Annotated in this window: 51 protein-coding genes, 2 tRNA genes and 1 pseudogene (2 of these 54 running past the window's edge); 26 read left to right on the top strand and 28 right to left on the bottom strand. The window is 63.1% G+C overall.

What is annotated here, in order from left to right; translation table 11 throughout:
• A protein-coding gene (locus GTH22_RS18095; RefSeq protein ID WP_252946987.1) for a TRAP transporter substrate-binding protein crosses the window boundary here: on the bottom strand, positions 1-729 show its 5' portion. The gene continues 243 nt to the left of window position 1, outside the view; the window shows 729 of its 972 coding nt (coding positions 1-729); its start codon is at positions 727-729; the stop codon falls past the left edge of the window.
• Positions 726-1,472, bottom strand: coding sequence for a GntR family transcriptional regulator (locus tag GTH22_RS18090; protein WP_252946986.1), 747 nt, complete (start codon positions 1,470-1,472; stop codon positions 726-728). The genes GTH22_RS18095 and GTH22_RS18090 overlap by 4 nt, the downstream gene beginning before the upstream one ends.
• Positions 1,473-1,583: 111 nt before the next feature.
• Here GTH22_RS18090 and uxuA point away from each other — a divergent pair, with 111 nt between their 5' ends.
• The 12 genes from uxuA (at position 1,584) to GTH22_RS18030 (ending at position 17,530) form a co-directional block, all read left to right on the top strand.
• On the top strand, positions 1,584-2,792 hold the full coding sequence (uxuA, locus tag GTH22_RS18085) for a mannonate dehydratase (RefSeq protein ID WP_252946985.1): 1,209 nt from the start codon (positions 1,584-1,586) through the stop codon (positions 2,790-2,792).
• The gene (locus tag GTH22_RS18080) at positions 2,789-4,297 is read left to right on the top strand and encodes a mannitol dehydrogenase family protein (protein ID WP_252946984.1); all 1,509 of its coding nucleotides are present in this window, start codon (positions 2,789-2,791) and stop codon (positions 4,295-4,297) included. The genes uxuA and GTH22_RS18080 overlap by 4 nt, the downstream gene beginning before the upstream one ends.
• A 497-nt stretch (positions 4,298-4,794) precedes the next feature.
• Positions 4,795-4,869 (top strand) — tRNA-Phe (locus GTH22_RS18075).
• 143 nt (positions 4,870-5,012) lie between these two features.
• Positions 5,013-6,224 carry an integrase arm-type DNA-binding domain-containing protein gene (locus tag GTH22_RS18070; protein ID WP_252946983.1) on the top strand — a complete coding sequence of 404 codons (1,212 nt, stop codon included), beginning with the start codon at positions 5,013-5,015 and terminating at the stop codon, positions 6,222-6,224.
• Positions 6,221-6,946: a hypothetical protein gene (locus tag GTH22_RS18065; RefSeq protein WP_252946982.1), complete on the top strand. Its 726-nt coding sequence runs from the start codon at positions 6,221-6,223 to the stop codon at positions 6,944-6,946. The genes GTH22_RS18070 and GTH22_RS18065 overlap by 4 nt, the downstream gene beginning before the upstream one ends.
• 113 nt (positions 6,947-7,059) lie before the next feature.
• Positions 7,060-7,311 (top strand): helix-turn-helix transcriptional regulator, encoded by a 252-nt coding sequence (locus GTH22_RS18060; protein WP_371928366.1) that lies wholly within the window; start codon positions 7,060-7,062, stop codon positions 7,309-7,311.
• A gap of 80 nt (positions 7,312-7,391) precedes the next feature.
• Positions 7,392-10,226: a virulence-associated E family protein gene (locus GTH22_RS18055; protein ID WP_252946980.1), complete on the top strand. Its 2,835-nt coding sequence runs from the start codon at positions 7,392-7,394 to the stop codon at positions 10,224-10,226.
• Between the two features lie 1,255 nt (positions 10,227-11,481).
• The gene (locus GTH22_RS18050) at positions 11,482-12,459 is read left to right on the top strand and encodes an NAD-dependent epimerase/dehydratase family protein (RefSeq protein ID WP_252946979.1); all 978 of its coding nucleotides are present in this window, start codon (positions 11,482-11,484) and stop codon (positions 12,457-12,459) included.
• Positions 12,460-12,607: 148 nt separating this feature from the next.
• Positions 12,608-13,912 carry a WcaI family glycosyltransferase gene (locus GTH22_RS18045; RefSeq protein WP_252946978.1) on the top strand — a complete coding sequence of 435 codons (1,305 nt, stop codon included), beginning with the start codon at positions 12,608-12,610 and terminating at the stop codon, positions 13,910-13,912.
• Between the two features lie 14 nt (positions 13,913-13,926).
• A complete protein-coding gene (gene gmd / locus GTH22_RS18040) occupies positions 13,927-15,045 on the top strand; it encodes a GDP-mannose 4,6-dehydratase (protein WP_252946977.1) in 1,119 nt (372 codons plus the stop codon).
• 9 nt (positions 15,046-15,054) lie between these two features.
• Entirely contained in the window at positions 15,055-15,792 is a 738-nt protein-coding gene (locus tag GTH22_RS18035) for an FkbM family methyltransferase (RefSeq protein ID WP_371928390.1), read from the top strand.
• Positions 15,793-16,300: 508 nt separating this feature from the next.
• Positions 16,301-17,530, top strand: coding sequence for a glycosyltransferase (locus GTH22_RS18030; protein WP_252946976.1), 1,230 nt, complete (start codon positions 16,301-16,303; stop codon positions 17,528-17,530).
• Positions 17,531-17,591: 61 nt separating this feature from the next.
• Here GTH22_RS18030 and GTH22_RS18025 read toward each other — a convergent pair whose 3' ends face one another.
• Positions 17,592-18,665, bottom strand: coding sequence for a hypothetical protein (locus GTH22_RS18025; protein WP_252946975.1), 1,074 nt, complete (start codon positions 18,663-18,665; stop codon positions 17,592-17,594).
• 222 nt (positions 18,666-18,887) lie between these two features.
• Between GTH22_RS18025 and GTH22_RS18020 the strand changes: the two are divergent.
• The 5 genes and pseudogenes from GTH22_RS18020 to GTH22_RS18000 all read left to right on the top strand — a co-directional run bounded on the left by GTH22_RS18020 (position 18,888) and on the right by GTH22_RS18000 (position 24,788).
• Positions 18,888-19,976 (top strand): annotated as a pseudogene (locus tag GTH22_RS18020) (IS3 family transposase).
• Between the two features lie 751 nt (positions 19,977-20,727).
• Positions 20,728-21,282, top strand: coding sequence for a hypothetical protein (locus tag GTH22_RS18015; RefSeq protein WP_252946974.1), 555 nt, complete (start codon positions 20,728-20,730; stop codon positions 21,280-21,282).
• Positions 21,279-22,505, top strand: a complete 1,227-nt coding sequence (locus GTH22_RS18010; RefSeq protein ID WP_252946973.1) for a hypothetical protein — start codon at positions 21,279-21,281, stop codon at positions 22,503-22,505. Before GTH22_RS18015 ends, GTH22_RS18010 begins: the two co-directional genes overlap by 4 nt.
• 18 nt (positions 22,506-22,523) lie before the next feature.
• On the top strand, positions 22,524-23,684 hold the full coding sequence (locus tag GTH22_RS18005) for a hypothetical protein (protein WP_252946972.1): 1,161 nt from the start codon (positions 22,524-22,526) through the stop codon (positions 23,682-23,684).
• Positions 23,685-23,849: 165 nt separating this feature from the next.
• The gene (locus tag GTH22_RS18000; protein WP_305884666.1) at positions 23,850-24,788 is read left to right on the top strand and encodes a GDP-L-fucose synthase; all 939 of its coding nucleotides are present in this window, start codon (positions 23,850-23,852) and stop codon (positions 24,786-24,788) included.
• 1,584 nt (positions 24,789-26,372) lie between these two features.
• On the opposite strand, the gene GTH22_RS17995 is transcribed toward GTH22_RS18000, so the two are convergent.
• Positions 26,373-26,449 (bottom strand) — tRNA-Met (locus tag GTH22_RS17995).
• Between the two features lie 197 nt (positions 26,450-26,646).
• Between GTH22_RS17995 and selD the strand changes: the two genes are divergently transcribed.
• A complete protein-coding gene (selD, locus tag GTH22_RS17990; protein ID WP_252946970.1) occupies positions 26,647-28,800 on the top strand; it encodes a selenide, water dikinase SelD in 2,154 nt (717 codons plus the stop codon).
• 163 nt (positions 28,801-28,963) lie between these two features.
• Here the strand turns inward: selD and GTH22_RS17985 are convergent, their stop codons facing one another.
• The 7 genes from GTH22_RS17985 to dapE all read right to left on the bottom strand — a co-directional run bounded on the left by GTH22_RS17985 (position 28,964) and on the right by dapE (position 35,218).
• Positions 28,964-30,217: a lytic murein transglycosylase gene (locus tag GTH22_RS17985; protein WP_252946969.1), complete on the bottom strand. Its 1,254-nt coding sequence runs from the start codon at positions 30,215-30,217 to the stop codon at positions 28,964-28,966.
• A 91-nt stretch (positions 30,218-30,308) separates the two neighbouring features.
• The gene (gene rnr, locus GTH22_RS17980) at positions 30,309-32,564 is read right to left on the bottom strand and encodes a ribonuclease R (protein ID WP_252946968.1); all 2,256 of its coding nucleotides are present in this window, start codon (positions 32,562-32,564) and stop codon (positions 30,309-30,311) included.
• A 42-nt stretch (positions 32,565-32,606) separates the two neighbouring features.
• Positions 32,607-33,032, bottom strand: coding sequence for a GNAT family N-acetyltransferase (locus tag GTH22_RS17975; RefSeq protein ID WP_252946967.1), 426 nt, complete (start codon positions 33,030-33,032; stop codon positions 32,607-32,609).
• Positions 33,032-33,445 (bottom strand): GNAT family N-acetyltransferase, encoded by a 414-nt coding sequence (locus tag GTH22_RS17970; RefSeq protein ID WP_252946966.1) that lies wholly within the window; start codon positions 33,443-33,445, stop codon positions 33,032-33,034. Before GTH22_RS17970 ends, GTH22_RS17975 begins: the two co-directional genes overlap by 1 nt.
• The gene (locus GTH22_RS17965) at positions 33,442-33,753 is read right to left on the bottom strand and encodes a type II toxin-antitoxin system RelE/ParE family toxin (protein WP_252946965.1); all 312 of its coding nucleotides are present in this window, start codon (positions 33,751-33,753) and stop codon (positions 33,442-33,444) included. The genes GTH22_RS17970 and GTH22_RS17965 overlap by 4 nt, the downstream gene beginning before the upstream one ends.
• The gene (locus tag GTH22_RS17960; protein WP_252946964.1) at positions 33,753-34,016 is read right to left on the bottom strand and encodes a hypothetical protein; all 264 of its coding nucleotides are present in this window, start codon (positions 34,014-34,016) and stop codon (positions 33,753-33,755) included. Before GTH22_RS17960 ends, GTH22_RS17965 begins: the two co-directional genes overlap by 1 nt.
• A gap of 53 nt (positions 34,017-34,069) precedes the next feature.
• Positions 34,070-35,218, bottom strand: a complete 1,149-nt coding sequence (gene dapE / locus GTH22_RS17955; RefSeq protein ID WP_252946963.1) for a succinyl-diaminopimelate desuccinylase — start codon at positions 35,216-35,218, stop codon at positions 34,070-34,072.
• A gap of 312 nt (positions 35,219-35,530) precedes the next feature.
• Between dapE and GTH22_RS17950 the strand changes: the two genes are divergently transcribed.
• Positions 35,531-37,123: a Hint domain-containing protein gene (locus GTH22_RS17950; protein ID WP_252946962.1), complete on the top strand. Its 1,593-nt coding sequence runs from the start codon at positions 35,531-35,533 to the stop codon at positions 37,121-37,123.
• A 20-nt stretch (positions 37,124-37,143) separates the two neighbouring features.
• Here GTH22_RS17950 and GTH22_RS17945 read toward each other — a convergent pair whose 3' ends face one another.
• Positions 37,144-38,457, bottom strand: a complete 1,314-nt coding sequence (locus GTH22_RS17945) for a hypothetical protein (RefSeq protein WP_252946961.1) — start codon at positions 38,455-38,457, stop codon at positions 37,144-37,146.
• Between the two features lie 253 nt (positions 38,458-38,710).
• On the opposite strand from GTH22_RS17945, the gene GTH22_RS17940 reads away from it, so the two are divergent.
• Complete coding sequence (locus tag GTH22_RS17940) at positions 38,711-40,000, top strand: MFS transporter (protein WP_252946960.1); 1,290 nt, start codon at positions 38,711-38,713, stop codon at positions 39,998-40,000.
• A gap of 103 nt (positions 40,001-40,103) precedes the next feature.
• Here the strand turns inward: GTH22_RS17940 and GTH22_RS17935 are convergent, their stop codons facing one another.
• The 4 genes from GTH22_RS17935 to GTH22_RS17920 all read right to left on the bottom strand — a co-directional run bounded on the left by GTH22_RS17935 (position 40,104) and on the right by GTH22_RS17920 (position 42,639).
• The gene (locus GTH22_RS17935) at positions 40,104-40,592 is read right to left on the bottom strand and encodes a hypothetical protein (protein ID WP_252946959.1); all 489 of its coding nucleotides are present in this window, start codon (positions 40,590-40,592) and stop codon (positions 40,104-40,106) included.
• Positions 40,593-40,711: 119 nt separating this feature from the next.
• On the bottom strand, positions 40,712-41,140 hold the full coding sequence (locus GTH22_RS17930) for a hypothetical protein (protein ID WP_252946958.1): 429 nt from the start codon (positions 41,138-41,140) through the stop codon (positions 40,712-40,714).
• A 132-nt stretch (positions 41,141-41,272) separates the two neighbouring features.
• Positions 41,273-42,283, bottom strand: a complete 1,011-nt coding sequence (locus GTH22_RS17925) for a TIGR00341 family protein (RefSeq protein ID WP_252946957.1) — start codon at positions 42,281-42,283, stop codon at positions 41,273-41,275.
• Entirely contained in the window at positions 42,283-42,639 is a 357-nt protein-coding gene (locus GTH22_RS17920) for a hypothetical protein (protein WP_252946956.1), read from the bottom strand. The genes GTH22_RS17925 and GTH22_RS17920 overlap by 1 nt, the downstream gene beginning before the upstream one ends.
• Positions 42,640-42,714: 75 nt before the next feature.
• Between GTH22_RS17920 and GTH22_RS17915 the strand changes: the two genes are divergently transcribed.
• Positions 42,715-43,110, top strand: coding sequence for a rhodanese-like domain-containing protein (locus GTH22_RS17915; protein WP_252946955.1), 396 nt, complete (start codon positions 42,715-42,717; stop codon positions 43,108-43,110).
• Positions 43,111-43,179: 69 nt separating this feature from the next.
• On the opposite strand, the gene GTH22_RS17910 is transcribed toward GTH22_RS17915, so the two are convergent.
• From GTH22_RS17910 to dapD, 3 genes are all read right to left on the bottom strand, one after another.
• On the bottom strand, positions 43,180-43,431 hold the full coding sequence (locus GTH22_RS17910; RefSeq protein ID WP_252946954.1) for a GlsB/YeaQ/YmgE family stress response membrane protein: 252 nt from the start codon (positions 43,429-43,431) through the stop codon (positions 43,180-43,182).
• A 93-nt stretch (positions 43,432-43,524) separates the two neighbouring features.
• Positions 43,525-44,394 carry a hypothetical protein gene (locus GTH22_RS17905; RefSeq protein ID WP_252946953.1) on the bottom strand — a complete coding sequence of 290 codons (870 nt, stop codon included), beginning with the start codon at positions 44,392-44,394 and terminating at the stop codon, positions 43,525-43,527.
• Between the two features lie 27 nt (positions 44,395-44,421).
• Positions 44,422-45,249, bottom strand: a complete 828-nt coding sequence (gene dapD, locus GTH22_RS17900; RefSeq protein ID WP_252946952.1) for a 2,3,4,5-tetrahydropyridine-2,6-dicarboxylate N-succinyltransferase — start codon at positions 45,247-45,249, stop codon at positions 44,422-44,424.
• A 131-nt stretch (positions 45,250-45,380) separates the two neighbouring features.
• Here dapD and GTH22_RS17895 point away from each other — a divergent pair, with 131 nt between their 5' ends.
• Complete coding sequence (locus GTH22_RS17895; RefSeq protein ID WP_252946951.1) at positions 45,381-46,220, top strand: TIGR00730 family Rossman fold protein; 840 nt, start codon at positions 45,381-45,383, stop codon at positions 46,218-46,220.
• An 894-nt stretch (positions 46,221-47,114) separates the two neighbouring features.
• On the opposite strand, the gene GTH22_RS17890 is transcribed toward GTH22_RS17895, so the two are convergent.
• The 3 genes from GTH22_RS17890 to GTH22_RS17880 all read right to left on the bottom strand — a co-directional run bounded on the left by GTH22_RS17890 (position 47,115) and on the right by GTH22_RS17880 (position 48,888).
• The gene (locus GTH22_RS17890; protein ID WP_252946950.1) at positions 47,115-47,798 is read right to left on the bottom strand and encodes a dimethylsulfonioproprionate lyase family protein; all 684 of its coding nucleotides are present in this window, start codon (positions 47,796-47,798) and stop codon (positions 47,115-47,117) included.
• Positions 47,799-48,020: 222 nt separating this feature from the next.
• Positions 48,021-48,182: a hypothetical protein gene (locus GTH22_RS17885; protein WP_252946949.1), complete on the bottom strand. Its 162-nt coding sequence runs from the start codon at positions 48,180-48,182 to the stop codon at positions 48,021-48,023.
• Between the two features lie 124 nt (positions 48,183-48,306).
• Positions 48,307-48,888: a hypothetical protein gene (locus tag GTH22_RS17880; RefSeq protein WP_252946948.1), complete on the bottom strand. Its 582-nt coding sequence runs from the start codon at positions 48,886-48,888 to the stop codon at positions 48,307-48,309.
• A 144-nt stretch (positions 48,889-49,032) separates the two neighbouring features.
• On the opposite strand from GTH22_RS17880, the gene GTH22_RS17875 reads away from it, so the two are divergent.
• Both GTH22_RS17875 and GTH22_RS17870 read left to right on the top strand, forming a co-directional pair.
• A complete protein-coding gene (locus GTH22_RS17875) occupies positions 49,033-49,971 on the top strand; it encodes a diacylglycerol kinase family protein (RefSeq protein WP_252946947.1) in 939 nt (312 codons plus the stop codon).
• Complete coding sequence (locus GTH22_RS17870) at positions 49,968-50,795, top strand: metallophosphoesterase (RefSeq protein WP_252946946.1); 828 nt, start codon at positions 49,968-49,970, stop codon at positions 50,793-50,795. Before GTH22_RS17875 ends, GTH22_RS17870 begins: the two co-directional genes overlap by 4 nt.
• Here GTH22_RS17870 and GTH22_RS17865 read toward each other — a convergent pair.
• The gene (locus GTH22_RS17865; protein ID WP_252946945.1) at positions 50,792-51,841 is read right to left on the bottom strand and encodes an OmpA family protein; all 1,050 of its coding nucleotides are present in this window, start codon (positions 51,839-51,841) and stop codon (positions 50,792-50,794) included. The two genes, GTH22_RS17870 and GTH22_RS17865, sit on opposite strands and share 4 nt — an antisense overlap.
• 137 nt (positions 51,842-51,978) lie before the next feature.
• Between GTH22_RS17865 and GTH22_RS17860 the strand changes: the two genes are divergently transcribed.
• Complete coding sequence (locus GTH22_RS17860) at positions 51,979-52,425, top strand: hypothetical protein (RefSeq protein ID WP_252946944.1); 447 nt, start codon at positions 51,979-51,981, stop codon at positions 52,423-52,425.
• Here the strand turns inward: GTH22_RS17860 and GTH22_RS17855 are convergent.
• The 4 genes from GTH22_RS17855 to GTH22_RS17840 form a co-directional block, all read right to left on the bottom strand.
• Positions 52,394-52,900: a hypothetical protein gene (locus GTH22_RS17855; RefSeq protein ID WP_252946943.1), complete on the bottom strand. Its 507-nt coding sequence runs from the start codon at positions 52,898-52,900 to the stop codon at positions 52,394-52,396. The genes GTH22_RS17860 and GTH22_RS17855 overlap by 32 nt on opposite strands.
• Before the next feature lie 35 nt (positions 52,901-52,935).
• Entirely contained in the window at positions 52,936-54,123 is a 1,188-nt protein-coding gene (rlmN, locus tag GTH22_RS17850; protein ID WP_252946942.1) for a 23S rRNA (adenine(2503)-C(2))-methyltransferase RlmN, read from the bottom strand.
• Between the two features lie 69 nt (positions 54,124-54,192).
• A complete protein-coding gene (locus GTH22_RS17845) occupies positions 54,193-54,720 on the bottom strand; it encodes a hypothetical protein (protein ID WP_252946941.1) in 528 nt (175 codons plus the stop codon).
• 57 nt (positions 54,721-54,777) lie between these two features.
• Positions 54,778-55,302: an invasion associated locus B family protein gene (locus GTH22_RS17840; protein WP_252946940.1), complete on the bottom strand. Its 525-nt coding sequence runs from the start codon at positions 55,300-55,302 to the stop codon at positions 54,778-54,780.
• 158 nt (positions 55,303-55,460) lie between these two features.
• Here GTH22_RS17840 and GTH22_RS17835 point away from each other — a divergent pair, with 158 nt between their 5' ends.
• Positions 55,461-56,429 (top strand): asparaginase, encoded by a 969-nt coding sequence (locus GTH22_RS17835; protein WP_252946939.1) that lies wholly within the window; start codon positions 55,461-55,463, stop codon positions 56,427-56,429.
• A 34-nt stretch (positions 56,430-56,463) separates the two neighbouring features.
• Here GTH22_RS17835 and serB read toward each other — a convergent pair whose 3' ends face one another.
• Positions 56,464-56,541: the 3' portion of a phosphoserine phosphatase SerB gene (serB, locus tag GTH22_RS17830; protein WP_252946938.1), read on the bottom strand. The gene runs 795 nt beyond the window's last position; only the last 78 of its 873 coding nucleotides appear in the window; its start codon lies off the right edge, out of view; it ends in the stop codon at positions 56,464-56,466.

Here is a 56,541-nt window from a genome sequence, read left to right as displayed (position 1 = left end):
GCTTTCGGCGATGGTCAGGTAGATCCACGAGCGCACGTGCTCGGTGAGGTTCACGTGGCTCTGAACCTCGTTGAAGCTCGCCGACCGGATCAGCGCCAGCGGGTTCTCCTGCGCCTCGATGGTGCCGTTCTGCAGCGAGGTGAAAACCTCGGAGAAGGCCATCGGGCCGGGGGCCGCGCCGAGGGCGGACCACACGTCGATGAAGAGCGGCACGTTCGGCACGCGCATCTTCAGGCCGTTCAGATCGTCGGGAGAGGCGATCGGACGGTTGGACGTCAGGTTGCGCGGGCCACGGGCGAAATAGGCGATCGGGCGGATCTGGGCGGCAGAGATGATCTGCGCCTCGATCTGGTTGCCGATGTCACCGGAGGCGACCTCATCCATGTGCTCGATGGATTTGTAGGCGTAGGGCACGGCCAGAAGCGCGGCCATCGGCGCCCAGTTCTGAAGGCTCTCGCCGGTGATCGTCATGTCGACGGTGCCGAGCTGCATGCCGTTGATCAGGTCGATCTCCTTGCCGAGGCTCTCGTTGGGGAAGACCTCCACGGCGATCCGGCCCTCGGTGCGGGCCGCGACCTCTTCGGCAAACTTCACCGAGGCGAGGTGCCAGGGGTTGTCCTCATTCGCGAGGTGGCCGAGCTTCAGGGTCATTTCCTGAGCGAAGGCGGGCACGGCGGCAAACGCGGCCACGGCGGCGGCGAGAACCGGCTTTTTCCAATTGAACGTCATTCGTCTTTTCCTCCTTGGATAGGTGCATTGACCGGCTCGGGAATCCCCCCCTCCGGCACGTCGAAAAACTCGGGCTTGGCCGCATGGATCTGCGGCAGGTCGATCAGAACCTCGCGCAGGTGCGTGCGCACGGCGGCGTTGGCGGCGATGGTGTCGCCCTGCTCGATGGCATCCACGATGGCGCGGTGCTGGCCGACCAGCTTGGCCACCGGGAAATGGCCGAGCGACAGAAAGCGCACCCGGTCCATCTGCGACTTCAGCCCCTCGATCAGCCGCCACGCGCCGCGCTTGTCGGCGGCATCGGCCAGCGTGCGGTGAAACTGCTCGTCGAGCCCGATGAAGTCGGTCGGGGTGGAGGCCGCGACGGCTTCCTGCGCCCTGAGCTGCTCGCGCAGCTCGCGGATCAGGGCCGGGTCGGGACGGCGGGCGAGGATCTTGGCGATATCGGCCTCGATGGCTTCGCGCAGGAATCGCGCATTCAGAACGTCGGAATAGTTGATGCGGGTCACGATGGTGCCACGCTGGGGCAGCACGGCCAGAAGCCCCTCGCCCGCGAGCCGGATAAAGGCCTCACGCACAGGCTGGCGGCTGACGCTCCAGCTCTTGGCGATTTCGGTTTCAGAAATGCGGTCGCCGGGAGCGAGGCGGTTGCGGATGATGGCGTCACGCAGGTGCGCATAGATCTGCGGCGTGATCGGCGCAGCCGGATCCAGCGCAGCGGATGTAATGCGGTTTTCCGACATGATTCGCTCTCCTCCCGGCTCGTCTCTACCATACTTCCATACTTCCATACTAGTCAGGATCGGGCGAACCTGATAGCTTGTCCCGGACAGACGACTCGGGAGGCTCCTCACATGAAACAGACCTGGCGGTGGTTCGGCCCCCGTGACCTCGTATCCATCGACGACACGCTTCAGGCGGGGGTGCAGGGCATCGTCTCGGCGCTGCATCACGTGCCGACCGGCGCGGTCTGGACGCCTGAGGAAATTGCCAAGCGGCAACGCGAGATCGGCACCATGAAGGATGGCGCGCCCTCCGGCCTCGGCTGGGACGTGGTCGAGAGCCTGCCGGTCTCGGAAGACATCAAGAAGCAGCAGGGCGACTGGCGCAGCCACATCGCCAATTACATCACCAGCCTCGAGCACCTCGCCGGTGCCGGCATCGAGGTGATCTGCTACAACTTCATGCCGGTGCTGGACTGGACCCGCACCGACCTTGCCTGGCGGCTGCCAAACGGCGCCACCTGCATGCGCTTCGACCTCACCGATTTTGCCGCCTTCGACCTGCACATCCTCGCCCGCCCGGGCGCGGCGGAGGATTATGACGAGGCTCTCCGTGATGCCGCCGCGAAAGCCTTCGCCGAAATGTCCGAGGACCGGAAAGCGCAACTCGCCAAGAACGTCGTCTTCGGCCTGCCCGGCGCGGCGGAGAACTTCTCGCTCGAGGATGTACGCGCCCACCTCGCCGAATACGCCGCGATGACCGAGGACACCCTGCGCAAGCACCTGCTCGACTTCCTCGCCGAGGTCGTCCCCACCGCCGAGCGCCTCGGCCTGCGCATGTGCTGCCACCCCGACGATCCGCCCGTGCCGCTCCTCGGCCTTCCCCGGATCATGTCGACGGAAGTGCACTACCGAAAGCTGGTCGAGGGCGTCGACAGCCCCGCCAACGGCATCACCCTCTGCTCCGGCTCGCTCGGCGCCCGGCCCGACAACGACCTGCCCGGCATGATGGAGCGACTGGGCGACCGCGTGCATTTCCTGCACCTGCGCAACGTGAAGCGCGAGACGGCGGATATTCGCGGCGACTTCCACGAGGCCGAGCATCTCGGCGGCGACACCGACATGGTGGCCCTCGTCGAGGCCGCTCTGAAAGAGGAGGCCAAGCGAAAGGCCGCCGGCCGCGCCGACTGGTCCATCCCCTTCCGCCCCGACCACGGGCAGGACATCCTCGACGACCTCGGGCGCAGCGCCCAGCCGGGCTACCCCTCCATCGGGCGACTCAAGGGGTTGGCCGAGCTGCGCGGCATCATCGCCGCCCTCGGGCCCCGGGTGGCAGCATGAGGCTGGCGGGCCTGGACGGTCTGCCCGACGCCGTCTCCCGGCCCGGCTACACGCCCGCCGATCACGGCATAGGCATCGTCCACCTCGGCCTCGGCGCTTTCCACAAGGCGCATCAGGCCGCCGCGACGGATGCCGCGCTGGCGGCGGAGGACGGCAATTGGCGCATCTGCGGCGTCAGCCTGCGCAGTCCCGAGGCCGCCGCCCAGCTCGGCCCCCAGAACGGGTTCTACACGCTGATTGAGCGCAGTGCGGAGGGCAGCCGCGCCCAGGTGATCGGCTCCATCGCACAGGCGCTCTGCCTCGGCCCGGACCGTGCCGAGGTGCTGGCCGCGCTGACGGCCCCCACGACCCGCATCGTCAGCCTTACCGTGACCGAAAAGGGCTATGGTCTCAGCCGCGCCACCGGCGGTGTGGACGAGGCCCACCCGGCCATCGCCCATGACCTCGCCGCCCCCGAAGCGCCCATCGGCGTGGCCGGTCTGCTGGTCTGGGCGCTGAAGGCCCGCCGCGCCGAAGGCACCCCGCCATTCACCGTGCTCTGCAGCGACAACCTCCCGGAGAACGGCCACCTCGTCCGCGGGCTGCTAGTGGATTTCGCCCGACGCACCGCGCCCGAGATGGCCGAGTTCATCGCCAGCGAGGTCGCCTTCCCCTCCACCATGGTCGATCGCATCACCCCCGCCGCCACACCCGAAACGCTTGCCGCGGCCGAAGCGATGCTTGGCGTCCGCGATGAGGCCGCTGTTGAAACCGAGGCCTTCACCCAATGGGTGATCGAAGACCACTTCCCCACCGGCCGCCCGGCCTGGGAAGCGGCAGGCGCGATGTTCGTCGCCGATGTGAAGCCCTACGAGGAAATGAAGCTGCGAATGCTCAACGGCGCGCATTCGATGCTAGCCTACGCGGGCTTTCTCGCCGGCCACCGCCATGTTTCGGACGTGATGCAGGATGCCCCTCTGGCCGCACTCGTGCGCCGTCACATCGTCGCTGCCGCCGCGACCCTGCCGCCGCTGGCGGGCGTGGACCTCGCCGCCTATACCGAGGCACTCACCGTGCGTTTTGCAAACCCGCATCTGCGGCACCAAACCTACCAGATCGCCATGGACGGCACCGAGAAGCTGCCTCAACGCATACTCTCCCCCACCGAGGCGGCAATATCCAAGGGCCACTCAATCGAGCCATTCGCCTTCGCCATCGCCGCCTGGATGCGTTACGCAATGGGCAAGACCGAGGCGGGAGAGACCTACGCATTGCGGGACCCGCGAGAGGACGAACTGCGGCAGCTGATCGCAGTCACAGATGACACGGCGACAATCGTCTCCAACCTGATGGGCCTCCCGGGCCTCTTCCCGACGTCGCTCGCCGCATGTCCCGACCTGCACCGATCCGTAACATCGAAGCTGGAGACGATGTGTCAGAACGGAATGGCCAATGCGATCAGCATCGAGGCTCGTGAAAGTTCTCGTGACCCCGGACGGCGCGGTCAGCGCCGGGAGAGCGCCTGACAGAGCTGAACGAAGACCTCGGCCTGAGACGAAACGGCGAGAGATTCCCCTATCCGGAGCAACTTCCCGTGCGATGGATCGGTCGCTTTGCGGGTCGGCCCGGAAGCCAGCGCGGGTAGCGGCAAGCACGGGCATCCTCAAATTCATGCACTGCACCAAACCGGTCCAATAGATCCCCGGGATTGATGATCCTTTAGCGGCCTCTGAACCAGCGGCCGATCGCGGGCCACCGTAAAAACACAATCCGCCAGCCCCTCCACAAACTGCAGAGTAAGCCCCTTGCGAACGAAGGCCTAAGCCGCGAAGGGAGGAGCATTGTTGACGCCCGCCTGCCATGATCGGCCGCGCAGCCACAATTGCATTGAACCTTTACCCGCCGAGCCGCCCGACAAGCAGCCGCCCCACGTCTCCCAAGAATCTGTCACAACACCTCTTGCCATCCCTCAGGACTGACCGTAGAACCGCGCCACCCTGAGGGGCGGCAAGCCGCTCCCCGTGCCCGGGTAGCTCAGGGGTAGAGCAGTGGATTGAAAATCCTCGTGTCGGTGGTTCGATTCCGCCCCCGGGCACCATCACTCCTTCCAGAGACGTCCAGAGTGGTTCAAACCCTTGTAATCTATGGGCTGCGAGTCCACGTTGGTCCAGAGAAGACCTGGGGTATCAACGAGGAAGTGGGGTACTCCGAAGGGTAGCCAGAGTGTGATTCCGATTTTTGATGATGCCCCTGACTGACGCCGCCATAAGGAACCTCGGACCGCGGGATAAGCCCTACAAGGTCTTTGATGGCCACGGTCTATTCATCCTCGTGAACCCGAGCGGCTCACTGCTCTGGCGGTTTCGCTATCGCTTCAACGGTCGTGAGAAACTGCTATCGCTCGGTTCGTACCCGCTCATTGGCCTCAAGCTCGCCCGTGAGAAGCGGGATGATGCCCGTCGTCTACTTGTTGACGGCTACGACCCATCGGCAGAACGCCAGAAGCGCCGTCGAGAGGAAGAGCCTGAGCGTGAGTTGACCTTCGGGGACCTCTCCATCGAGTACATGGAGAAGCTCCGGTTGGAGGGTCGTGCGGAGCAGACCTTGCGCAAACAGCAATGGCTGATCGACCTGACCCTGCCGCGGCTCGGCTCCATGGAGGTCACGGAGATCCGCGCGCCCGACGTGCTCTCTTGCCTGAAAGAGCAGGAGGCGGAAGGCAAGTTCGAGACTGCAGCCCGGATGAGGACCACCGTCGGGTCTGTCATTCGATACGCGATTGCGAGCGGCCGTGCAGTCAATGACCCGACTGCGGCCCTGAAAGGCGCACTTGTGCGGCCGACGAAAAGCCACCGCTCAGCGATCCTAGACAGAACCCAACTGGGGCGTCTGCTGCTCGACATCAAGAAATACCACGGTGAGCCAAAGACAGCCATTGCGCTGCAGCTCCTGGCGATGCTTGCGACCAGACCGGGTGAACTCAGGTTGGCCAACTGGAGTGAGTTCGACCTAGCGGCCGCGATATGGCGAGTGCCGGCCGATCGTACGAAGACGCGGAGGCCCCACCGTGTGCCCTTGCCGGTGCAAGCGTTAGAACTGCTTCAAGAACTGGAAATGTTCCGAATGAAGAGTGGCTTGCTGTTCTCGTCGACACAGAACTGGAAACGGCCGATCTCCTCTAACACTCTCAATGTCGCGCTGCGCCGCATGGGATACAGTAAGGAAACCATGACTGCCCATGGGTTCCGCGCCACCTTTTCTACTTTGGCGAATGAGTCTGGCAGGTGGAACTCGGATGCAATCGAGCGTGCGCTGGGTCATGTGGAGGGCAATGAAGTGAGGCGAGCCTATGCCCGCGGCGAATACTGGGAGGAACGAGTTGAGTTAGCCCAATGGTGGGCCGATCAGCTGGATTCCTATGCTTTGGAAGCCGCGAAGGAGAGGCTCGTATGACTGCTTCTGGTGAGGAACAGGCCGCAACAGCATTTACCCTAGAGGACACCAGAAACATTCATAGGACAGTTGGTATCGAACTTGCGGCAGGCGTCACGCTGGAGGGGCTTCAAGCGGCCTTCAATTACCTGTCGACAGTTGCGACCCTGTACTCTTTTGAGGAACCTCTGAACGGTCCACGTGCAAAGGCCGTTCGGGGCCTCATCGAAAACTACGATAGGCTTGAGGCCAGTTTGCGCGCGGTGGCTTCGACCGACTTCTTTGCTCCGATACCGCCGACCAAGTGGCGTGCAGACTTTATCAAGTGGAGAAACGAGATTGAGGCTGCGTTGAAGAGCGACCTGCCGGACCATTCCCGCCGCAGCCCTCTTCGTTTTTTCTTTGGGGAAATTCTCAAGCTGTTTCGTAAAGCTTATCAAATCGAACCCAGAATATGGGTCGACCAAGGTAAGGGATCGCCGGTAGTAGAGTTCGCTTACGCTTTCATACAAGTGGCGAAAGATAGGGTCGATGCCGCGAGATTGGCATCCGCCAGATCAACTGAGTCCGGCCGGGCGAAGAACTACTGGCTGGCGCAGTCCAAGGACTCGGTGAGGCAGCATCTGTCTGATGCCCTAAAGGTCGAAGAGGCGCAGGACGGCCCAAGCGGGAAGAGTGGCACGGCACACCATGGCGAGCATCTGTTCCTCAGCCTGCTTCGCCCGGGCCCAGAGGCGCACTAACCTGTCAAGGAAGAGTTGACCGCAGTTTCGAGTGTCAACTCTTCCTAAATGAACTCAGGGAGTTCCGTCATCGTCCAGCAAGGGTCAGCAAGCACCCACTTAAGCTGGAGCCAATGATGCAGATCGAACTATCCAATGCCAAACCCTGGACCGACTGTAGTCCGTCTGGGCGCCTTCTCCGTCCCGTGGAAGTTTTCGAGCGGACTGGGCTGAGCCGTTCCCAGGTTTATGCGATGATCGCGGAGGGTACGTTTCCGCCGTTTCTCAAGCTGTCCAAGCGGGCGTCCGCGATGCCCGAAGCCTGGGTAGATTGTTTTGTCGAGGCGCGCGCCCGTAGCGCTATTGCTGAAGCTAAGTCCGCCTAGCCTCTCCTACGCCACACTACTTTGACCAACCCTGAACCGAGGTGCTTCGCATGTTTGCGGGCCCTCGGAAGAGGTAAGCTATGCAGCGCAACACCAGAAAACTGCCCAACAAGGACATACGGTTCGCGTTGGGGTCGGCTGAAAACCTCGGAAAAGCCACGAATCTCACAGAGCCCCTGACCAAGTTCTCTCGTCGATTCCAGAAGCCTCTGGTCACACCCGAGAAGCGCCACGAATTTCTGAAGAAGAACGACAGGCAGCAGAACTACCTCAAAGGCATCGCGGGCTGGTTCATGCGGGCCGAAGTCGAGAAGGGGAAGCGGAACCGGCGGTCCATCGAGCCGGGCGACCTCCTGACCTTCGACATCGACTACGCCACGCCCGAGTTCATGGAGAAGCTGCAAGCAGGCAAGGTCCTGCCAGGTATCGCCCTCTTCGTCCACACCACCCGCAGCCACACTCCAGAGAAGCCCCGGCTCCGACTGATTCTCCCCCTCAAAATCCAGATCGCCTCCGAGCGCTACGCGGCCGTCAACCGGATCGTGTCGCAGCTGATCGACCCCGAGATGGAGCTGATCGACAAGGTGAGCGCCCGGGTCGCCCAGATGATGTATCTGCCGACCTGCTCATCGGACATGGAGAAGCACTTCGTCTACTACGAGCAGCACGGAGCGCTCGCGGACTGGGAGAAGGCCGTGGCCAGTTGGGAGGCCAAGAACGGCTCCAGCGAGGACCTGTCCAAGCTGCCGCGCTACGCGGGCGAGGGCGAGCTGCGCGAGATCGCGGAGAAGGCCGAGGACCCGCTGGAGAAAGACGGAATCGTCGGCACCTTCTGCCGGGCCTACAGCATCACCGAGCTGGTGTTGGGTAAGGATGGCGAAGAGCCCCTGCTGGGCGACTGCTACGAGATCACCGAATGGAAGGATGGGGTCGCCACCCGAATGACCTACCTCCACGGCTCCACGTCCAACGGCGCGGTGGTCTACGACGACAAATTCGTCTTCTCGCACCATGGCTCCGACCCGGGGCAGGAGCAGCTGCTCAACGCCTACGATCTGATGCGGGTCCACAAGTTCAACTCGCTCGAAGACGACCAAGACGCGCCGATGAAGGACCGGGACTCGGTCAAGGCCATCAACAAGCATGTCATCGACCTCCCGGGCTACCAGCTGCAAGCCGTAGAGGAGCGCTACGACCTCGAAGAGATGTTCTCCGACGACGACGACCAGAGCTGGGTCGAGGACGCCACGGAGGACGACGAGGACGAGCAGCGCAAGGCCAAGCTGCTGGAGGGTCTGGAAGCCTCTCGGGCGGCCGACAAGAAGAACGAGGACGAGGAGCTGGCGGCCCGCGCCATGGAGCTGCTGGGCGTCCAGATCGAGACCCGGGACCCCCGGACCCGCTACAAGCGGATGCTGGCCTCCAAGCCCCCGAAGAACTGGGTGGCGACCGAGCTGGAGCTGGGGACTGATGGCGCGATCAAGTCGACCCTCCACAACATTGCTACCATCGTGAAGAACGACCCGCGCTTCTATCGCAAGATCGCGTGGAACGACTTCTCGAAGCAGACGGTGCTGCTGGCCGACATCAAGACCAAGAGCGACACGATCCCGACCGTGGCCTGTGACGACACCGAGAACGGAATGCTCTGGAACGACATCTATGACATCACGATCCGAGCCGTGGTCGAGGCCCCCAACGGGCGCGGCAAGCCCGGCTACGGCTTCAAGGTCTCCGACCGTGATCTCGTGGGGGGCGTGAAGCTGGCGGCCCGGAACAACGCCTTCCACCCCATCAAGGAGCTGCTGGGTGAGGCACGGGAGCGCGACTGGGACGGCAAGGATCGCATCAGCACCTTCCTCCACGACGTCGCCGGGGCCGAAGTCAACCAATACACCGCTGACGTCATGCGGACCATGATGATGGCCAGCATCGCCCGCATCTACTGCCCGGGCCACAAGTTCGACTACGCCATCATCCTCGAAGGATCGCAGGGCATCGGCAAGTCGACCCTCATCAAGCATCTCTACTACGAGGACTACTTCGGGGAACTGGACGCCAAGCTCGACGACCGGCGCGAGGCGGCCGAGCAGATCGCCGGGAAGTGGGTCATGGAGCTGCCCGAGCTGGGATCGCTCCACAAGGCCGACCACAACTCCGCGAAGCAGTTCATGCGCCGCGAGGACGACGACGTGCGGGAGGCTTACGGCCGCACCGTGTCGCGCTTCCCCCGGCAATGCGTCTTCTGGGGCACGACCAACGACGACGAGTATCTGCGCGACCCCACCGGGAACCGGAGCTATTGGCCGGTGAAGTGCAATGGCTTCATCAACCTCGTCCGCGTGATCCAAGAGCGGGATCAGCTCTGGGCGCAGGCGATCCGGGAATACGACGAGCTGTGCCAGAAGTATCCCATGAACCGGCTCCCGCTGACCCTGACCGGCGACGCGCTCGAAGACGCCAAGAAGCGGCAGGAGAGCGCCCGGTCGAAAGAGATGTGGGAGGAGTGGGTCGAGGACATCATCGAGTGGGTCTACAAGCCCGTCCAGCTCGGCTTCCTCGCGGCCGAGAATGGCTGGCACTACATCGACGAGCTGAGCGACGAGACAGAGCGCTACGTGGTTCGCACGTCCTTCAGCCAGCAGCAGGCCGCTCACGGCGCTCTGGGGCTCCGGAAAGGGGCCTTCACCAACCCGACGCAGCAGACCGCATGGAACAAGGCCAAGAAGGAGCTGGGGAGGCGGGGCTGGATCACAGGCTACCAGTGCCGCATCCAAGGCCACAGGCAGCGGTGGTATTTCCCCCCCGGGCTGACTGAGACCGCCCGGGTGATGGGCTATTCCTTTGCGGACGATGCGGAACACACCGGAGATTCATCTACCCCCAACCCCAACGACGGAGACCACCTGATATGAGACGCAAGAGCGACGACGGCTGGATAGAGAAGGTTTGCGGAAATTGCCGTTTCCGGGATCACTCCTCGCTCCCCTTCTGTTACGCCAACCCGCCCACCGTCGTCATCGGGGAGGACGGAGACGAAACCGCCGTGAGGCCGATCATCCGGGATAACGATGTCGCGTGTCGGTTCTGGGAGCACCAGAATCACGCAGCCTACTGCCCGATAGACTAGCCGATCTGACGATCCCCCACAGCGCCGCATCTACATCTAGGGGCCCCCACGGGGGCCCTTAGTCGTTCAGGGGGACAGCTCCTCGGGCTCTCAGGGGGCTCTGGGGAGCTGTGGGGGCTCTCAGGGGGTTTTTCCCTGTCCCGGGGGTGTCCCGGGGATGTCCCGGGGGGTGGGACAGGCTAAGCCCCTGTTTTCCTGACATAATCTGGCTCTGTCCCGCTGTCCCGGCCCCAGAGCACCCCCATATAGCCCCGCGCCCCCGTTTCCCGGAGTCGGCCTAGGTCGTGTCGTGAGGGGGACCCCCGCAGACCCTCAGAATCACATTTTCTCAGAACGACAAGTTTCAATCTCTTTTACCCCGGGACACTGGGACAGTAGGTGAATCTATCAACAACATCAGGGGCTTAGCCTGTCCCGGCCCCCCGGGACACCCCCGGGACACCCCGGGACACCCCCACGGAGCCCCCTGAGCGTCCCCCACAGCGAACCCCCTGAGAGATTGGGGTATTATGACAACCCACAGGAGCAGATCGGGGAAAATACCCCCCAGATGCAGGGGGGTGCCCCCAGATGTTGTGATAAGCCCCCCCCAGAGGCCACAAAATAGGTGTGTGGTATATGAATACCCCACAAACTGTCAGCGACCGGGGCTCAGCGCACCCCCTGACGCGCCCCACAGCCCCAGAGGGACCCAAGCGACCTATGGAGGATCTGGCAACTAGTGCCAGGTAAGGCACAGGTGCGGCGGCTCGCAGGCGCAGAAGAGTAGCGTCATCAACTATGTACCGCAGTCCAGCCAGCTACACGAAGGATAGACCAAGCCATGGATTTCCACTCAATGACAGCCGCGAATGGATCACTGGCTGCAAGAGCAACCGGATTCTCACTCTCTGAGTATCACGTGGTAAACCAGATCAACCAACGCCGCGCATAGCCGCCGGAAATTCCAAGATTTTGCGGGTGGCGCATTCTGATCGACTGGCGCAGGTTCTGCCTTATCGTCTCGCCTCTCGGCGGCGTAGTGTTCTTAGGAGGCGCGGGTGAGTAAAACAGCTGTGGTGTTCGGTGGGGCAGGGTTCATTGGGACGCACCTCCTGCAACGGCTTGCACTCTCTGGTCACTATGAAAGCCTCATCTCCGCCGACATCGGCGAACCGCGCTGGCGAGTAGAGGGTGTGGACTACCGAATCCGTTCCGTCTGTGACCCAATCACCCTCGATCTCCCTGGCCAAGTCGACGAGATCTACAACCTCGCCGCGGTCCACACGACACCTGGCCACGAGGATTGGGAGTACTACTGGGCCAACGTCCTGGGTGCGACCCACGTCTGCGACTTTGCCCGGCGAGTTGGCTGCGACACCATCGTCTTTACCAGCTCAATCGCGGTTTATGGCCCAACGGAGGATCCGCTCGACGAGGACTCCGAGCTGAAGCCTGAGAGCGCCTACGGCAAGTCGAAGTTCTGCGCAGAGCAGATTCATCACCAATGGCAGCGTGAGTCGCGCGACCGGCGCAAGCTGGTCACGGTGCGGCCGGCGGTGATTTACGGCCGTGAGGAACGGGGCAACTTCACCCGGATGGCACGGATGCTGGCGAAGAAACGGTTCGCCTTCCCCGGGCGCACCGACACGATCAAGTCCTGCGGCTACGTGAAGGACCTGGTCGGGAGCTTCGGCTTCGCGCTGGAGCGCGAGGAGCAGACCATCACTTACAACTTTGCCCTGCCGGAACGGCACACGGCCGAGGACATCGCCGAGACCTTCGCGGAGGTCGGCGGGTACGAACCGGCAAAGCGAGTGATTCCCCTGCGATTGATGCTCATTGCCGCCTGGGGCTTCGAAGTGCTGAATGCACTCGGGTTGAAGACCTCGATCAACCGGCCTCGGATCATGAAGCTGAATCGATCGACCAATGTCGTTCCAAAACGGCTTCAGGAGCTTGGATTCAAATACCAATATCCATTGAAGCGCTCTTTGGAGGACTGGAAAGCCGAAAGCACTGCGGCCGATTTCGACTGACTGGATAAATGGCGTGGGCCTGCCGACCGCTTCGGCGCGCTCGACCGGGGCTTGTCACGAGAGCCGGAACGGTGTTTGCTGCAATGCAGCGTGGCGGGGCAGAACTCTCTTCGAGAATGGGAAGCGTATGCCTACGGCGTGAAGGTCGATGTTCGGGCTCGTGCGCAGTGTTCAAGTTCGAGAAGTGCAAGGTGAAGTGATGAAGCTGTTATTCCTCGGTATCAACTACGATCCCGAGATCATCTCCATCGCCGTCTACTCGTCCGGCCTCTGCGACTACATGGCAAGGCATGGGGTCGAGACCAAGGTCGTCACTGCCAAACCCTACTTCCCGCATTGGCGCGTCTTCGAAGGTTGGCGTGGGCCGTTCTGGAAGCGGCGCAAGACAGAGTCTGGCGCGGACGTTGTTCACTGCCCGCTGTACGTGCCGCGCAAGCCCACCGGGGCTAAGCGCATCCTGCACCATGCCAGCTTTGCACTGACGGCAGCGCCGGTCACGCTCTGGCGCGCGCTCGTCTGGCGGCCGGACGTAGTTTTCGTGATAGGACCGTCGTTGGTGGCGGCTCCCGTAGGCTGGCTGGCGGCGCGGATCGGCGGCGCCAAGGCTTGGCTGCATGTCCAGGACTTCGAGGTCGAGGCAGCCTTCGCCACTGGATTGATCAAGGAGGAGAGCCGAACGGGACGCGCAGCCAAGGCCTTCGAGCGCTGGGTGCTCCGCCGCTTCGACAAGGCCAGCTCGATCTCCCGCCCAATGCTCGACAAGCTGCGGCAGAAAGAGGTGCCCGAGGAACGGATCTATGAACTTCGCAACTGGGCCAACCTCGAGAAGGTAACGCCGATCGAGGGAGTGTCGCCGATGAAGGCGGAACTCGGGATCGAGACACCCTACGTGGCGCTGTACTCCGGCAACCTCGCCAACAAGCAGGGGCTCGAGGTTCTGCCGGAGATGGCACGTCATCTCGCCCACCGCGAAGACCTCACTCTGATGATCTGCGGCGATGGCCCGATGAGGGATGAGCTGGTGAACATGGCCGAAGGATTGAGCAACATCCGCTTCCTACCCTTGCAACCGCTCGAAAAACTGAGTGACCTCCTCGGCGTCGCCGACGTCCACCTGCTCCCCCAGATCGCCGGAGCCGCCGACGTGATGCTCCCCTCCAAGCTCACCAACATGCTCGCTTCCGGCCGCCCGGTGCTGGCCACGGCCCACGCGGGCACGGCCTTGGGAGACGAAGTCGAGGGGGCCGGGGTCTTGACCCCTCCCGGCGACGGGAAAGCTGCCGCAGCGGCCGTAGAGTCCCTTCTGAACGACCCCACCCGCCGAGCCGAATTCGGACTAACGGCGCGCCACCGCGCACTCGAGCGCTGGGACATGGACGCTATCCTCGGAAACCTGCATATCGAATTCGAGAAACTGACAAGCCGCCAGGCGGCCCTGGTCAGCGCGGAATGAATGGAGCCTGACGCATGAAGAAAGCCCTCATTACGGGGATCACGGGCCAAGATGGCTCCTACCTGGCCGAGTTCTTGCTTGAGAAGGGCTACGAGGTGCATGGCATCAAGCGCCGCGCCTCGCTGTTCAACACCCAGCGGGTCGACCACATCTACCAGGACCCCCACGTCGAGCATCAGCGGCTGAAGTTGCACTATGGCGACCTTAGCGACTCCTCCAATCTGACGCGCCTGCTGTCGGATATCCAACCCGATGAAGTCTACAACCTCGGCGCGCAGAGCCACGTGGCGGTGAGCTTCGAAGCGCCTGAGTATACCGCCGACGTCGACGCGATGGGCACTCTACGCCTGCTGGAGGCAATCCGCTTTCTCGGGTTGGAAAAGAAGACCCGCTTCTACCAAGCCTCCACCTCCGAACTCTATGGCCTGGTGCAGGAGACCCCCCAGCGCGAAACCACGCCCTTCTACCCGCGCTCGCCCTATGCCGTGGCCAAACTCTACGCCTACTGGATCACGGTGAACTACCGCGAGAGTTACGGGATGTATGCCTGCAACGGCATCCTCTTCAATCACGAGAGCCCACGGCGCGGCGAAACCTTCGTGACCCGCAAGATCACCCGCGGCCTCGCCAATATAGCGATGGGGCTGGAGCCCTGCCTCTACATGGGCAACATCGACGCCCTGCGGGACTGGGGCCATGCCAAAGACTACGTGCGGATGCAGTGGATGATGTTGCAGCAGGAACAGGCGGAGGACTTCGTGATCGCCACCGGCAAGCAGTATTCGGTCCGCGAGTTCATCCAGTGGACGGCGGCGGAGCTGTCGATGGAGTTGGAGTTTTATGGCGAGGGTGTTGAGGAGACGGCCACCGTGGTGAAGGTTGACAACAACATGGCCCCGGCGGTGAAGCCGGGCGATGTGGTGATGCGGATCGACCCGCGCTATTTCCGGCCTGCTGAAGTGGAGACGCTGCTGGGGGCGCCGAAGAAGGCGAAGGAGAAGCTGGGCTGGGTGCCGGAGATCACGGCGCAAGAGATGTGCGCGGAGATGGTGGGGGATGATTTGAAATCGGCTCGACGAGTGGCTCTGCTCAAAGAGCACGGGTTGGAGCTGCCGGTGAGCTTGGAGGGGTAGGGCTTGAGTGTGCTGCGAAAGCTCGCGAAGGCCGGGCGAGCTCTATCCGATCGGCGCACTCGGTCAGCGCTGCGCCACGGAGTCGCTGCAAGCTACGAGCATGAAGCGCTGCTTGCCGGTCTTGGGCCTCTGAAGACCGTAATCGATGTGGGTGCAAATGTCGGTCAGTTCGCTCTGCTCTGCCGCCTAGTGCAACCAAGTGCAAAGGTCTACTCGTTCGAGCCGATGCGAGCCCCTGCGGAGACTTTCCTCCGTGTTCTTGGGGATGACCCCGTGGTCGAGCTGCATCGCACAGCGCTTGGAACGGAAGCGGGGACTGCAGAAATAAATGTGTCTGCGCGTGCTGACAGTTCGTCACTGCTGGCGCCAGAAACTCAAACAGAGATTTTTCCGGGCACACAAATAATAGGCACCGAAACTATACGGATCGCGCGACTGAGTGATGAGCTTACCCGCGAAAACCTGCATGCGCCGGCCCTTCTCAAGATCGACGTGCAAGGTTACGAAGGCGAGGTGCTGAAAGGCTGCGAAGAACTGCTCGATAGCTTTGATTGGATTTACTGCGAGATGTCTTTCGCCGAACTGTACGCTGGCCAGCCGCTTGCACACGAGCTGATTCCTTGGCTGGCCGCGCACGGCTTCGAGCTTTCCAGCGTATTGGTCGACCCACTGATGGTCCGAAACGGCCGCGCCGTTCAGGCGGATATGCTTTTTGTACAAAGTTCGATAAAAGTATCAACGAACTGATGAACCGATCCATTTGCTGGCTTGACGCGCAACTGGCCGATGGCGAGCAGCTGGCATTGAAAAGTGGAGCAGAGAGCTTCTTTAAGTTTTACGCGCCCGCTGGCTCCAGGGCTCGAAGTCAGCTCACGGTAGAAGCCCGGCGGCTTCTTAAAGCGCTTTCACTCCAACGAGCTCCCTATAAACTAGCCCTTCGCTTGTCATTTAGGTGTCCAACCTTGCATATTACTGAAAGGCAATCGCAATGAAGATTAGTTATAGGTTGTCGTAGAATCATTTGTCGGTCAGAGGGTACGCGGTGGCTGTGGAGCAAGCTAGGCCGCGAGGTCCCTGTCAGTGAAGGCACTTTATATTAGGTGGGAGTTCGCTGGTATGCCGTTGCGTCCAGTCCGAAAGCACTTGAATTTTACAGAGGCTAAATTCCCACGACTTGATTAGCAGTTTGATTTGGCCGATCCTCTAGATCTGTGATATGCGAACCCGACAACAATTACCGAAGCTTGTGATTAAGATGCAACCGATACTATTTGTAAACACGATAAACAACACGCCGTTCGACGCCGGAGCGGAAAAAGTTATACAAGTGCTTCGCGACGAGCTTCATGCCAGAGGCGTTCCTACGAAGTCGATATCTGTGGCGATTCCGGGCACCGAGGTCAATCACGGCCCAGTCGATCATAGGATGAAAAATCCTAATGTATATTTTCCTTATCCACCGCGCGAACACAGCGTATTTGGTAAGAGCGCGTTCCATGCGCTAGATAACTTCAACCCCGTTTCTGCTGTTCGTTTTCGGAGGCTCCTAAAAGAGGTGAAGCCTTCCGTCATTTTTACACACAACTTGCGTTGTATATCTTGTTCGGCGTGGGCGCCGCTTTGGCAAGGTGAGAGCGTGGTGCATGTGCATTATCTGCATGACTATCAACTGCTCTGCACCGCCTCTTCAATGTTTAACGGGCGGAGTGATTGCGGCACACAATGCCTCAAGTGCCGAGTTTTCTCTTTGATAAAAAAGCGCCTTAGTAGCAATGTCGATGTTGTTTACGGTGCAAGTGAGTTCATTCTCGAACGGCACTGCTCTAACGGACTTTTTCGCAGGGCAGTTGCAAAGGTCATGGAGCCACCGTTGGTCGCTTCAGGAGGGGCACGTGCGGCCAAGAGTGATTTGGGCGACATCCGACGTTTTGGGTTCTTGGGGCGACTTGTCGATGATAAGGGTGTTCTAGAGTTGGTGGAAGCCTTTAAGGAGTTCTTGGGCTTCTTACGGATTGAGCAGAGGCGTCTCGCTAAGCTGTTGATCGCAGGGAGTGGAGATCAAAGTTACGTCGAATTGTTGGAAAAGTCCATCACTGGCTATGACGAAATTGAGTATGTTGGCGTTGTTAAGCCTGAAGCATACTTTCCAAGAATTGATGCACTGATAGTGCCCTCGAAATGGTCGGACCCCAATCCAGTTGTAGTGATCGAAGCCTACCAGCGACATAAGCCAGTTATAGCCGCTAAAGTGGGCGGGTTGATAACATCAGTAAGCCACGGACGGACAGGGCTTCATTTTGAGCACCGAGAGGGCAATGCAAGTTTGGTTAGAGCTTTGAAGGAAGCATGGAGCTCGCCGAGTTTCTCCACAGACGACATGGATCTGTACCTCCAGGGGCGATCCGTCAGTTCAGCGGTCGACATGCTCTTAGAAGATATATCCAGAGCAGAAAAAACGAAGTCGAGTAATGGACCGGCGCCGTAGGTAATGTGAGAACGACGGTTAGCTTGTGTTTTCTCAATCTGCCTCGGATATCGTCAGCCAATCAGATCCTTAGACAATTCACTATGTCTGTGATCACTTCAGCTCCCCGCCGCCACTGAAACTTCTCGGCGCATGCGTCCTGGAAGTCTTTAAACCTTGATCCTAGTTCGTTGTGGTCCATTGCCTCAAGATCTGAGAATATTTCCAAAATCTGATTAGCGCTGTAAATCCTACGAATAAATATCTCGTGGTCTTTTATTGACAGGAAATCGTGGGAAACATCGCAGTAGGAGGCAACGACGCAATTTGAGGCGATGTAATGGGAAACCTTTAACTTGAACCCAGCAGTAAATCTATCGGGCACCAGGCCCACCCTAATCCCTGCGTTGGTTCTCGATGCGACAGGAACATCGAGAATTGGCGCGACAAGATGCTTTAGTTCCAAAGGAGGAGGGTGATCCCAAAGTAGCGGAATGCTGCTGCCACCTAGTGCACGCAACTCTTCAAGGAAACGTTTCAAGTCCCGCCTTTTGGGATACCATTCATACGTTCCGGATACCAATACTTCCCGGATCACCACGCCGTCAGTTGCCTCGAGGGATTGGGGCGAGCCAGGTAAGATTGTTCTAGTTGCGGAATGTGGAGAGATTTCTTTTATTAAGGTTTCATCTCTTTCTGAAAGGCAGAGCACTGCCAAAATATCGTCGCGGCCGTAAATACGAGACTCCCACTTTCGATGAAGGTGAGCGAAGCATTGGGATACTCGAGAGGATGGAAATATTTGCAGCAGTGAATCACTGGTGACGTTATGGGCTAGGAGAATCTTAGGTAGTTTCGTATGTTCTGCTAGGAAGTCGAAGGGTTCCCAAGAGATCAGCACGATGTCTGGACGCGTCCGCTCTATTTCTCTTTGAAATAACTGTACCAGCTTACTGGAGTAGAATGTAGCGCGGTAAAGGGGCTTTCCGGATAATAAATTTAGTGATTTCCTGAGGCCGCCCACCGGAGGAGGGTTGAAGGCTTGGATAGTAATATCATAGTTACGGAGCTCGGCTAAGAGTCGTCGATCAACTACGCTCTCACCACCGGCCGCACCCGCTGCAGTGCTGCCTCCGACCCACATGATCTTGGTCACAACTGTGTCCTCAGCCTATTCCTTCGCTTCGCATCGGTGAGCTGGGTCTTCGATTGAAGTTTCCTCGGACCGTCCACCCACCCGTGATCATTATAGCGGCTTAGGTCCCGATGCAACTTGCGCGGCGGGGCGATATGGCCGTGATGTGATCCCCTAAAACGCCTTCGATTTTGGTTAGATTTTTCCGCATCGAATCCTTGGCTGGGAGCGGAGCGGAAACGCATGAAAGCATCGAAGTTCACGGACCCGCAGACGGCGGTCATCATCAAGCGGGCGGGGTACGGGACGCCTGTCGCGGAAGTCTGCAGGAGGGCGGGCATCAGCTCTGCGACTTTCTTCAATTGGAAGAAGAAGTATGCGGCGCTCATTCCGTCGGAGATGAAGCGGCTTCGCGAGCTGGAGCACGAGAATGCGCGGCCGAAGAAGATTGTCGCGGACCTGTCGCTCGACAAGGAGATGCTGCAGGACGTCATCAAGCGAAAGCTCTGAGGCCTGCCCGGATGAGGACGCTGGTCGATGAGATGCGGGCGGATTGGCAGGTGTCGATCCGCCGGGCCTGTGCGGTGATCCGGTTCGATCCCAGAACCTACCGCTACAAGTCTCGTCGGCCCGGCCAAGCCGCGTCGGAACAGCGGATCAGGGAGATTTGCCAGACCCGTGTCCGGTTCGGATATCGGCGTGTGCACGTGCTACTGAAGCGCGAGGGCTGGGAGATCAGTGCCAAGAGGACCTATCGCATTTACAAGGAGTTGGGCATGCGGCTCAGGAACAAGACGCAGAAACGCCGGGTGACGGCGAAGCTTCGGGAGGATCGGGCCGAACGACGTCTGGGCCATGGACTTCGTGCATGACCAACTCGCAACGGGGCGGAAGATCAGGGTTCTGACGGTTGTCGACACCTTCTCCCGCTACGTGCCGGTGCTCGATGCGCGGTTCAGCTACCGTGGCGAAGACGTGGTGGCCACGCTCGACCAGGTGTGCCGTCGTATCGGCTATCCGGTCACGATCCGGGTCGATCAGGGCAGCGAGTTCATCTCCCGCGATATGGAACTCTGGGCCTACCAGCGCGGCGTGACCCTCGACTTCTCTCGGCCAGGCAAACCGACGGACAACGCCTTCATCGAGGCGTTCAATGGACGATTCCGGGCAGAATGCCTGAACTGCCATTGGTTCATGAGCCATGAAGATGCGGCGGAAAAGTTGGAGGCTTGGCGGAGAGATTACAATGAGGAACGGCCGCACAGCGCCATCGGGCACAAGGTCCCGGCGGAGCTGATGAAATCAGCGCACGACACCAGCCCGTGCACCTGATCGAAGGGCGGAAACTCTTACAGCGGCCGAGGGCGCGTTGAGTAGCACATCATACCCTTGAACGCTTTAACTCTGCCGAATTCCCGGCTAGATCTGACGGACGTATGTTCGGGGCGGTGGCGAAATGAAAATACTCTTGGTTTGCGGCTTCTTCGACACATCGATGTCCAGCTTCCGTGAGAACCAATTCTCTCGTCGTCTTGCAGGACGTGGGCATCACGTTCGTGTACTAACGTCCAACGCGCCTATGCGATGGAGGTGGAACAGGGCGCGCATCCCTGCAAGTGACCCAACTCTCCGAGAAAACGAGTATGAAGCTATTCCGAACTTGAAGATCATTAGGCGCAAGCCGTATATGAGATTGGGCGATCTTGTTCTGTTTCGGTTAAGCGACAATGATTTCTCATGGGCCGATGTAGTACACGTACTAGACTTTAGGCAGGGTATTACCGCGTTAGCCGCAAAGCGTGCATCGGATCTAGGGAAGCCTGTTGTATATGATCATGAACAGCGTGGCGATAGATGCGCTACCCCATTACACCGGCTGGACAACATTGTTCGGAGGGCATTCATAAAATATGGTGCCTCCGCGCCAGCGATAGTACGTCACACTGTTTTCGCGAACCGGGACTACTTCCTGTCGGTAACTGGCCGCGAAGATGTCGAGTTCTCATTGGCCCCACTCGGCGTTGATGCTCAACAGTTTAAACCAGACCCCGAATTGCGGAAGGTCACTCGAAAGGAGTTGGGAGTGCGGCACGATGAAGTGGCTTGGATTGCCACTGGACGTATCGAAGTTGAAAAACGATTTCATCAGGTTGCCCGTGGGCTAAGGCACATCGGAGCGCGATTGTTCATTGCTGGTCCAGTCTCCAAGAATGCAGCTAAGCTTCTTTCTCGAAGTGAAAACGTGGTTCTTCTTGGGCCAAAGAAACCAGAAGAGTTGAATGCCATTTTCAATGCAGCTGACTGCTGTATCTTCACTACCTTTACTGTTTCCTACTGGGAAGCGCTAGGATCAGGATCATGCATTCTCGTGCCCCGCACGTCCTTTTCCGAAGAGATCGTTGGAGGTCGACCTGGAGTAACACTTTTTGGGTCGGAAGAGATGTTCGATGTTCCGGAGGAGAGGTATCGAGCGGACGTGGACCTCGCCGACATTATTCATGATACACTGACGTCGACTAAAATGCCCAACCGCCTGCGGCTAGATGAACCACCTGCTTGGCTCAGCTGGGATGCGCGGATCGACACTCTGGAGTGGCAGTATTCTCGACTTGTTCAGAGCAAAGGTGACTGTCCTTGAAAGAACTCGGAACACCGTTTGCGCTTGGTTCCAAAGCTGCCGTTCTTGTGTTGAGGGTGGCGATGGTGAGCTGCATTTATTTCGCTACGATTACGTTAATCCTCAGCCGGGGTGGAAAAGAAGTTTTGTCAGATTTTGTCGTAGTGCAGAACATTTGCTATCTGGTTTCCGGCCTTTCATCCTTGGGCTTTCATTCAATTCTTATGTACTATGGGAGTAGGTCTAGGGTCTTGGCGCGGTGGTCTCTGCTGCAACTGGTTGCTTGGTTGCCGGCTAGTGTACTGTTAGCCACCTGTTTCTGCTATGTTTTCTCGGCATTTTGGGGTGTTGCTGGCACCCCTTTAATGTGGCTTGCCCTCTTTGTCGTGTCATTTAGCTTATCAACTACCGTCGCAGGTTTGGCGCTCGGCATGGGGCGTTATGGTGCATTTGCGGCAATCGAGATATTCTTTGCCTTTTTGTTCTTTCTGTCGGTAGTGCTTTTTGAGGAATTGGTGAAGCAGTCGTTTTATCTGAACGCTTCGATGTCGGCAATTTGGGCACTTAAGGCAATGCTTTATATCTACTTTCTTTTTAGAGTAACCGACGGAGAAGGTAGGCAGTGTCGGTTGGCGCGCAAGTCAGACCTTATTCCAAGCATTCCGTTGTTGCGCCGATTTCTTGGGCCATCTTGGGTTTCAGGGGTGTTATACTCGTCGGTTTACAGAGTTTTATTTTTTATACTGCAGAGCTCAACTTACATCAGCGCCGCAGATTTGGCCGTTTGCTGGTCTATTTTTGATAGATTTCAAGTTATCATACAGACTGTTAACATAATTTTATTTCGTGCCGTTGCATCTAAGGCAGTTTTAGTTAGGGATATTTCCGCGCGGATCGACTTGTCCTATTGGACGCTGGGCGGAGTGACCTTGGCTCTTGTTTCTCTTGGGATCGTTTTCTGGGCCGATGCAGTTAAGGAGCCGATTTCGTTAAGGGCTGTGTCCATCGGTGCTGTCTTCGCATTTTGGTCCTATAGGTCTCTATATCAGAATGCATTGATTGCTATGAAAAAGGTAATGGTCGTTTGCTATGACTTGGCGGCAGTTCTCTCAGTGTGGGTCTTCGTGATAGGTATTCAGGGGGTACTAAACGTTTCTTGGGTGGTGCTTATTGTGCTTTGTAGCGCTGTCGTACTAGTTTCCGGCTTGGGCTTGCGTCGGTGTGCTGTCAGTGTCGCTAAGTGATTGGTGCGGGGGTAGGTAATGTCACAAGGGTTTATCGTTAGGCGCAGTGCTCTAACCGTTAGCGTTGGCTTTGTTTCGATATATGTGGGTTTTTTGGCTAGTGTCTTTTTTGCTGGAGTTCCAATATGCCTTCTGGCTGGGTTCGGTTTTGTTTTGTGGGCTCTTCTGCAAGTGAGGGTGGGCGCGGCACTTAAGGACTGCATCGAAGTTGCTGGTTGGTTTCTTGTTCTCTTGGCGATAAGTTTGTTAATACCAAACGGTATTGCTACATTTGAGGTTGTGAAGGCTGGCGTTGGAACTTCACTATTTTTTTTGACTTTGACTTTAGGTCCTCGTGCATTGAATGAAGTCGCAATTGTCTTTCCCGCCGCTCTTAGGGTGGCGGCGATACTTGTTACGCTCTTCTTCTATCTCGACTTCTTCAGCATCCTATCGCTTAAGTCCCTGGGTATTGTAGGTTGGTTTGAGAGTGACTTAATTGTATCTCAGTTTGACGTAAGGCCATCTGGGTTGTTCTCGGAGCCTTCTTGGCATGCGCTTGCCGCTGGTGCTCTGGCTTATTATCTCTCAAAGGGTGGAGGCATAGCTAATTTGGTGCTTTGTCTCGGGCTGGTGTCTAGTACACTCGCCAGCGGTTCAGCAATTGGCCTCGCCATATCGGCATTGGTTTTGGTTAGATGGTGGGTGTTGGGTTCCGAGAATCTTGCCGTAAGGGCTTTTGCTGTTTCATTTCTAGTTGTAGCGTGCGTTCTTGCGGCTGACTTCGCGATTGGATCGGATTTCATTCCTACTGGGGCTTTGGGGAAACTTTTCGACCCTCTCTCGTCCGGATCCGGTCAGTCTCGATTTCTAGCCCCGTTGTATTTCATTGGGTTTGCTTTTGAGACCTCACCCTTCTTTGGTTTGGGTTTGTCTTATATATCTAGTGAGCTCCTCGGTCGGATGGGGGCCGCGGTACTTCCCATAAATGTTTTCATTCAAACGGGATTTTTGGGTTTAATGGTGTACGCTTACTATCTGTCCAGGCAGTGCTATCGCGAGAGGAGTGGTATGTTTGATATTGCTGCGGTTGTGTTGTGTTCTGTTTCACTGGGTTTGGAGCAAAGTCCGTTTCAGGCACTCTTAATTGTGTTTTTCATTACCGGATGGCCGAAGAAGCGAGATCTTTCGCGTTGTTAGAGGATTTTCGCATTGCGGAGGGTTCGCTAATCTGTCAGCGGGTCGTAAACAGTAAGACGTTGCCGTATGGCTTTACACGATCTCGTCCTTTGCTCGTTCGGGGTCAGCATGACTTGAGAGTGCAACCATGCACAGCGCATTACGCGCCTTAGGAGATTGCAAGCAATGACAGTTCAGGGTTTGGCAGCTTCACGAATCTGGGTAGCCGGCCACCGCGGCATGGTCGGTGGGGCGGTTGCGCGGCGGCTGGAGGCCGAAGGGTGCAAGGTGATCCGGGCCGGGCGCGATGTGGTTGACTTGGTGAACCAGCGGGCCGTCAACGTGTGGTTGGCCGAGACCCGCCCAGATGCGATCGTCCTCGCCGCCGCCAAGGTGGGCGGCATCCAGGCCAACGACACGCGGCCGGTCGACTTCCTTTATGAGAACCTGATGATCGAGGCCAACATTATCCATGCCGCCCATGAGTGCGACGTGGAGCGTCTGCTGTTCCTCGGCTCGTCCTGCATCTACCCGAAGATGGCGCCGCAGCCGATCCCCGAGGACAGCCTGCTGACGGGGCCGCTTGAGTCGACCAACGAGTGGTACGCGATCGCCAAGATCGCGGGCATCAAGCTCGTCCAGGCGCATCGCAAGCAGTATGGCCGCAAGTGGATCTCGGCGATGCCGACCAACCTTTATGGGCCCGGTGACAACTACGACCTGCAGTCGAGCCACGTGCTGCCGGCGCTGCTGCGCAAGTTCCACGAGGCGAAGGTGCGTGGCGACAAGGAGGTTGTCGTCTGGGGCTCGGGCAAACCGCTCAGGGAGTTTCTTCACTGTGACGACTTGGCGGATGCGCTGGTGTTCCTGCTGCAGAACTACGACGATTATGAGCACATCAATGTCGGCTCGGGTGTCGAGGTGTCGATCCGGGAGCTGGCGGAGACAATCGCAGAGGTGGTGGGCTACGACGCCGAGCTGGTGTTCGACGACAGCAAGCCGGACGGGACGCCGCGGAAGCTGATGGATAGTTCACGGCTTCATGCGCTTGGATGGAACAACATACGAAGCCTGAAGGACGGGATTCGGTCGACCTATGAGGAAGTGCTAAAGAACGGGTTCTGAGCGGGATGTTAAGAGGGTTCACCTCCACAGCCCCAGCGGGCATTTTCCGGATGGCGCGAAAATCGGGAATCGAACTGTTCACGTAATGTATTGATAACAAAAACTGCCGGAATCGGGGGTAGTTTGCGGGGTAATTTGAAGAATCAAAATAACTAAAAATCATTCATTATCAATGTCTAATAGAAAATACTCGATTCCGCCCCCGAACTACTACGATTGTTTAATGCGATACCTCTGAATTACCTTGAATAGCCTTGGCGCAGACTGTGACTCGATTTCCGTTCTCTTCCAGCTATAAGAAAAACCCGCAGGTTGACCTCCGGGGCTACGCAGCACAGATCGCCACCCCCTTCCCGGCAAGGAACGTGGCCGGCGAGATGCTCTCAAGGCCCGAGTAGGGCCGGCGGAGGTTAGCGTCGTGCTGTCAGACTATGATATGGCCCCAAACGTCGACCAACGACAAGAACAACGTCTCTTTTTAGGAACTCGTCTCGGAAGCGTCAGTTTAAACTCTCCAAAAGGTAGTTCTGCCTGTGCCTTTCGGGAACTATGTGGTGCCACTCGACGCCTGAGCGTCGGCACCACAAGAGCACGGCCATCGACTTCAGCTCGGTCCCATTGTCCGGAACCATCATCGCAGGATGGTCGCATTGTGCCATAACTGCATCAAGACACCGACTGTCCGCTCACCGGAGCACAACGCACCCGGCGCCAAGGACGGGCATTCCCAACAGCAGTCATCAACCACCGCCAAGGCCCGGAACTGCCGCCCGTCGGTCGGCGCATCACTGACGGAATACAAGCTCCAGTATGTGTCGGTAGCCTCGGGCACCGGCATCGGGCGCCGCATCCCGAAGGCCCGTCTTCTACCAGCGCTCTCGCCCGCCGAACATGCGACACCTCCAGGCCGGCGTATCGCGATTTCCCCTCGGAGAAGGCGGCACCACCGACCCTGTGCTTCCGGCGGACATTGACCGTCGACACCCCTGCTGCCCGCTCTCTTCGCACCCCGATTATCTTCTCTTCGCTGAACTTGGAGCCCTCCATCGTCCCTCTCCGCGATGGAACGCAACTTACTTCAACAAGGGAAAATGAGTCTCAAGCCACCTGATCTGCGTTTGCCGGCGACGTGATCCACCTCGCACAGAGCAAGACCGGAGGAACGGTGTCCACCCCGGGCAGGACGCCACTTCCAGAAGTGCTCAAAGCGAAGGTTATAGCAGCAGTGACAATCCTCACCACAGGCAGAAACAGCTCGTCGAACGTGTCGGGCTTCCTTGCGTCACCGCTCACGGCCAGCAAGGCCACTGAGATCGAGGGGCTTACCTCCCCAGATCCATGGGGCACAGCTATTACCCGCTTGGCCCTCGCTGGTCGAACCATTCCAGAGATCGCCACGATAACCTCACAGCTTGAAACAGGGCCCAAGTATCATGGATGCCCACTCCCTGGGCCGCAATGCAGGCCTCGCCCCGTCAGCAAAACCCAAGCGGAAAAGAGGAAAACCCGAGCAAGATTTCCCAGGTGAACGCCCAAACGGCGCACCGCGCTCTAGGCGCACATCACGAACTGTCAGGAAAGGCTTGGTAGCGGAGGAGGGACTTGAACCCCCGACACGCGGATTATGATTCCGCTGCTCTAACCAACTGAGCTACTCCGCCAGAAGCGTGGGCCGATGTAGAGGCCGCGGACCAAGCCGTCAAGGGGGAAAAACCGGCAGCAACCATTGCCATTCAGGCAACAATTCGCGCCATCAGCGCCGCCAAACCCCAGATCCGAAACAATCACCCCCAGCTCAGGCATTTTCCCTGCCCTCCCGGGCGGGTATCCTCTGCCGAAAGCTTCTGGAGACGCCCGCGTGCAAGCCCTGCCGAGCCTGACGAAAGACATTGTGCTGGTCGGTGGCGGCCATGCCCATGCCTTGCTGCTGCGTCGCCTCGGCATGTCCCCGATCGCGGGCGCCCGGCTGACGCTCATCAACCCCGGCCCCACCGCCCCCTACACCGGCATGCTCCCCGGCCACATCGCCGGGCACTACCCGCTCGATGCGCTGCAGATCGACCTCCACCGCCTCGCCCGCTTCGCCGGGGCGCGGCTGATCGACGGGCACGCCACCGCGCTCGACCGGGAGGCAGGCGAGCTCGTGGTGCAGACCGCCGCGGGCATCCGCCGCCTCGGCTATGACATCGCCTCGCTCGACATCGGCGTCACCTCCGACATGCCTCAGCTCCCCGGCTTTGCCGAGCACGCCTGTCCCGCCAAACCGCTCGGCGCCTTCGCCACCCGCTGGCAGAACTTCACCGAAAGCCCTGGCGCCGGCCGCGTCGTGGTGATCGGCGCAGGGGTGGCAGGCGTCGAGCTGGCCATGGCCGCGCACCACCGCCTCGCCGCCACCGGGCTCACTCCAAAGGTCACGCTGGTCGATGCCGGCCCTGCCCTCGCCGCCCTCGGCGGCAGCGCCCGCGCGCGGCTCTTCGAAACCCTGCGCCGGTCCGGGATCACCCTGCACGAGCACGCCGCCGTCACCCGGATCGACCCCGGCGAGGTGGTGCTGGCCGAGGGCCGCGCCCTGCCCGCCGATTTCATCATCGGCGCCGGCGGTGCCCGGCCGCACGACTGGATCGCCACCACGGGCCTCGCCCTCGAAAACGGCTTCATCCGCACCGGCGAAGGCCTGCGCACACTCACCGACCCGGCGATCTTCGCGGTCGGCGACTGCGCCCACTTCGACCCGGGCCCACGCCCCAAGGCCGGGGTTTACGCCGTCCGCGCCGCGCCCGTCCTCGAGGAAAACCTGCGCCGCGCCGTGACGGGGGGCAAACCGCTGCGCCCCTTCCGCCCCCAGCGCGACTACCTCAAGCTCGTCTCGCTCGGCGAAAAATCCGCCCTCGGCGAAAAGCGCGGCCTCACCGCCGCCGCCCCTTGGGTCTGGCGCCTGAAAGACCGGATCGACCGCCGCTTCATGCAAAAGCTCACCGATCTGCCGCAGATGGCCCCCGATGGCCCCTCCGACGAGCCCATGCTCTGCGCCGGCTGCGGTGCCAAGATCGCCCCGACCGCCCTCAAGGCCGCCCTCGCCGATCTCCCCGCCCCCGAGCGCGACGACGTGGTGAGCCTGCCCGGCGACGACGCGGCGATTCTGGCGATGGAGGGCGACTGGCAGGTTATCACCACCGACCACCTGCGCGGCTTCACCGAAGATCTCGCGCTGATGTCGCGCATCGCCACCGTCCACGCCCTGGGCGACATCTGGGCCATGGGCGCCCGGCCCCAGGCCGCCCTCGCCTCCGTCACCCTGCCCCGCATGGCCCCGCCCCTGCAAACCCGCTCCATGCGCGAAGTGCTGGCCGCGGCCAGCGAGGTGCTGCGCGCCGAGGGGGCCGAGCTGGTCGGCGGACACTCCTCGATGGGGGCAGAGGTGCAACTGGGCTTCACCGTCACCGGCCTGCGCACCGAGTTCCCCGTGGGGTTGGAAAACGCTCAGGTGGGCGATGCGCTGATCCTCACCAAACCCATCGGCACCGGCACGATCCTCGCCGCCGACATGCGCGGCGCCGTCCGGGCCGACTGGGTCGGTGCCGCCCTCACCTCCATGGCCCGCCCCCAGGGCGGCCCTGCCCGGCTGCTCGCCACAGCCCACGCCATGACCGATGTCACCGGCTTCGGCCTCGCCGGCCACCTGCTCGCCATCTGCGAGGCCAGCGGCGTCTCCGCCTCCCTCAAGCTCGGGGCCGTCCCGCTGCTCGCCGGCGCCGCCGAGCTGGCCACCCGTGGCATACGCTCCACGCTCTACAGCGAAAACCGCGCCGCCGTGGCCAGCCGCATCGCCCTGCCCGCGCCTGCGCCGCCGGAAGCAGACCTCCTGTTCGACCCGCAAACCGCCGGCGGCCTACTCGCCGCCGTCCCCCCGGGCCGCGCCAGCAAGCTCGTCTCCGAGCTTCAAACCATGGGCTTCCCCGCCGCCCGCATCGGCCAGATCACCGCAGGCGCGCCCTTCCTGACGGTGAACTGACTCCGCCCGCGGGCACCCTGCCCTGTTCATTTTCTTGCTGAAAATATCTCCGGGGGTGTGGGGGCTGGCCCCCACTCCGTCCCCCGCCCAATGGACCCACCTTCAAAACAGCCGCGCGTCAGAGCGCGGGGAGGGCGGGCGGGAGCGCTCTGACGCGTGGCGGCTAGCGCAGCTTCTGCAACACCCTCAGCGAGGCATAGCCATCCGGCACCACCCCGATGCTCTTCTGAAACGCCCGCACCGCCGCCAGCGTCTTGGGGCCAATCTTGCCGTCCACCCCACCGGAGTCGAAGCCCGCCGCCTCCAGCCGCGTCTGCAGCTCCTCGCGCTCGGCGAGGGTCAGCGCCCGGTCGTCCCGCGGCCAGCCCGACTGGATCCGCTTGCCCCCGGCAATCAGGTCGCCAAGGTGCCCCACCGCGATCACATAGGCATCCGCCGTGTTGTAGCGCTCGATCACCATGAAATTGCCGAAGGTCATGAAGGCCGCACCCTGCGCCCCGCCCGGCAAGCGGATCGAGGCGGGCCCATGATCAGGCACCTCGCGGCCCTCGATGTCCCGCACGCCCATGGCGTTCCACTCTGCCGCCGAGCGGGTCTCGTGCTCGCCTGCGATCTCGTAGTCGAACCCCTCGGGCAGAACCACCTCCATGCCCCAGGGCATCCCCTTCACCCAGCCCGCATCGGCAAGGTAGGCCGCCGCCGAGGCCAGCGCGTCCTGCGGGTCGTCGCCCCAGATGTCGCGCTTTCCGTCGCCGGTGAAGTCCACCGCATGGGCAAGGTAGCTGGTCGGCATGAGCTGGGTGTGCCCCATCGCCCCGGCCCAACTGCCCTTCATGTCGCGCGGCGCCACGTCGCCCGCCTGCAGGATGTCGAAGGCGGCCATCAGCTGCTGCTCGAAAAAGGCACTGCGGCGGCTGTCATGGGCCAGCGTCGCCAGCGCCTCGACAATGTCGGTCTCGCCGCGAAAGGTGCCATAGGCGCTTTCCAGCCCCCAGATCGCGGTGACGATCTCCTTGGGCACCCCGTAGCGTGCCTCGATGGCCTCCAGCGCCGTGCGCTCGCGCTTCAGCGCCGCCTGCCCGTTGGTCACGCGCAGGTCGGAGGCCGCCGTGTCGAGATACTCCCAGATCGTCTTGGTGAACTCGTTCTGGTTGCGGTCGCGGGTGATGATCTTCTCGTCGAACTCGACCCCCTGAAACGCCCGTTCCAGAAGCTCGGGCGCAATGCCCCTTGCGGCGGCGCGTTGCTTGAAGCCGCCGATCCATTCGGCAAAGCCCTCGCCGGATACCTCTGCCACCACAAGCCCTCCGCCCGCAGGGCGCGCCAGCGGGCGCACTGCCGTTTCCACCACAACCGGGCCTGCATGGGCCGCGCCGACCATGAGCGCAAGGAAGGCGCCCGCCAGAACTGTTTTCATGATACCGCCTGCCGTCTTGTCTGCTGTTGCCAGATCTTGCGCCCCAGCATAGCGGATTCGTAGGCCGATCCAAAGCACCGCGTCGGGCGGCTCAGCCCTTTCGGCGGCGGGCCACCTTGCGGCTCTTGGCGGCGCGGGCGCGGCCCTTGCCCTCCTTGCGCCGCACCGGACGGCCACGCTTGGCCGAGGCGCCGGGTTTCACCGCATCGCCCTCGATCTCCAACAGGTCGAGCAACAACCCGCCCGTCACCGGCACAGCCTCGGCCAGCCGCACCAGCACCCGCTGGCCAATGCCGATGACCCGGCCGGTATCGGCCCCCATCAGCTCCTGCGCCTCGCGGTCAAAATGGAAGTATTCCTGCCCCAGGGAGCGGATCGGAATCAGCCCGTCGGCCCCGGTCTCGTCCATCCGCACGAAGGCGCCAAAGCGGGCAATGCCGCTGATCCGCCCGCCAAACTCGTTGCCGACCCGCTCGGCGAGGTAGCTCGCAAGGTAGCGGTCGGTGGTGTCGCGCTCGGCGGTCATCGAGCGCCGCTCGGTCTCCGAGATATGCACCGCCGTCGCCTCGAGGTCCTCCACCTCTTCCTCGCTCAAACCGTCATCGCCCCAGCCATGGGCACTGACGAGGCTGCGATGCACGATCAGGTCGGAGTAGCGCCGGATCGGCGAGGTGAAATGCGCGTAAGTGCCCAGCGCGAGGCCGAAATGACCGATGTGCTGGGGCGAGTAATAGGCCTGCGTCATCGAGCGCAGGGTGGAAAGGTTGATCAGCTCGGCATGGTCGGTGCCCGCCGCCTGTGCGAGCAGGCGGTTGAGGTGCTCGGTCTTCAGCACCTGCCCCTTGGCAAGCGTCAGCCCGCTGGCCTGCGCCGTTTCGCGCAGCGCCTCCAGCTTCTCCACGCTCGGCTCTTCATGCACCCGGAACAGCAGGGGCTTGCCGCGCTTCACCAACTCCTTGCCGGCGCAGACATTGGCCAGCACCATGAACTCCTCGATCAGCCGGTGCGCATCGAGCCGGTCCTTGAACTGCACCGACTCCACCGTGCCATCCTCGGCCAGCACGATCTTGCGCTCGGGCAGGTCGAGATCGAGCGGCTGGCGGCGGTTGCGGGCATCGACCAGCGCGCCATAGGCGGCGTAGAGCGGCTTGATGACCTCCTCCATCAGCGGCGCGACCTTGTCATTCGGCGCGCCGTCCATGCCCTCCTGCACCTCCTCGTAGTTCAGCGAGGCCCTCGAGGTCATCAGCCCCCGGTGAAAGCGCCAGTCGACCAGCTCGCCATGGGTATCCACCCGCATCTTCACGGCAATGCAGGCCCGCGGCACGCCCTCGTGCAGCGAGCAGAGATCGCCCGAGAGCCGGTCGGGCAGCATCGGCACCACGCGGTCGGGGAAGTAGGTGGAGTTGCCGCGCTCCCGCGCCTCGCTGTCGAGCGCGGAGCCGGGGGTCACGTAATGGGCCACATCGGCGATGGCGACCCAGATCACATGGCCGCCCTCGTTCTTGGGGTCGTCATCGGGCGCGGCATAGCAGGCGTCGTCATGGTCGCGCGCATCCGCCGGGTCTATGGTGATGAGCGGCAGCTCGCGCAGGTCTTCGCGGCCCTTCAGCCCGGCGGGCTTCTGGGCATCGGCCTCGGCGATGGTGGCATCCTCGAAACTGTCGGGAATGCCGTGCTGGTGGATCGCGATGAGCGAAACCGCCTTGGGCTTGGACGGATCGCCCAGCCGCTCCACCACCCGCGCCCTGGGCAGGCCCATGCGCCCCTTCGGCCCGGCCTGTTCGGCCTCGACCAACTCGCCATCCTTCGCGCCCGCGGTGGCCTCCTTGGCCACCGTCCACTCGCGGTCCGCGCCCTTGTCGATCGGCAGGATCCGCCCGCCCTCCGCGCCCTTGCGGAACACGCCGAGAATGCGCTTGGGGTTGGTGCCGATCTTGCGGATCAGCCGGCCCTCGTAGTGATGATCCTCGCCCTTCACCTCGCGCAGCTTGGCAAGGATCCGGTCGCCCGCGCCCAGCGCCCCGTCGGCGGCGCGCAGCACCATCAGCACCTTCGGCTCCGGGCCCTCGCCGTGCCATTCCATCGGGCGCGCCATCAGGTCGCCATCGGCGTCGGGGCCGGTCACGGTGAGCACGCCCACGGGCGGCAGCTTCTCCGGGTCGCGATAGGACCGCTTGCGCTTGGCAAGGTGCCCCTCGTCCTCCAACTCCCGCAGCATCCGCTTGAGGTCGACCCGCGCCGCACCCTTGATGTGAAACGCCTTGGCGATGTCGCGCTTGGAGGTCGCCTCGGGGTGGGCGGCGATCCAGTCGAGAATGTCTTTTTTCGTTGGTAGCTCGGCCATGCTTGAAGAGGTAGCAGGGCGCGAGCGAAGGCAACAGAGGAATTACAGCGCCCGCGCCATCATGACGTGGGGGATGCCGACCGAGTCGAACTCATCGCCATAGGGCTGAAAGCCAAGCCGGGCGTAGAACGGCAGCGCCGAGGTTTGCGCCCCGAGGATCACGCGGCCGATCCCGCCCATCTTGCGTAGCTCATCCAGCCCCGCCTGCATCAGCGCCAGCCCCAGCCCGGTGCCGCGCATTTCCCGCAGCACGCAGACCCGCCCGATCTTGCCGGTGGCGCCCTCGCGCATCACCCGCGCCGTGCCCACCGCGCGCGCGCCAAGCCTCGCCAGAAGGTGCCGCGCCTGCGCATCATGCTCATCGTTTTCCACCTCGGCGGGCACCCCTTGCTCGGCGACGAAGATCTCCATCCGCAGCGCAAGGCAAGTGGCGAAATCCTCGGTCACGGCAATACGGAGGTCCGCCATCACAGCGGGCATGTCATCCGGCGATGCGGCACACCGCCGTCATCGAACTCCGGCCCCTCCGCCGCAAAGCCGAGCCCCTCGTAAAACCCCATCGCCCGCACCTGCGCATCCAGCACCGCCCGTGCCGCGCCCCGCTCGCGCAGCAGGTCCATCCCTGCCCGCACGATCCTTGCCCCCAGCCCGGTCCCCCGCGCCCGGCGCACAACACAGATCCGCCCGATCCGCCCCTCGTCCACAAACACCCGCGCCGTCCCCACCGGCTCGCCCCGCTCGCAGGCCAGCAGGTGAATCGCGGCATCATCCTTGCCGTCGAATTCCTCGGTTTCCGAAAATCCCTGCTCGCCCATGAAGACCTCGCGTCGCAGCGCAAAACAGGCATCGAGGTCGCGGGTAGGGGTGATGGTGAGGGTCATCTTGTATCTCTGAGCCTGTCCGCCAGCCGGGCGAAGAGGTTCATCCTTTCATGCAGCACGGCAATGACTTGCGGCACCTTGCCCGCCGCAGCAAGCCAGAAAACAACATGCCGACCGACGCGGCAGGATCGCAGGCCGGGCGCGATATCGTCGAACCTGCGGAACGGCCCAAGGGCGAGGCGCGAGAAACATCCCTGCAATTCGGCATGATAGGCCTGGGCCTGTGCCTCGCTCCAGGTTCGTGCGGTATACTGCCAGATCTCCACCACATCGGCCTCGGCCGAGACGGTCAGATCATAGGCCGCCATCAGCCTGCCATGCCGGCCTTCGCCTTGGCGGCGATCTCGTCCATCGTGAGGTCAGAGAATTCTCCGCGCCGGGCCTCTTCGATCCGCGGCATCAACACCGCCCGCAACGCATCCAGCGCCTCTTCCTCACTCATACCGTCGCCACCCTCATCCCCCAACGTCCGGCTCATCACGAAATCCTTGATCGACTGCCCCCTCAGGGCGGCAATCGCCTTCAGCTTCCGGTGCTCTTCTACGGTGATATCAATCGAGAGTCTGGGCATGATCTCTATCTAGCGCCGCCCGCCCCACAAAACAACATTTGTGCGAATGTGGGTCACGCCTGCGCGAAGTAATCCACCAGCATCCGGCCGTAGATCTCCTTGAGCCGCCCGATCTGTTCCACCCGCACCCGCTCGTCGACCTGGTGCATCCGGTGGCCCACCAGCCCGAACTCCACCACCGGGCAGTGGCTCTTCACGAACCGCGCGTCACTGGTCCCGCCCGTGGTGCTCGGCTCCGGCGCGCGGCCCGTCACCGCCTCCACCGCCCCGCTCACCAGCGCCGAAAGCGGCCCCGGCGGGGTCAGGAAGGCCTCGCCGCTGACCTTCACGGTCAGCCCCACGTCCACGCCGAACTCCTCGGCCACCCTGTCGCCCTCGGCCTTCAGCCACTCGGTCAGGCTCTCGCCGCTGTGCTCGTCATTGAAGCGGATGTTCGCAGTGGCCCGCGCCAGAGCGGGGATCACGTTGGTGGCGGTATTGCCCACGTCAATGGTGGTGAGCGCCAGCGTCGAGGCGTCGAAATGCTCGGTGCCCATGTCGAGCTGGCGGCTGGCCAGCCGGTCGCAGAGCCGCGCCATGGCCGCCACCGGGTTGATCGCGCGATGCGGATAGGCGCTGTGCCCCTGCTTGCCGCGCAGCACGTAATGGGCGTTCATCGAGCCGCGCCGCCCGATCTTCATCATGTCGCCCATCTGCTCCAGCGAGGTCGGCTCACCAACGATGCAGACATCCATCCGCTCACCATTCTCGGCCATCCAGTCCAGCAACGCCGTGGTGCCGTCCAGCGCGTCGGCCTCCTCGTCGCCGGTGATCGCCAGCACCACCGAACCCTCGGGCGGGGTCGCCTGCACAAAGTCGATGGCCGCGGCGACAAAGGCCGCCACGCCGCTCTTCATGTCGGTCGCGCCCCGGCCATAGAGCCAGCCGTCCTCTTCCTCGGCGCCGAAGGGCGGATGGGTCCAGGCCGCCTCGTCGCCGACCGGCACCACATCGGTATGGCCGTTGAAGCCGAAGGCCCGGCCATTGCCCACCCGGCCCCAGCGGGCGAAGAGGTTGGCAATCCCGCCCCGGTCGACCCGGGTGCAGGCAAAGCCCGCCGCGCTCAGCATCTCTTCCAGCAGCACCAGCGCGCCGCCCTCCTCGGGCGTCACGGAAGGGCAGCGCACGAGGGCGCGGGTCAACTCTACAGGATCGGTCGTCATGGCGGGCACTCCTTTTGCCGCAGAAATACCCGCTCGCCCCGCGCCGCGCCACCCGTAGGGCGGGACTTGTCCCGCCGCACCGAGAAGCCCGCTGTTGCACCGCCCCCACAGCCCGCCGCACCCGCGCCGAAATGTGCTGACAACCCGCCGAAATCATGGCAATTTTCTGCAAAACGATACAATCGACCCGAGGCAGGGCGAAGAGCAGCGGCAGGCAAGACGGGAAAATCCCGCGGCCCACCACCCCCCAAACGGACCGGCCCCGCGCCGTGCCGCCTTCTCATGCCGAAGGTCCGTCGAGGACAGAAGAGCATGGTTGCGGCATCAGAACTCTCGATCAACACCAACGCCAACGCGACGGCCATGGCCAACGCGATCTTCGGCGACAGCGTTCAGGTTGTCAGCGCCAGCTACTCGGGCGACAACGCCTCTTCCGGCATCTACAGCGGCGGCGACTCGACCTCGCCGGGGGTGGTGCCGGGCGACAGCGGCGTGATCCTCTCGACCGGGCGGGCGAGCGACTTCACCAACTCCTCGGGCCAGGCCAACCAGGACACGAACACCTCCACCAACATGAACTCCGGCTGGTTCAACTCCGACCCGCCCGACAGCGACTTCGAGGCGGTCGCAGGCGCAAACACCTACGACGCCGCCTACCTTGATGTCACCTTCGTCCCCGAGGGCGACGTCATGACGATGCAGTTCGTGTTCTCGTCGGAGGAATACCCCGAGTACTCCAACTCGATCTACAACGACGTCTTCGCCGTCTGGGTCAACGGCCAGTATGTCGAGCTCGAGGTCGGCAACGGCAACACCGCCGTGACCAACGTGAACGACGGCGACAACTCCAACCTCTACGTCGACAACACGACCGATGACTACAACACCGAGATGGACGGGTTCACCATCACCATGACCCTGACCATGCCGGTCAACGCGGGGGTGCAGAACTCGATCCGCATCGGCATCGCCGACACCTCCGACAGCTCCTACGATTCCAACGTGCTCATCGCCGGAGACTCGATCCAGACAGACCTTGTGGCCATGACCGACGAAGTCACCATGGGCACCAACTTCACCAAGACCATCGACGTGCTCGGCAACGACATCTCGACCGGCGGCACCATGTCCATCACCCATATCAACGGGGTGGCGGTCACGGCCGGGCAGAGCGTGACGCTGAAGACCGGGCAGACCATCAAGCTCAACGCCGACGGCACCCTCGATGTCACCACCGATGGCGACGACGAAGAGGTGAACTTCACCTACAAGATCAGCGACGGGCAGGGCCACACCGACACCGGCTTCATCAAGCTCGACCAGGTGCCCTGCTTCGTCTCCGGCACCCTCATCGCCACGCCCTCCGGCGAGGTGCCCGTCGAGAGCCTCGCGCCCGGCGACCTCGTGCTCACCCATGATGACGGCCCCCAGCCGCTGCGCTGGATCGGCCGCCGCGCCGTGCCCGCCCTCGGCGCCATGGCTCCCATCCACATCCGCGCCAACACCTTCGGCGCCCACCGCGCCCTCACCATCTCGCCGCTCCACCGGCTGATGATCCGCGATCCACTGGCCGAGCTGATGTTCGGCGACGGCGAAGTGCTTGTGGCCGCAAAGGAGCTGGTCAACGGCAGCTCCGTCACGCGGCTCGAAGGCGGCGAGGTCGAATATGTCCACCTGCTCTTCGACCGCCATCAGGTGGTCTTCTCCGAGGGCCTGCCAACCGAAAGCTTCCTGCCCGGCGGCCAGATGCAGCACAGCTTCGAGGCCGAGATCGTCGAGGAAATCTGCGCCATCTTCCCCGAGCTGAACCCCGAAACCGGCGAAGGCTATGGCCCGGCGGCGCGGCGGATGCTCTCTGGCTACGAGGCGCGGCTCTGGGCCGCCGAGGCGCTGCGGGCGGCCTGAGCGCCGCCCTCACGCCTTCACTACTCCGGCGCGAGCCTCATCAGCACCTCAAGGTCGATCCCCCGCAACACACTGGGAATTTGCGCAAAGGTCAGCAGGGCCGTCAGCAGCGACACCGCCACCCCGCTGTAGAAGATCACCGAGGCCGCATCGTAGTTCTGCGCCAGAACCGGCTGCAGAAACCACAGGCACGCCGGCAGCAGGGCCGCCGGCAGCGCAAGCAGCAGCATCGCCACCGCAATCCCGCACCCCTTGTTCACCCCGTAGACCGCATAGAAGGACGGGATGTTGCCCACAACGAGCTCGCCCTTCTCCTCCGGCGCATAGTGCATCCCACGCCGCGTGTAGATCATGATCGAGATGCTGCAGAACGCGAGGATCCAGGGCGCGAACATGATGGCATCGCGCAGCTGCAACGCCGTCGAGATCACCGGGATCTTCACCGAGGTCGTCTCACCGCCTTGAAGCAGGTCGAGCTCGGCCTTCCGCACCAGCGCCTGATCAAGGAACACCCCGGTCTGCGCCAGCGTCAGAGCCGCACGCCGCCGCTTTTCGGCCCGCGCCACCGCACTGTTCACATCCCCCTGCGCCCCATCGACCGCGCCCTGCCCCGACTTCACCCATGCGGTCCAGGCCTTCTCGGCCGCCACGCGCCGCGCCCGCCCCGCATCGCTCTGCGCAACCTCCACCGCCCCGGCAAACTCCGCCGCCATATCCTCTCGCGGGCGCCCGGCCTCCAGCGCCTCCTGATGGCGCTTCAGCACCGCCGTCCAACTCTGCAGATCAAGGCTCGCAAGCCAGAGGTAGCGCACCGCATCCTCCATCCGCAGCCCCTCCACGCTTGCCGCCGTCAGGTAGGTGCCCGCCTCATGCTCCGCCAGCAGCAGGCTGGGCTCCCCCTCGATGAACACGCTCACCCCCTCCAGCGCGTCATTCAGCAGGAACATCGACTTCATGTAGGTCAGCACCGGCTGGATGGCCTGCCGGTCCTCCGCCGCAAGATCGGGCATCAAGGCACCGTAATTCGCCGCAATCCACTCCACCCGCGCCAGCGCCTCGCTGCGGGCCTGCCGTATCGTCTCGATCCCCTTCGCCTCGCCGGCATAGCCCGGCATCAGGTAGATCGCCGTGCGCAGGTCGGTTGAGACGGCGGCCGCAATGTCCTCAAGCTGGGAATAGACCGCAACGCGCTCGTCGGTCCGGGCCGCCTCCCGCCGCAGCGCCCTGTAATCCACCAGCGCCGTGATCAGGATAATCGCCGTCACGACCCAGGCCATGACGAAGAACGCATTGGCTTTCGCAAAGCCGGATTCTGCCGCCTGAATACGGGTCACGGCCCCCTCCTCAACCAAATACCGGGCAAAGCCCCGCTAAAATACCTGCCCCAAGCCTACCACGCCGCCGCCCCCGGCCCGGCGTGAATTCAGCCGCGCCAACGCGCCCAAAGCATGAAAAATGGTCCACCCCAAAGCCAGCCCCGCAGGCCGGCTGCACGCCCGTTCGGCCATCCCGCACTCAGGCTCTGCCAAAACCCCACCCTGCCAGCAAACCATTGCGAGCAGGCCCGCAAACGAAGATGCTCCAGCCATGGCAGCGGAAATCGAGTTCTCTTTCAAGGCCCTGACGCCCACGGCGCAACGGCACATCCGGGTGTTTCAGGTCCACCAGTTCCTCGACCGCTTCGCCATGGGGCTGACGGTCGCCGTCGTCGCGCTCGCGCTGACAGACCGCGGCATGGACCTGTTCCAGATCTCGCTTCTCTTCGGGGTCTACTCCCTGACGACCATGACACTGGAGCTGCCCTTCGGCGGGCTGGCCGACACCATCGGGCGCAAACCGGTCTTCCTCGCCGCGGTCATCGCCAGCCTGATATCGCTTGCGCTCTTCCTGTCATCGAGCCACTTCGGCGTTCTGGCCCTGTCCTTCGCCTTCATCGGGTTCGGGCGCGCCCTGCGCTCGGGCACGCTCGATGCATGGTTCGTCGAAACCTTCAGAACCGCCGCGCCGAATGTCGATGTGCAACCCGCGCTCGCAAAGGCGCAATGGGCCAACGCCATGGGCCTCGCCATCGGGGCCATCTTGGGCGGCCTCCTGCCGGACGCATTCGGCGCAATGGGCACGGCCTATGGCATCAGCGTCTACGACGTCTCCTACGCCGCGAGCTTCGCCGTAATGCTCGCCGTCCTGCTCTACACCCTGCTTTTCATCGCCGAAAACCAGCCCCCGCTCAAACCGAAAGCCCTGAAAAACGGCTTCACCAACGTCCCCTCGGTGGTCGCCGAGGCCAGCGTTCTCGCCCTGAAGCACCCGATGCTCTCCATGCTTCTGGCAGCCCTCGCCCTGTTCCTTATGGCCACAAACCCGGTCGAGGTGATCTGGCCGACCTACGCAAAGCCCATGCTGGACGACGCCTATGCCAACACCGCCATCGGCGCCCTGACCGCAGCCTACTTCTTCTCCATCGCCCTCGGAGCTTCCCTCTCCGCCCGCATCAGCCGGCTGTTCAGGCGCCGCCACGCCGTGACCCTCGCGGCACTCTTCGCCTCTCTCGCGGTGGTTCAGATCGCCCTCGCGGTGCAGCAAGGCATCCTCGGCTTCATCTTCGTCTTCGTACTGTACTCCATCGCTCTCGGAGCAAGCGAGACACCCGCAAGCAGCATCCTGCATCGCTGCGTCGAAGATCGTCAGAGGTCCACCATGCTGTCGCTACGCTCCCTGATCCAGCAGTTGGGCGCGGCACTGGGTCTGGTCATGGCTGGCGCCATCGCCGAGATCTACTCCACATCCATCGCATGGAGCGTCGGGGCAGTCTTTCTGCTCTTGGCAATGGCATTGGCCCTGATCCTGGCCAAAAGGCTCTCCGCCGACGCCGACTAGCCGTCACACCGGCAATGTGCGGCGTCCGCCACGCCGGGCCAGCAGCGGCCATAGCCCTGTCAGCCCGGTCTCCATGTGCAGATGCGCCGCGCAGGCCCCCGGCTCAGTTGCCCAGCGCCGTCGCCAGCGACTTGTTCGGCGCAGCCCGCTTCTTGGCCCCCGAACCGCTCGACTGCACGGAAGCCGTGCTCTCCTTGCGGCCCGTCACCGAGTTCACACCCCGGCTCGCCGCGGCCTCCTGCTCGCGCTGGGCCTTCAGCCTGGCAAAGTCACGGCGATGCGCGTCCTCGGGCGTGTAGCCAAACCACATGCGAATCCGCGTCCACAGGCTCGGCTGCTTGCGCTGGATGGTGATCGTCTTGTCGCCCCCCACCCGGCTGGTGGTCTTGGTCGACTTGATGAGATTGCCCGCAGCACGCCCGCTGCCTGCGGCAAGGCGGGTCTCCGGCTCGTCGTCCTCCAGCGCGGCATAGTCCTCGCCCGCCGGGTTCATCGCCGTATCCACCGCCCGCATGCCAACGTACTGCATATAGCCAATGCCGCCCATCACGGCGAGCACCACGACCATCAGGATAATTCGAACAACTGCCATCTGTTGCCTGCCTTTCGCTTCTTCCGGGCACCCCGCCCGGCCACGTAACCCCACGTCCGGCCGGCATCACGCCCGGCCTCCGCATTGCTCTCTCTCGCACTTCGCACCCCGCAGCCGGCTCACTCGCCGACGCGCAGCACCTTTCTCTGTGCAACCGGCGGCTGGTAGGCCGGCGGCGGCGTCTCCTTCTCCCGGCGCACCGTGCGAACATCGCCGGTGGCCGTGGTGCGCGGCGTATAGCTGCCCGCACCCGTTGTGCTTCCGGCCCCGGATCCCTGGATCAACCGGCGGCCTGCCGTGGCGGAGCCACCCACCTGCGGCAGCCCCTGCGCCTGCGGCAGCCGCGAGGTCACGACACCCCCTGCCGGAGCGCCCTCCATCTGCGGCCCGCGCGGAACGATCGGCTGCTCGGCACGCTCGCCCAGCGCCAGCTCCGCAAGGTATCCCGGCTCGGTGACAAACTTGTAGCCAAGCCACGCCGCACCCAGCATGGCCGCCACCAACAGCCCGTTGACCACCCATTTGATCGCGGCAATCGACTCTTTCATGGGTGCACACGGCCCTCACTAAACCTCCCCGCAATCTGCACGCGAAAGCGGGGCACAAATGGGGCAGCGCAGCGGCAATGCTGCGAAATCCTGGTTAATAGCGGTGGTGTTGGCGGTATTGTCGGCGGCGGCTCAAAGCCCCGGCACGTAGCCATGCCCGGCCAACCAGAGCGCCAGCGCCATCAGCGCCACCAGCGCGCCCGAGGCCCCCAGCGCCACCCGGACAGAGGTGCGATGGTCCGAATCCTCCCAGCGCCGCGGCCGGATGCCCTTGGCCACGAACACCACCTGCGCCGCGAGGTTGATCGCCACGATGTTGGTCACAACCGTCGCCAGCGCCCGCAGCGCGCCCGGAATGTCCCAGATCCCCACCAGCAGGCCAAAGGCCGCCAGCGGCGGCAGCAGCGCGGCCGCCACCATCACGCCCACCAGCCCTGTGGTCTGCCCGCCCGCAAGCATCAGCGCCGCCGCCGCGCCGCCCGCCAGCGGCAGGGCCACGGTCTGCAGCGAAAGCACGCCGGAGAAATCCATCATCGAGGTGTCAGGGTAGGAGCCGGGCAGGATGAGCCCCAGCACAATGCCCACCCCCGTCGCCACCGCCAGCCCGGCGCCCAGCGCCCGCGCCGCCACGCCCAGCAACGAGAAGTTGCCCAGCGCCGTCGCAAAGGCAAAGGCCATGATCGGCCCGAGCAAGGGCGCAATCACCATCGCCCCGATCACCACCGCCACCTGCCCCTGGCTCAGCCCGATCGCCGCCACCAGCGCGGCCAGCGCCGTCATCACCAGATAGTCCATCGTCAGCGCCGTGCCCTGCCGCACATCGCGGTAGATCTCCTCGCGGGCGCTCACGGTCTCCTTCTGCGCCAGCCGGTTCTCTTCTTCCTCGTCGTCCAGCTCCGGCAGGCTGGCCTCGGTCGGCAGGCTGAACAGCCGCCAGCCCTCCTGCCCTTCCAGCGCCTCGCTGATCGCGTCCATCACGTCCTGCGCATCGGCCTTGAACAGCGCCACATACAGGCTCTGCCGCCCCTCGTCCTTGTCGTAGGGCAGCCGCCACCACTGGTCCGGCGGCATCTCCTTCAGGCAGTCGGCCACGGCGTCGATCTGCTCGACCTTGCCGATCACCTGGATGAGGCGGTCCGCCATCAGGCTTCGCCACCCTCATGGGTGCTCTCGTCGTAAAACGGGGTCATCTGCGCCACGATCACGGCATTCTCCGCCGCCGCCCGCGCCATCAGCTCGCGCTCGTCGGCGTCGATCTCATGGCCCTGCGCCTCGCGGTCGGCACTGGTGCCATAGCCGGTCACATCCAGCGGCGCCAACTCGGCCTGCTTCAGGATAGCGACGGTCTCGCGCACCGCCTCGGCTTCGTCCACGCCCGAGGCATAGCACATCAGCGCCGCCCCCTTGGCGCCCTCGGGCAGCCCGTCGCCCGGCTTGCGGCCAACTTCCACCAGCAGCGTGTAAACCTGCTGCACCTTCTTTTCCTTGCCGCCCGCCATGGCATATCCTCCTGCAAGTGCTAGGTGTTCTGGCCAGCGGATGAAGTCAAGCCGGACCAACGGGGAGTATGCGCAATGAAACGGGTCAAGGACATGGTGGCCGAGGCCAATGCAAAGGTCGCCCACGCCCCCGCCGCCGACCTGCGCGCCCTGCTCGACGCGCCCGATGTCACCTTCGTCGATCTCCGCGACCCCCGCGAACTCGACCGCGAAGGCATGATCCCCGGCGCCTTCCACTGCCCCCGCGGCATGCTCGAATTCTGGATCGACCCCGAGTCCCCCTACGCCAAGCCCCAATTCCAGACCGGCAACCGCTTCGTCTTCTACTGCGCCTCCGGCTGGCGCTCCGCCCTCTCCGCGCAGACGGCGCAGGAGATGGGCCTCCAGAATGTCAGCCATGTGTCCGATGGGTTCTCCGGCTGGAAGGCGGCAGGCGGCCCTGTGGCAGAGCGCCCGAACAAGACCGCCTGATCTTCATCTTGGTCCAAATATCTCCGGGGGTGTGGGGGCAGCGCCCCACTCTGTCCGCGCAACCGGGTGTCAGCTTCTGCGGGCAATGGCACGAAAGCCGAAGATCAGCAGGCAGGCGCCCAGGATCCCGACGACGAGCTGCGGCACGATCCGCTCGGCGGCGTAGATGCCGATGAGCTGAAGCAGCACGTTCAGCACAAGCGCCCCGACGATGCCCAGCACGATGTTGGTGATCAGCCCGGTGTCGGCCTTCATGATCATGCTGGCAATCCAGCCCGCAAGTCCGCCAATGATGATCGAGAGCAATAGTCCGAGACCCATGGGCCCATCCTTTCGGTTCAAGAAACTGTTACCGCCCCAACCCGCCAGAAGCCCCACTGGTTCCCCGCCGCCGCGCCGGGCGGCCGCCGGTCCTCAGGCCACGTCCACCCAGGGCACCATTACCGCGCTCTGCCCGATCTCCTTGGGCAACCATTCGAAATAGGGGTCCCATTCGCCCGGCGCGCAGCGCTCCATCACATGCCGGATGCCGGCAAGGATCGGCCCCCGCAGCGGCTCCGGCGCATCGAGCAGCCGCGCCGCGTGGTGCATCCAGCGAAAGGTCGTCTGGTCGTGCGCGCCATTGTGGTGGATGTCGTCGAGCACCAGCAGCGCGATGCAGGGCAGCCAGATGTCGCCGCTGTCCGGGTCATGCCCGGTAAGCTCCACAACCTCCGCCGGATACCAGCGCTGCTCCCCCGACATCCGGCAACCCTCGCTGTCGAGCACCGCCCGCAACGCCGCGCCATGGCGCGTCGCCTCCATCCCGTAATCGGCATTCGCCACCGCCTCGACGTTGCCGCGCAGCCGCCTCGCCACCTCCACCAGCGGCGGGATCACCCGCTCCGTCGGCAGGCTCGTCACCAGCTCCGGCAGCGCGCTGTCGAGGTCGTGCCTGGCATCCACCACATGAAGCCCCCGCACCAGGGCCGCCCGCCGCGCCCCCGGCTGGCTCCGATACGGCAGAAGGCCCGGCTGCGTTCCAATCTGCCCATGCACCGCATCGCCCACCAGCAGCGCCATCGCGTAGCCCGCCAGCTCGGCATCCGCGCCCAGCGCCACCTCGTGGAGCACGTCGTAGCGCGGCAGGTAGTCAGTGTCGCAGGCAAGCTGAAGGTCGTCCTCCAGCGGCACCGCCCGCAGCGCCTCAGGCCCCCGTGCCTCCACCGCAGGCCGGGCCGCAAGGGCAGCGGCCCGCAGGTCATGCAGGGCCTGCCGCTGCGGCCAGTCCGAAAAGCCGATCACGCCGCAGCCTGGGTGAACCCCACCCCCCTAGTCGCGCAGCAGCTCATTGATCCCGGTCTTCGAACGGGTCTTCGCATCCACCCGCTTCACGATGACGGCGCAATAGAGGTTGATCCCGTTCTTGCTCGGCATCGAGCCCGAAACCACCACCGAATAGGGCGGCACCTCGCCATACATCACCTCGCCGGACTCCCGGTCGACGATCTTGGTGCTCTGCCCGATGTACACACCCATCCCCAGCACCGAGCCCTCGCGGATGATGCAGCCTTCCACCACCTCCGAGCGCGCCCCGATGAAGCAGTTATCCTCGATGATCGTCGGCCCCGCCTGCATCGGCTCCAGCACCCCGCCAATGCCCACGCCGCCGCTCAGGTGCACGCCCTTGCCGATCTGCGCGCAGGAGCCGACCGTGGCCCATGTGTCCACCATCGTGCCCTCGTCGACATAGGCCCCGAGGTTCACGAAAGACGGCATCAGCACCACGCCCGGCGCGATATAGGCAGACTTGCGCACAATCGCATTCGGCACCGCCCGGAAGCCGGCCGCCCGCCACTGGTTGTCGCCCCAACCCTTGAACTTGCTGTCCACCTTGTCCCACCAGCCGGAGCCCTGCGGCCCGCCCGACTGCTCTTCCATATCCTTGATCCGGAACCCCAGCAGCACCGCCTTCTTGGCCCACTGGTTCACATGCCAGCTGCCATCGTCCTGCTTCTCCGCCACCCGCAGGCTGCCCCCGTCCAGCGCGGCCAGCGTGTCCTCGATCGCCTCGCGGGTCTCGCCCGTGGTGGCGGGGGTGATCGCATCACGACCCTCCCATGCGGCTTCGATGGCGGCTTCAAGCTGGGCGTTCGACATGGGGACATCCTCCGAGAAATGGTCGCAAGTGTCATAACGCCCCGCCACGGGGGCGCAACCCGTCACGCGCCCGCCTTCCCTCTGCGCCGCGCCCGCGATAGCGTCATTCCAACGAACAGGAGAGACCCCACATGAACGACGCCAGCCGCTTTCGCGACGCCGGAGAAGACAAGCGCACCGCCTACGAGGTGCCCGACACCCCGCAAACCCGCGCCCCGGCCTATGCGCTGGCCTTCGCCGACGAAGACTTCCTCTGCCGCGACGAGCTGCGCCCCGTGCGCCTGCAACTGGAGCTGCTCAAGCCCGAACTGCTGATGGAAGAGCACGGCATCCGCTCCACCATCGTCCTCTTCGGCGGCGCCCGCATCCCCGAGCCCGCCAAGAAGGACACCGCCCGCACCCAGACCCTCGCCGACCTCTCCGCCTTCTACGACGAGGCCCGCACCTTCGCCCGGCTGATGACCGAGCGCAGCAAGGCCACCGGCGGCACCGAGGATGTCGTGGTCACAGGCGGCGGCCCCGGCGTGATGGAGGCCGGCAACCGCGGCGCCGCAGACGCCGGCGGCCACTCCATCGGCCTCAACATCGTGCTCCCCCACGAGCAGGCGCCCAACGAATACGTCACGCCGGACCTCTGCTTCAACTTCCACTACTTCGCCATCCGCAAGATGCACTTCCTGATGCGCGCCCGCGCCATCGCCGTCTTCCCCGGCGGCTTCGGCACGCTCGACGAGACGTTCGAAGCCCTCACCCTGATCCAGACCGGCCGAATGCAGAAAGTCCCCTTCCTGCTCTTCGGCAAGGCCTTCTGGGAAAAGATCATCAACTGGGACGCCCTGAAAGACGCCGGCACCATCAGCCCCGAAGACCTCGACCTGTTCAAGTTCGTGGACTCGGCGGAAGAGGCGATTGCGGCCATCGACAGCTGGGAAGGTGCAGGCGAAAAACGAGGCGCCATCCCCGGCCGGTAGGGCGGGACTTGTCCCGACTCGCGGCGCACCACGCAAGCCGGGCAGCGCCGACCCGCGGGGTGGCGCATGCAACGCCCGTGCATGCCACTTTATGGTGCGGTTGTCATCGTCCCTCCGAGCGAAGCCCCGAACCTCACCCAAGCGCCGCCCCAGGGGGCGGGTCGGCGCTGCCCGGCGCCTTACGGCTTGATTCCGGGCGGGCGGCCGCAGGGTGGGTGAAACTCATGTTTGAGCAGAATGTCGGCATTGAGCCCCAACCCACTGAATTTCTGCTCCATAGCGAATGGAAGCAAAGTAGGCTCAAGACGCACCTCTACCTTGCACCGGAATCCGTTGCCAAAAATCTACTGGTCAGTTCGAATAGGGGAAAGCTAGCGGGTTACTTCTGGTCAAACCACTTGGCGATAAAATGCCATACGGCACTCGCCAAGAGACTGCCCAGAAACCCGAGAACGAGGGTTTCCAGCATCAGCTATTCCTGAGCTTGAGAAGCGTTCGTACAAACGCAAAAGACCCCACAGGAAAGACCTATGGGGCTACGAAAAAACCGCGCCCTGCACGCCAGCAGAAAGCGAGGTTATCTTTAGACGGAATGCCTAAAATTTGCGGTGCGCGATAAAGCCTTAGGCAGAGCGAATTTAAAGCTGCTGTGACAGAACCATCAAGTTCCGTCTGTCCCCGATTATACCGTCAGGTGCGCCACGCGGCGGAGAAATCCTGCTCACACGTGCAATTCGGTTTGGCGTACTTTGTTCGCACCAAAGGTACACGCTTTGTTCCGCTCGATGAACCACAATCAAAGGACAAATTCCTCAAAGAGGTCGTCCATCTTTCGAACTGCGAAAGGCAGAAGAGTCCGCAAACCGGCCATTCACTAACCCATCAAGCCCCCCCTCAAATCCCCCGCTCCACCCTCTTCCCCCTTGTCCCCGTCAGCTTCATCCCCGGCGCCTCCAGCTTCTCCTCCGGCCCGATCCACGCATAGGCCAGCAAACACGGCTCCGTCTCATCCGTCGTGATCCGGTGCTCATGCCCCGACCCGTTCAATATCAGCGACCCGGGCGCATGCACCGCCGCATCGTTCTCCGACCAGGCCCCAGAAACCGACACATAGCTCTCCTCGATCTCGGCATGGGAGTGCTGCGGATAGGTCGTCTTCGGCGCGAACAGCACGAAGCCCAAAATCAGCCGCTCGGCCACCACCGGCCCCCGCGGCCCCAGCACCTCGCAATAGGCGTATTTCCGGGCCAGCGCGGGCGGCACCTTCTCGTAGCCGTATTCCCAGGTCAGCGTTCCAGCCACCCGGCCCAGCGCCCTCGCCAGCCCGGCCACCGCGCCGCGCTCGCCCCGGTCCAGCGCGCGGCCGAGGTGTGCCACCACCGGCTTGGCCTCCGGCGCGCGCGGCCGCAGCTCCGGCGCGGCGTCGATCACCTTCGAGAGCATGTCGCGCACCCGCTTGCGGTGGCCGCGGATCAGCTTGCTGCCGCCCGAGGAGCCGTGGCGGTAGAGCACGTCGAATTCCTGAAGCAGGTAGAGCCAGTCGGGCTGGTCGGTGAGGCGGGGGAGGCTGGTGTCCATCGGCGGGCTCATCACGGCTGCAACTGGCCCCGAGGCTAGGGCGCGCGCCGGGCGGATGGACCCCCAAAAACGACATCGGGCGGTCGGTTAACCGCCGCCCGTCTTGCAGAAATGCCGTATGCACAGGGTGTGTACGGGATGTGTACAGCTTGTGCCTGTGACATTTTTGCGGTTAACGCCGGTCCGCGGCCTCGCGCACCGGCATCCTTGCAAAGCCCCGGATCAGAGCGTCAGCAGCGCCTCGCCGCCCCGGACCGAGCTGACGATATAGCCGCTCGCCGTCTCTTCCAGCTTGTAGCCGTAGCCCACCAGCCGGTGCTTCCATTCGCGGTTCGAGACCGACTGCTGCTTTTCCCGCATAACGATGCTGCGAAGTTCGTCCATTGGTATTCCCCTGTTTTCTTTAGCAAAACCGGGCAGAAATCCTGCCCCCACAGCCTGCAGGAGACAGGGGCGGTTTGTCAGGAGTTCAGCGACAACCGGGCAATTTCAGGGCAATTGTCTTCGCTCAGTCAACCCGGCTGATCCGCTTGGTCCGCCCGGTTTCCTGCTTCCATTTCAATATGGTAAGCCGCGGCTCCCAGGGGTAGCGGGTGTCTTCGCGGGTCGGAATCCAGGTCAGGTGCCCGCCTTCCCGCCAGGGGTCCACGACAATCCCGTCATACATCGAATCCCCCTTGCGGGAGATGATCGAGGTGGAGTGCTCCAGCAGGATAGGGTTGCGCGCATTGCCAATGGCGCGGTGAATATCAAGGGTCTGGAAACGCTCGGCTTTCAGCGCCTTTTCCATGTCCTCGGCCCAGTGGCGGCAGAGCCCGCGCGGCTTGGTTCCGGCGTTCACCTTCATGTTGTGCACCAGCGGGCCGTCTTCGATTTCATACTCCCGCGCCAGCCGCGCGGTGGCGCTGTAGCTCACCCGCGCCGCCCGCGCCGCCTCTTCCGGGTCGATCCCCGGGCCAAGCGCCAAAATCGCCTGCTCCAGCCGGGCCACGTCATCCGGGGTCGAGGTGGGCGGCGCACCGCATCCAGCCAGCGCAAACCCCAGCACCAAGGCCCCGACAAGCCACAGCTTTCGCTCGATAAAACCCATGTTTCCCTTACCCTGCAGCTCCCAACCTCGCCCGGTGCTAGCCCGCAGATCGCGTGATGTCGAGAGCCGCAGGGCGCAACCAATCCCCGCTCCGCGAGTTGTGATCCCGAAGCCGCGCCTCGCCCTTGCACCCCGGAGACCTTGATGGGAGCCAATCCCCTGCCCGCAGAATCCACGCCCACCGCCCCCGCTCCCGGCGAAATCTGCGTCATCGCCAACGCCAAGTCGGGCACCAATGCGCGGGACGCGGAGGCCATCGACCGCGCCCTGCAAGTCTTTGGCGACGCTGCCGTTCTTCAATACTGGGAGCCGGGCGAAGACATCTCCGAAACCGTCCGAAAGGCGGTCGACGGCGGCGCCCGCATGGTGGTCGCCGCGGGCGGTGACGGCACTGTCATGGCCACCGCCCAGGCCCTTCTGGGCACCGACACCGCCCTCGCCGTGCTGCCCCTCGGCACCTTCAACTACTTCGCCCGCGGCCTCGGCCTGCCCGAAGACCCCGAAGAGGCCGCCCAGGCCATCCTGCGCGGGCGCCGACACCAGATCTCGGTGGGCCTCGCAGGCAGCCGCGTGTTCCTCAACAACGCCTCCCTCGGCGTCTACCCGGCAATCCTCAAGGAACGTGAAACCATCTACCGCCGCTGGGGCCGCCGCCGGTTGATGGCCCATTGGTCGGTCATCAAAACCTTCCTGCGATTTCAGCGCCCTATGAAGATGAAGATCACCGCAGACGGCGAAACCCGGAGCGTCCGCGCACCGCTGCTCTTCGTCGCCCGCTCGCTCTACCAGCTCGACCGCTTCGGGCTTTCCGGCACCGACGCGATCCGCGACGACAAGTTTGCCGTCCTCATCGGTCGCGCCACCAGCCGCGGCAAGCTCTTCAAGATCACCTGGCGGCTCATCACCGGGACCATGCAGGAAGGCCGCGACTATGATCTGATCTCGGCCCGCGAACTGGTCGTCGAAACCGCCCGACCCCGCAATCTCATCGCCTTCGACGGCGAAAAATCCCGCGAAAAGAGCCCCTTCACCTTCCGCATGGCCGATGCGCCCCTCACCATCATCCTTCCGGGCCCCGAATGAGACGAATCCTGCACCTGTCCGACCTGCACTATGGCCGCGCCGATGCCGGCCTCGAGGAGCCGCTGCTCTCTACCATCTCCGACCTGAAGCCGGATCTCGTTGTGATTTCAGGGGATTTCACCCAACGGGCCCGGCGCAGGCAGTTCGAGGACGCGGCAGCTTTCGTCGCGCGCATCGAGGCCCCGGTCCTGTCCGTCCCCGGCAACCACGACACCCCGATCGACAATCTCTACCGCAGGTTCGTCACCCCGTTTCATCGCTACAAAAGCTACATAGATCCCGAGCTGGAGCCCGCCGTGGAAGACGGCGAGATGTCGGTGATCGGGGTCAACACAGTCAACCGCTTCTCCTGGCAGCGCGGCCGGTTTTCGCGCCGCACCGTGCGCCGGGTCTGCGGCGCCTTCGAGCCGCAGCAGGGCAAGCTGAAGGTGGTGGTCGTCCATCACCCGCTGGAGCATGGCCCGACGGTCGAAAAGCGCCTGATGCGCGGCGCCAGCGCGGCCCTCACGGCCCTGTCGGGCTGCGGCGCAGACGTGGTCCTGTCGGGCCACCTGCACACCGCCTCCGCCGCGCCCTTCACCGCCGCGCCGGGCCTGCTTTTTGTGCAGGCGGGCACAGGGCTATCGACACGGCTGCGGGGCGAAACCAACAATTTCAACCTGTTGGACATTGATGGTCCCCGGGTCTCCATCACCACCTGGGCTGCCGAGGGCCACCGCTTCGCGCCCGGCGAGAGCGCCACCTATGCCCGCGGGGCCTCAGGCTGGGAGCGGGTGGCAGGCGAGGCGGAGTTCACCGCCCGCCCGCATCTGGCCTCAGGCTAGTTGGCGCGCGGCAGAAACTCGATCCGGCGGTTCTTGCCCTTGCCCTCCGCGGTGTCGTTCGAGGCCACGGGCTTGCCTTCGCCATAGCCCTTCGCCGTCAGCCGCTCGGGCGCGATGCCGTTCTCGATCAGGTAGTCCGCCACCGACCGGGCCCGGCGCTCCGAAAGGCGCTGGTTGTAGTCGGATTGGCCCACGCTGTCGGTATGGCCCGCAACCTCCACCTCGATCCCGGGGCACCGGCTGGTGATGTCGAGCAGCTCCTTGAGCAGCGGCTCCGAGGCACTGTCGAGCCGCGCCGAGCCGGAGGCAAAATAGATATTCCCGGTGCGCGACAAAATCTCGAACCGGCCTTCGCAGGCCTCCGTGCTGAAATCGCCCTCATCCTCGAGCGCCGCATTGGTGGCATCCACCTCGCCGTCGCGCCCGCCGGAAAGCGGCGCGCCGCCGGTGCCACGCCGGTCGAACAGAAAGTCGAAGGTCACAGAGGCAGAGGGCACGATGTCCACCTTGGCGGCATCCTCCAGCTTGCCGAGATTTTCCATCATTCCAAACTCTTCGACCGAGATCGCCACCGGGCGCGCGGTGGCCACGGAGATCCGGTCATCGCTCAGAAGGGTCGCCACCACCTCCGCCACGAGGGTCTTCTTGACCCCGTGGAGGTCGAGCGAGAAGGGCATCGAGAAGGTCGCACGGCGCTTGGATTCCAGCTCTTTCAGCATGTCGGCGGTGACGTCGGCCAGCACCACGGCCTCGGCGAACTTGAAGGTTTCGAAGAACAGAAACCGCATCCGCACGTTGCGAAGGTCGATCTTGGTATCGACGCTTTCGAGCGCGACCCGGACCTCAGCCTTACCATTTGGAAAGATTTCCCCGGTAAACGTTGCAAAGTCGCTGGATTCCGAAACGACCTCCTTCTTGATCGACTGAAACCGCAGGTTGGAGTCTTCGGGGTCGAGCAGCCAACCGGGCTCCAGCGCGCTTTGGGCGTGCGCGGGCGCAGCGGCGGTCAGGATGAGCGCCAGAATGAGGGCGAAGGAACGAAACATGGAAACCTCCCTGGGTTGAGGTTGAAAATGGGTTCTGTTGCAAATGCCGCCCAACGGGCGGATGAGTTGGGAACATGAATTGCCCGGAGGCGGAACTGTTGCTAGCGTCCCGATACTAAACGCAACGGGCGAGCAGAATGAAAGAAAATCGTGCAGGTCTCGTGATTGGGCTGTTTGCCGCCCTGCTCGTGGCTGCATCCGCTGCCGCGCAGGAGGCGCGCGACCCGGCGGTCATCATCCTCGACGTGGAGGAGAATGGTCAGGTCGAAGGCCCCGAAGAGCCCGTTGGCCCGGTCCGCTGGGGAGAGCCGCTGGTGGGCGGTGTCGAGGAGATCCGCGGCAAGACGATCGAGCAGGTGTTCACCGAGAACACGCCGCTGTTTCCGCCGCTCGAGGGCCTGCCCGAGGAGATCTGGAAAGAGCAGACCTGCACAAACTGCCATGAGTGGACGCAAGAGCGCATCTGCGAGCAGGCGACCAACTACCTGAACCCCGAGTTCATCGACAACCTCACCAAGCCCCACCCGCTGGGCGGCACCTTCAAGGGCAATCTCAAGCTCTGGGCTGAAGAAGGCTGCCAGTAGCGCCCCGGGGCTCCTGCAGGGCTTTTGGGCCATCCGGCGCATGGGCCTCCGTGCCAAGCACCCGTTCGACCAAATGGCGATGCGAGTGCCCCGGAAACGGCCCGCCGAAGCGATGGATGAGCCGGGCATAGGCATACCCGAGCTCCGACGCCGAACAAAGGCGCTGTCCGCCCGGCGCTTCGCACACAACGAGCCCGCCGCCCGAGGGCCGCAGTTCGTACCCAAGACCCTCGAGGCTGGTCACGAGCCGATCCCAGCTCTCGGCCTCGGCAAAAGCCGGCCCGACCCGCTCGGCGAGCCGCGCAATCTGCTGCTCGTCCGGCCGACGAGCCATGTTTGACGAAGGATGCCTGCGCCGAAGCTCCCGGCGCACCGCATCGCGCAACAGGTCGCCAACCGAGATGTCATCGCCCCGGGCTTCATCCATCAACTCCGAGAGCGTGGCATTGCTGACCTGAAAGGATATCCGCTGCATGGCCGCAGCTTCATCCGATTCTGGTTAACAGAATCCTAAAGCCCGGCCTCCGCCGCGATTTCCTTGCGGCTCTTGCGCGCGCGCTCGGTCTCGGACTTCAACTGCCCGCAGGCCGCCATGATGTCTTCGCCACGCGGTGTGCGGATCGGAGAGGCATAGCCCGCCTTGTAGACCACGTCGGCAAAGGCCTCGATCCGTTCCCAGCTCGATCGCTTATAGGGCGCGCCGGGCCATTCGTTGAAGGGGATCAGGTTGATCTTGGCGGGAATGCCGGAGATCAGCTTTACCAGTCGGCGGGCGTCGGCATCGCTGTCGTTCACCCCGTCGAGCATGACGTATTCGAAGGTAATGCGCTCCGAGTTCGACAGGCGCGGGTACTCCCGCAGCGTGTTCAGCAGGGTCTCGATGTTCCACCGCTTGTTGATCGGCACCAGCTTGTCGCGCACCTCGTCGGTGGTGGCGTGGAAGCTCACCGCGAGCAGGCAGCCGATCTCCTCGGCGGCCCGCGCGATTTCGGGCACCACGCCCGAGGTCGACAGGGTGATCCTTCGACGCGACAGCGAAATCCCCTCACCGTCCATGGCGATCTTCATGGCATCGCGGACGGCTTCGAAGTTGTAGAGCGGCTCGCCCATGCCCATCAGCACGATATTGGAGAGCAGGCGTGGCCCGTTCTCATCCGAGCCCTTGCCGGGCTCGGGCCACTCGCCAAGGTCATCGCGCGCCAGCATCACCTGGCCGATGATCTCGCCCGCGGTCAGGTTGCGCACCAGCTTCTGGGTGCCGGTGTGGCAGAACGAACAGGTCAGCGTGCAGCCCACCTGCGAAGAAATGCAGAGCGTGCCGCGATCTTCCTCGGGGATGTAGACCGTCTCGACCTCGTGCCCGCCCGCAATGCGCACAAGGTACTTGCGGGTGCCGTCAGCCGAAACCTCGCGCTTCACCACCTCGGGCAGCGCAATCTCGAACGCCTCGTCCAGCTCGGCCCGGAAGGCCTTGGAGAGATTGGTCATCGCCTCGAAATCACGCACGCCCCACTGGTAGATCCACTGCCAGATCTGGTTCACCCGCATCCGCACCTGCTTGTCGGCCACACCGATGCCACGCAGCGCTTCGGCCAGCCCTTCACGGGTCAGGCCGACGATGTTGCGTTTGCCGCTCTCGGGCAGCTTGCGGGGAATCGTCGCCACGTCTTGCGTGATCGGGGCACTGGCCTCGGTCATTGGGTCTCTCCGGGTGTCGGGTTCAAGCCGACCACATAGGGCGGCGAGACCCTTATTGCAAAGGTTTTCTCAGACACCGAAGCGGCGGGATATGTCCTCGAGCGCCTCGCGCTGGCGCGGTCCGAGGGTGCCACCATCGGCACTGGCGGCAGTGTTGAGAACGGTGAGAAGCGGCTGCAACTCGTCCTGCCCGCCCAGCGTGAGGAGCTTCTTCACGATGCGAGCGATAGCCGCATCGGGCGCGCCGCATTGCCCAACGAGCCAGCGCCCCAGAACGGCAGCCTCCTCGGCGCCGTTGAGATCGACACGATAGGCCTTCTGCAGCCCCTGAAGGATGCCGGTACGCTGGCTGCGGGTCGGCAAATCATCGAGCGAAATGAAGGCCTCGGCAATGCCGGCCGTGGCGACCACCGGCTCTTCGATGCCGTCAACCGGGTGTTCCCTCTTGCGCAGCCGGTAGCCAAACCGCCGGGCCGCGGCCCGCACATCGCCAGCCGCGTCCATCAGTTCGCCCGCCATATCGGCGGCGCCCTTCATGCGGACATACCAGAAATAGGCCGCGCCCAGCAGCGCGATGGCACCAAGGATGAATGGCAAGGCAATGACTCCGCAGAAAAATCCTGACGCGAGCCTAAGCCGATCCGTTGGCTCCGATCAACCGCCGCAGCGCTTTTCGGCCTCTTCGATGGCGGCGGTCAGACCGAGCAGCGAAAAGCTGTCTTCGGTGCGGGTGCCCCGGCTCGAACGGGCCGAAAGCTTGGCCTCGGAGCCGCGCTTCATGGCGGTGAGGATCTTGGCGTCATCCTGCGGGCTGGCCGACCAGGCCCACTCGCCCTCGGTGAACAGCTCGAACTGGGTGCCGCCGATATCCAGCGTCACCGTGGAGCCGCCCGCAAAGGGGTAGCCGCCGGTAAAACTCACCTCGCCCGCATTGCTGCCGGGGCGGAAGGTGACGAACAGCAGAATGTCGCTTCGCCGCACCGCGACGACACGGCCATCGCGGGTGTTCACCGTTTCCTTGGGTGCCGAAACGCTCCAGCACTCCTTGGGGCTATCCTCGACAAACACAGACCAGTCGGTCTTTGCCGCCACGCGATTGTCGCTCTCCTGCGCAAAGCCTGCCGATGCGGCCAGTGCAATGCCGCCAGCCACGAGGCCAGCCCAAACCCGGTTTGTCATGTGTTCCACAGCCTCCAGCTGCCTCTGCCTCAAGCCTTCGCCTTTCCTTGCAGGTGGCGAATGTCTTTTCAACTTGCTCTGCCTCAATGTAACGTGATTTCCCATATCTGCGAAAGCCCTCTTGGCAGAATTTCGCTTACAATACGGAGAGGTGAGGCATGCAGGCAGAGCTTTTGGTCGAAGTGACCCGCGGTGAGGCGGTGGAGTCGGTCCATTTCGGGCACATCGCGGTGGTGAATGCGGCGGGAGAGCTGATTGACGGACGCGGCGCGCCCGGCCTTCCGGTCTACCCCCGTTCGGCGGCAAAGATGATCCAGGCCCTGCCCCTCGTGCGCTCGGGCGCCGCAGCGGCCCGGCACCTGGGCACCGAGCAGCTCGCCCTCTCCTGCGCCTCGCACAACGGCGCTCTGATCCACACCAAGCCCGTCGCCCGCTGGCTCGCCGCCCTCGAGCTGGGCGATGCCGATCTGCGCTGCGGCCCCCAGATGCCCGACGATCGCCCCGCACGGGAGGGCCTCATCAAGGCCGACGAAGCGCCCTGCCAGCTGCACAACAACTGCTCCGGCAAGCACGCAGGCTTTCTGACGCTGAGCAAGCACCTTGGCGCCGGCACAGAGTATCACGAGGTGGATCATCCGGTGCAGCAGGCCGCCCTCGCCGCCTGGGAGGAGATTTGCGACGAGGAGACCGCGGGCTACGGGATCGACGGGTGTTCGGCCCCCAACTACCGCAGCTCCGTGACGGCGATGGCCCGGGCCATGGCAAAGTTCGCCGCCGCCCCCGAAGGTTCTGCCGAGGCACAGCTGCGTGATGCCATGATGGCCCATCCCGAGCTCGTGGCCGGCGAGGGCCGCGCCTGCACCGAGTTGATGCGCGCCGCCAAGGGCCGCGCGGCGGTAAAGACCGGGGCGGAGGGCTATTTCACCGCGATCATACCGGGCCAAGGCCTCGGAATCGCGCTGAAAGTGGCCGATGGCACCACCCGGGCGGCAGAATGCACCATGGCCGCGCTGCTGGTGAAGTACGGCGTGCTCGACAAGGACGACCCGGCGGTGCGCAAGCGGGCCTGGACCAGCGAGACCAATCGGCGGAACATCGAAGTGGGCGAAATCCGCCCCGCCTTCTGAGCGGCGCGGCAAGCACGGCGGGACAAGTCCCGCCCTACGCGACGAACTCCGACTTCGCGTAGCCCTGAAGGTAGAGCAGAGCCGTGAGGTCGCCATGGTCGACCCGCACGTC

This window comes from Oceanicola sp. 502str15 (genome assembly GCF_024105635.1).
Classification (GTDB): Bacteria; Pseudomonadota; Alphaproteobacteria; order Rhodobacterales; family Rhodobacteraceae; genus Vannielia.
This window is presented reverse-complemented; position numbering and strand designations above follow the sequence as displayed.

Excerpts from the sequence above, each read along its gene's own strand:
- GTH22_RS18090 (WP_252946986.1), bottom strand. The coding sequence starts at position 1,472 with ATGTCGGAAAACCGCATTACATCCGCTGCGCTGGATCCGGCTGCGCCG.
- uxuA (WP_252946985.1), top strand. The coding sequence starts at position 1,584 with ATGAAACAGACCTGGCGGTGGTTCGGCCCCCGTGACCTCGTATCCATC.
- GTH22_RS18080 (WP_252946984.1), top strand. The coding sequence starts at position 2,789 with ATGAGGCTGGCGGGCCTGGACGGTCTGCCCGACGCCGTCTCCCGGCCC.
- GTH22_RS18070 (WP_252946983.1), top strand. The coding sequence starts at position 5,013 with ATGATGCCCCTGACTGACGCCGCCATAAGGAACCTCGGACCGCGGGAT.
- GTH22_RS18065 (WP_252946982.1), top strand. The coding sequence starts at position 6,221 with ATGACTGCTTCTGGTGAGGAACAGGCCGCAACAGCATTTACCCTAGAG.
- GTH22_RS18060 (WP_371928366.1), top strand. The coding sequence starts at position 7,060 with ATGATGCAGATCGAACTATCCAATGCCAAACCCTGGACCGACTGTAGT.
- GTH22_RS18055 (WP_252946980.1), top strand. The coding sequence starts at position 7,392 with ATGCAGCGCAACACCAGAAAACTGCCCAACAAGGACATACGGTTCGCG.
- GTH22_RS18045 (WP_252946978.1), top strand. The coding sequence starts at position 12,608 with ATGTTCGGGCTCGTGCGCAGTGTTCAAGTTCGAGAAGTGCAAGGTGAA.
- gmd (WP_252946977.1), top strand. The coding sequence starts at position 13,927 with ATGAAGAAAGCCCTCATTACGGGGATCACGGGCCAAGATGGCTCCTAC.
- GTH22_RS18030 (WP_252946976.1), top strand. The coding sequence starts at position 16,301 with ATGCAACCGATACTATTTGTAAACACGATAAACAACACGCCGTTCGAC.
- GTH22_RS18005 (WP_252946972.1), top strand. The coding sequence starts at position 22,524 with ATGTCACAAGGGTTTATCGTTAGGCGCAGTGCTCTAACCGTTAGCGTT.
- GTH22_RS18000 (WP_305884666.1), top strand. The coding sequence starts at position 23,850 with ATGACAGTTCAGGGTTTGGCAGCTTCACGAATCTGGGTAGCCGGCCAC.
- GTH22_RS17985 (WP_252946969.1), bottom strand. The coding sequence starts at position 30,217 with ATGAAAACAGTTCTGGCGGGCGCCTTCCTTGCGCTCATGGTCGGCGCG.
- rnr (WP_252946968.1), bottom strand. The coding sequence starts at position 32,564 with ATGGCCGAGCTACCAACGAAAAAAGACATTCTCGACTGGATCGCCGCC.
- GTH22_RS17975 (WP_252946967.1), bottom strand. The coding sequence starts at position 33,032 with ATGGCGGACCTCCGTATTGCCGTGACCGAGGATTTCGCCACTTGCCTT.
- GTH22_RS17970 (WP_252946966.1), bottom strand. The coding sequence starts at position 33,445 with ATGACCCTCACCATCACCCCTACCCGCGACCTCGATGCCTGTTTTGCG.
- GTH22_RS17965 (WP_252946965.1), bottom strand. The coding sequence starts at position 33,753 with ATGGCGGCCTATGATCTGACCGTCTCGGCCGAGGCCGATGTGGTGGAG.
- GTH22_RS17960 (WP_252946964.1), bottom strand. The coding sequence starts at position 34,016 with ATGCCCAGACTCTCGATTGATATCACCGTAGAAGAGCACCGGAAGCTG.
- dapE (WP_252946963.1), bottom strand. The coding sequence starts at position 35,218 with ATGACGACCGATCCTGTAGAGTTGACCCGCGCCCTCGTGCGCTGCCCT.
- GTH22_RS17950 (WP_252946962.1), top strand. The coding sequence starts at position 35,531 with ATGGTTGCGGCATCAGAACTCTCGATCAACACCAACGCCAACGCGACG.
- GTH22_RS17940 (WP_252946960.1), top strand. The coding sequence starts at position 38,711 with ATGGCAGCGGAAATCGAGTTCTCTTTCAAGGCCCTGACGCCCACGGCG.
- GTH22_RS17935 (WP_252946959.1), bottom strand. The coding sequence starts at position 40,592 with ATGGCAGTTGTTCGAATTATCCTGATGGTCGTGGTGCTCGCCGTGATG.
- GTH22_RS17930 (WP_252946958.1), bottom strand. The coding sequence starts at position 41,140 with ATGAAAGAGTCGATTGCCGCGATCAAATGGGTGGTCAACGGGCTGTTG.
- GTH22_RS17925 (WP_252946957.1), bottom strand. The coding sequence starts at position 42,283 with ATGGCGGACCGCCTCATCCAGGTGATCGGCAAGGTCGAGCAGATCGAC.
- GTH22_RS17920 (WP_252946956.1), bottom strand. The coding sequence starts at position 42,639 with ATGGCGGGCGGCAAGGAAAAGAAGGTGCAGCAGGTTTACACGCTGCTG.
- GTH22_RS17915 (WP_252946955.1), top strand. The coding sequence starts at position 42,715 with ATGAAACGGGTCAAGGACATGGTGGCCGAGGCCAATGCAAAGGTCGCC.
- GTH22_RS17910 (WP_252946954.1), bottom strand. The coding sequence starts at position 43,431 with ATGGGTCTCGGACTATTGCTCTCGATCATCATTGGCGGACTTGCGGGC.
- dapD (WP_252946952.1), bottom strand. The coding sequence starts at position 45,249 with ATGTCGAACGCCCAGCTTGAAGCCGCCATCGAAGCCGCATGGGAGGGT.
- GTH22_RS17895 (WP_252946951.1), top strand. The coding sequence starts at position 45,381 with ATGAACGACGCCAGCCGCTTTCGCGACGCCGGAGAAGACAAGCGCACC.
- GTH22_RS17890 (WP_252946950.1), bottom strand. The coding sequence starts at position 47,798 with ATGGACACCAGCCTCCCCCGCCTCACCGACCAGCCCGACTGGCTCTAC.
- GTH22_RS17885 (WP_252946949.1), bottom strand. The coding sequence starts at position 48,182 with ATGGACGAACTTCGCAGCATCGTTATGCGGGAAAAGCAGCAGTCGGTC.
- GTH22_RS17880 (WP_252946948.1), bottom strand. The coding sequence starts at position 48,888 with ATGGGTTTTATCGAGCGAAAGCTGTGGCTTGTCGGGGCCTTGGTGCTG.
- GTH22_RS17875 (WP_252946947.1), top strand. The coding sequence starts at position 49,033 with ATGGGAGCCAATCCCCTGCCCGCAGAATCCACGCCCACCGCCCCCGCT.
- GTH22_RS17870 (WP_252946946.1), top strand. The coding sequence starts at position 49,968 with ATGAGACGAATCCTGCACCTGTCCGACCTGCACTATGGCCGCGCCGAT.
- GTH22_RS17865 (WP_252946945.1), bottom strand. The coding sequence starts at position 51,841 with ATGTTTCGTTCCTTCGCCCTCATTCTGGCGCTCATCCTGACCGCCGCT.
- GTH22_RS17860 (WP_252946944.1), top strand. The coding sequence starts at position 51,979 with ATGAAAGAAAATCGTGCAGGTCTCGTGATTGGGCTGTTTGCCGCCCTG.
- GTH22_RS17855 (WP_252946943.1), bottom strand. The coding sequence starts at position 52,900 with ATGCAGCGGATATCCTTTCAGGTCAGCAATGCCACGCTCTCGGAGTTG.
- rlmN (WP_252946942.1), bottom strand. The coding sequence starts at position 54,123 with ATGACCGAGGCCAGTGCCCCGATCACGCAAGACGTGGCGACGATTCCC.
- GTH22_RS17840 (WP_252946940.1), bottom strand. The coding sequence starts at position 55,302 with ATGACAAACCGGGTTTGGGCTGGCCTCGTGGCTGGCGGCATTGCACTG.
- GTH22_RS17835 (WP_252946939.1), top strand. The coding sequence starts at position 55,461 with ATGCAGGCAGAGCTTTTGGTCGAAGTGACCCGCGGTGAGGCGGTGGAG.